The following is a 57318-nucleotide window of genomic DNA, read 5'->3' as shown; positions in this document are numbered from 1 at the left end:
AGCTCGCCCAGCGTCATCCGGAAGGGGTCCAGCAGCAGCTTGAACGCCATCTCGGCGCCCGACACCGCGACCGGCCGGTCCAGCAGCGCCCCCTTGGCCAGCGAAAGACCGGACAGCGAGAACTGCCCGGTCAGCCCCTCGGGCCAGCCCGTCTCGATCCCGTCCAGCCGGGCGGTGCCCACCGCCGTCAGCGTCGCCAGAGGCGAGACAAGGCGGATGCGGTCAAAGCGCAGCAGGCCCGCCTCGGGGGAATAGGAAAACTGCGTCTCGGCGGCGTCAAAGGGCAGCGCGCGCGTCGCCCGCGTGGGTTGCAGGACGCCCTTGCCGATCTGCAGCGTCGCCTCCAGCGGCTTCAGCGCGCCATCCGTGTCAACGCCAGAGCGCAAAGTGCCCGAGATCGGCGCATCCAGGTCATGCAGCCAGGCCAGCGCCGGGCTCTGCGTGGCGATATCGCGCGAGGCGAGCCCGTCGAGCAGGATGCCAAAGTCGATGCTGCGGGCGCCGATCGGGCTCTGCGCCTCGATCTCGACCGTGGCGACCCCGTCGCCCCCGGCCAGCAGCGCCACGTCGCCGGTCAGCGTCAGCACCCCGTCGGCGCGGGCGATGCGCAGGCGGCCGCCATCCGCCGTCCAGCCGCGCCGCGCGCGCTGGTCCTCGTAGCGCAGGGTCAGGGCGTCAGCCTCGAACACCTCGAGCCCGGAGAGGCGCGGGTCCAGCAGCAGCGCGTCGATGCGTTCCAGGATCTGGCCCAGGTCGGGCGTCTCGGTGGCCTCGGCAAAGGCATCGCCCAGCGCGAGCCCGATCTTGCCCTGCGGGTCGCGGCGCAGGGTCACGAAGGCGCCCGAAACCTGCGCCTCGCGCAGGACGATCTCGCCGCTGAGCAGGGCGGTGGGCGAAATCCCGGCCTCGATGTCCGACAGCTGCGCGATCGGATTTCCCAGCCGGTTGCGGATGTCGACGTCCCACAGGATGACCCGGGCCAGTCCGCTGGGCTGCACCAGCAGGCTGACACTGCCGAAATCGACACTGATGCCGGGCAGCGCCTGGGCGATGCGCGCCTCGATGCGTTCGCGCACCCAGGCCGGTGCCTCGACCGGGCGGCCCACCATCCAGACCGCCGCGCCCGCCGCCGCGGCGATCAGCACGAACAATAGCGCGCCGACGATCCGCCCGCGCCGACGCCGCCGGCGTGGGGGCCGGTCGCCTGGCTCTTGGTTTTTCCGCATGCGCTGTTGCCTGCTCACTGGAAGCCCGCGTCCGATGCCTTACTGTCTTGGCGTAGCTCATGCACAGCATACGCCATCCGAAACAAGGAGACACCCATGTCCGACACACCGCTTGCCACCGCCCCCGACTTCACCCTGCCCTCGACCGCGGGAGAGGTGAGCCTATCCGCACTCAAGGGCGCGCCCGTGGTGCTGTTCTTCTACCCGCGCGACGACACCTCCGGCTGCACCAAGGAGAACGAGGCCTTTACCGCGCTCCAGCCACAGTTCGAGGCGCTGGGGGTCAAGCTGTTCGGCGTGTCCAAGGACTCGATCGCCAGCCACGAGAAGTTCATGACCAAGAAGGCGCTGACCGTGCCGCTGCTGTCGGACGAGGGTTCGGACCTCTGCGAGAAATTTGGTGTCTGGAAGGAAAAGTCCATGTACGGCAAGACCTTCTTCGGCATCGAACGGTCGACCTTCCTGATCGACGCCGAGGGCCGGATTGCCCGCGAATGGCGCAAGGTCAAGGTGCCCGGCCATGCCGAAGAGGTGCTGGAGGCCGCCCGGGCGCTGTGATAGGGCGCGACACAAGGCAGGGGCGCAGCAAATTTCACACATGAAATTTGCAAATTCCGGGGGCGGAATTTGCCCGCGCCCGTGACCAGCGGAGGCGCCCGGATGATGACCCTGAGCGAGATGGCGGTGGACGTTCTGACCACCGCCGACGGCCGGCAGAAAACCGCCAAGTCGCGGGCGCATGCGGCCCGCTGGTCCGCCGCGCGCGACGCAGGCACGCCGATCCCTGTCGGCGGGGCCACTCCGCCCCTGCGCCCGTCCCGCCCCGCGCAGCCCGAACTGCTGGACCCGCGCGACGTGCCCAAGCGCAAGCCCGGCAGCCCGCAAGGCCGAATCGCACTGCTGCACGCCGTAGCCCACATCGAGCTGAACGCCGTGGACCTGCACTGGGACATCATCGCGCGCTTTGCCGACACGCCGATGCCGGCCGGCTTCTACGACGACTGGGTCCGCGCGGCCGCCGACGAGAGCCGGCATTTCGAGCTGATCTGCGCCTGCCTCGAGGAAATGGGCAGCTTTTACGGGGCCTTGCCCGCCCATGCCGGGATGTGGCGCGCCGCCGAAGACACCGCCGGGGACTTCATGGGACGGCTCGCCGTGGTGCCCATGGTGCTGGAGGCGCGCGGCCTCGACGTGACGCCGGGGATGATCGGGATCTTCCGCAAGGCGGGGGCCGACAGCGCCGTCGCCGCGCTGGAAACGATCTACGCCGAAGAGGTCGCCCACGTGGCTTATGGCTCCAAATGGTTCCACTTCTTGTGTGGCCGGCATGATACAGACCCAATTGTAGCGTTTCACGCTCTTGTCAGGCGCTATTTCAAGGGTCCGCTGAAACCGCCCTTCAACGAGGAAAAACGTGCAGAAGCAGGGCTTCCGCCCGATTTCTACTGGCCCCTTGCCGAGGAAACCCCTGCCCGAAGCCGTTGAATCGGCGGTTTTTTGCCGTTTCGGCCCCTTCCCGCCCACCGGCTCGAATCGTGGGGCCAAAAATCTTGCGGAGTTATGAATTGTCGGGGTAAGCCGCTTGAGGACGGCGCTGGATGTGGGGACAGCAGGCGCCGTTCGATGGGACGGGACGAGGGGACGGTCACGTGAGATCACGTCTGACGATCAGGCTTCATGCGCTCATCGAGCGTTTCTTTCCGGAACGCCGGCTGTTTCTGAGATCGGAATCCGACACGCGGTTCATCCGCCTGAAATCCGAGACTCAGGCCGTGGCGGTCGTGGGAATCACGCTGGTGCTGGGCTGGACGATCGTCGCGACAGCCATCCTGCTGATGGACTCGATTGGCGCCGGCAACTTCCGCGAACAGGCCAAGCGCGAACAGATCACCTACCAGCAGCGCCTGAACGCGCTGTCGGCCGAGCGCGACGCCCGCGCCGCCGAGGCGCTGGCCGCGCAGGACCGCTTTTCCACCGCGCTGCGGCAGATCTCGGTCATGCAGACCGAATTGCTGGAATCCGAGGGCCGCCGCCGCGAGCTGGAGACCGGCATCGACGTGATCCAGACGACGCTGCGCGAGGCCATGAAGGCGCGCGACACGGCGGCCAAACGGCTGGCCTCGCTGGAAAGCGAGATCAAGGGCGAGATCGACGTGGCCCGCGCCGGCGGCGACGACGCCACCCTGGCGCTGCTGAACGAGGCTCTCGCCAGCACCGCCAAGGAACGCGACAAGGTGCTGGCCGACGCCCAGCAGGCGCTGATCCGCGCCTCCGAGATGCGGGCCGAGATCGAGATCATGGAAGACAAGAACGATCGCATCTTCCGCCAGCTCGAAGAGGCGATGACCGTATCCATGACGCCGCTGGACAAGATGTTCGAAAAGGCCGGCATGGATCCCGATAAGATCCTGGGCGAGGTGCGCAAGGGATATTCCGGCCAGGGCGGCCCGATGGCCCCCCTCGCCTTCTCGACCAAGGGCGAGGAACTGTCGCTGGACGCGCTGCGCGCCAACCGCATCCTGAGCGACATGGACCGGCTGAACCTCTACCGGATCGCCGCGCAAAAGGCGCCCTTTGCCTCGCCGCTCAAGGACGCGTTCCGCTTTACTTCGGGCTATGGCTACCGCTGGGGCAGGCTGCACGCGGGCACCGATTTCGCCGCGCCGCACGGCACGCCGATCTACGCTACCGCAGACGGCGTCGTGGTGCACGCGGACTGGCAGTCCGGCTATGGCCGCCTGGTCAAGATCCAGCACGAATTCGGCATCGAGACGCGCTATGCGCACATGTCCAAAATCCGGGTGAATGTTGGGGATAGGGTCTCGCGCGGGCAGAGGATCGGTGATATGGGGAACACTGGTCGGTCGACCGGGACCCATCTTCACTACGAAGTCCGAGTCGGCGGCGAACCCGTCAATCCGATGATCTATATCAAGGCTGCGAACGATGTTTTCTAAGAGCAAGATCAATGAGCCCGGCCCCAAGGCCGACGACGTGTCCAAACCGGCCATGCCCGACCCGATGAAATCCGCAGGCAGCGACTACAAGCCAGCCACCCCGCCGAAGGCCAAGCCGCCGGCATCGGTGCTGTCGGCCGACCTGCACGTGACCGGCAACATCAAGACCACCGGCGACATCCAGGTCGAAGGCACGGTCGAGGGTGACATCCGCGCCCACCTGCTGACGATCGGCGAATCCGCCACCATCAAGGGCGAAGTGATCGCCGACGACGTGGTGGTGAACGGCCGCATCGTGGGCCGTGTGCGCGGCCTCAAGGTGCGCCTGACCGCCACCGCGCGGGTCGAGGGCGACATCATCCACAAGACCATCGCGATCGAATCCGGCGCCCACTTCGAAGGCTCCGTGCAGCGCCAGGACGACCCGCTGAACGGCGGCAAGCGCCCGCAGCCCGGTGGCGCCGCAGCAGCCCCGGCCCATGCGGCCGCCGGCAATTCCTGATCTTTCGCAGCGATCCGAAATGACAAAGGCCCCGCTTTTGCGGGGCCTTTTCTTTTCCCGGCTGCCTGACGTCCGAGCGGTCAGTTGCCCGTGCGGGTGCGCTGCGTGGTCGTCGTCTGGGTCGTGGCCTGCACCTGCGACTGCGTCTGCTCGCGGTTGCGGTTGCGGTTCTGGTTGCCGTCAATGACGTCCGGGCTGACCGGGCCAACCACGGTGCCGTCGTCCAGCACGTAATAGCCATCGACGATCGTGCCGCCGGCGACGCCGCCGTACTTGTCGTAGGGCACCTGCACGTAGACTGGCTCGGGCTCGGGCTGTGAGCAGGCGGTGCCGAGCGTCACCAGCGCGGCGGCAGCCATCAGTTGAATGCGCATGCTTGTCCCTCGAATTCGGTTTTCATGCCTCCAACCGTGACCGAGGTGCCGGAGAATCGCAAGGATTCACGTCTGAATTCTTGAATGTGAATCCCAAGGGCACCTTCTGGACGGGCGGGATAGCGCGCTGCGCGGGCCTCCTGTAGCCTTTTCGGACAAGCCCGCCGGGTGCCTTCCCCCGGCCCGACCGGAGGAGACCCCCCATGCGCCACCTGTGTCTTGCCCTGTTTGCCTGGCTCGGCGCGGTCCCCGCCGAGGCCGCCAGCATCACGCTGACGGACGATCCGGCCTATGGCTGCATCGCCCAGTTGCGGGGCCCGATCGAGGCCGGCGACACCACCCGCCTGCGCGCCGTGCTGCAAGAGGCCGCGCGCCTGCCGCAGTTCGAGAACATCCTCTATGTCGACGAGGATTTTCCCGACGGCAGGCCCAACATCGGCATCTACCGCCCCCTGAACCTCTGCCTCGACAGCCCCGGCGGGTCGCTGACCGAGGCGATGGCCCTGACGGAGCTGGTCTTTGGCCGGTTGGGCACGGTGATCCGTGCCGGGGCGCGCTGCGAATCCGCCTGCGCGCTGATCTTCATGGCCGGCAGCCATGGGACCGAAACCGACTTTGGCACCTCGGTGAACCGGTTCCTGCACGTCGACGGGCGGCTTGGCTTTCACGCGCCCAGCCTATTGGTGCCCGAGGGCGCCTATGACGCGGCCTCCGTCGCGCGGGCCTATGCCGTCTCGGTCGCGGTGTCCGAGCTGATCTTTCGCAACATGGTGAAGTACCGCTTTGCCCCGTCGCTGGCCGCGCGGATGCATGCCACCCCGGCCGAGCAGATGTTCCATGTCACCCGCGTCGAAGAGGCCGCGCGTTGGGGCATCGCCGTGCTGGGCATCGACCCGCCGACCACGCTCAACGACACGGTGATCGCCAATGCCTGTCTCAACCTCTACCTGTCGGTGTACGATCTGGACTCCAGCGACCCGGACCAGTGGCCACGCGGAATCGGCCGCATGGACGAGGTACGGCGCAGTCCCGAGGGCAACCTGAGCTACACCGGCTTTGGACTGGAGGGCGCGGGCACCTGCGCCGTCACCCCGGACGCGCCCGCGCGGCGGGGCGAATCGGCGGTGGATTTTTGGGGCGAGGCCGCGCTGATCCGGGGTTCGGTCTGGGGCTATGCCGACGCGCGCGATGCGTCGCCGCCGGTGTTCTTCGGGTTCATGCAGAATCACATGGCCTGGCCGGGCGAGATGCCGCTGGCCGCCCTGCCCCGCAACGGCCAGGTGCAGGAGCAGACGACCGCCGGGCGCTGCCATGTCTTTCGCGACGACGGCACCCGGCTGGACGAAGACACCTGCATCCGCACCCGGCGCGCCACGCTGGACGGCGGGATGGTGGACAGCCACCTCTGGCCCTCGGGCACCAGCACGGTGCTGGAGAACGACGCCGGCGTGCTGCGGGTGAACGGCAACCCGGCGACGCTGTGGTACTGGATGGGCGACGACCGGCCCGAAAGCGCCCTGCCCCAGTGCGTTCTGAACGACGGCAGCGACAATGTCTTCTGCTTCGAACCGACCGAGTGAGCGGCGCTCAGGCCCCCGGTTCCGCCTCCGCTCAGGCCTCCAGTTCCGCGTCCCAGTAGAGGAAGTCCATCCAGCTTTCGTGCAGGTGATTCGGCGGAAAGCGGCGGCCCATGTTCAACAGTTCCGGGGCCGAAGGCTGGCGCGGCGGCTTGCGCAGGCACATGTTGGCCTGGCGCAGGCTCTTGGACCCCTTGCGCAAGTTGCAGGGCGCGCAGGCCGCAACGACGTTTTCCCAGCTGGTGATGCCGCCGCTGGCACGCGGCACCACGTGGTCAAAGGTCAGTTCGCCCTTGGACCCGCAATACTGGCAGCGGAATTCGTCCCGCAGAAAAAGATTGAAGCGCGTGAAGGCCACGCGCTTCTGCGGTTTGACATAATCCTTCAGGACCACCACGCTGGGGATCCTGAGCGACATGCTCGGACTGCGCACCACCTCGTCATATTCGGCCACGATGTCGACCCGGTCGAGAAAGGCCGCCTTGATCGCGTCCTGCCAGGGCCAGAGCGACAAGGGGTAATACGATAAGGGTCGGTAATCGGCGTTCAGCACCAGTGCGGGATGGTGTTTGAGTGCGCCGGGTTCGCGCACGAAGGTGGTTCTGAACTCGGTGTCCATCGACGACTCGTCCCTTGCCCTGCCTGCTCGACCAAAAGCACCAGAGCGGGGAACCCGCCCCTGCTTGGCACGACTATATCTCGCGTTCGGGGCGAGGCAAGTCCCGCAACATGCGGTATCCGCAACAAGGGGTGGCCTGCGCAGGCAAACGGCATGTGACAGCAGGCGCCGCCCCGGTCACGACGGCCCCCTGTCATTCGATCACAGTGACGCGGGTCATCCGGTCGGGGGTGCCGATGTCCTTCCAGGTGTGCGGCTCGCCGCGTTTCACCCGGTCGATCACCTCCATGCCTTTGATGACACGGCCCACCACGGTGTATTGCCCGTTCAGGAACGGCCCGTCCTTGAACATGATGAAGAACTGCGCGTTGGCGCTGTCGATGTCCGCGGACCGGGCCATGCCCACCGCCCCGCGCTCAAAGGCAATGTCCGAGAACTCGGCCTGGATGTCCGGCAGGTCCGACCGACCGGAGCCGGTGACCGTCAGGGTAAAGGTCTTGTCGTCGAAATCGCCGTATTGCACGTCGCCGGTCTGGGCCATGAAACCGTCGATCACCCGATGGAACACCACGCCGTTGTAGGCGCCGAACCGCGCCAGCGCGGCGATGCGATCAGCGTGTTCGGGGGCCACGTCCTCGAACAGGTCGATGACCACGGTGCCCTTGGCCTGCCCGTCGACCTCGATCCGCAGGCCCAGGTCGCCGGGGGCCAGGCCAAAGCGCTCCATCGGCTCGGCCGGCGCGGGTTTGGGCGGCTTTGCCCGGTCCGCCTGGAGCGCGGCCAGCTCCTCGGCGAGGCGCCTGGCCTCGGCCTCGGCCGCCGCGCGGGCCTCGGTTTCGGCGCTCAGCCGGTCCCGTTCGGCCCGCAGCGCGGCCAGTTCCGCCTCCAGCGCCGCGCGATCCGCATCGCCGCCCACGGCCGCCGTCAGCACCTGCGACTGGGCCAGGATCTCGGCCATAGGCACGGCCAGGTTCACCGACCCGGCCGAGGCATGGTGCAGCGCCACAACCTGCCGCAGCCCGGTGTCGATCACCGGCGAGCCCGAGCTGCCCGGCAGCGTGTCGCAGGTGTGCAGGACGCGATGGTTGTCGAGCGCGGGCGCGCTGGCCTGGCATTTCTCGCGGCTGATGCGCTGCGCCTCGCCCAGCGGATGGCCGATCAGCCAGAACGGCGCGCGGTCCTCGGGCAGCGCGGCCGACAGGTGCAGCGCGCCGAACTCGGCGTTGGCGTCGCCCAGCACCTGAAGAACGGTGTAATCCAGCGTCTTGCTGGTCTCCAGCGGCACCGGGCTGACGTGGAAACTGCGCGTCTCGCCCACCACCCCGTCACGGATGAACCCGGCGTGGAACTGCACCGCCGCGATGGCGTTGCCGCCGATCTGCGGGTGATCCAGGATGCCCGGCACGCAATGATGGTTGGTGATCAGGCGGTTGCCCTCGATCAGGAAGGCGGTGCAGGGCGCGTATTTGTTGGTGTCGGTCAGGATGTCCAGCTTGCCCACCGCGCGGCCCAGCTGGGCAAAGGGCGAGGAGGCGCTGTAGTTCGAGATGAACTCGATGTTCATCTGGCCAATCTGCGCCTCGTTGCGGATCACGCCCAGCGCGGACTGCTTGCTGGTGATCACCACCTTGCCGAACTGGTCGGCGTCGAACACCGGCAGGTCCTGTGCGGCGACGGGGGCGTTCAGGGCCAGGACAAGGCCCGCAGACAGAAATGACAGACGCATAATGCAACTCTCCGAAACGTGCCCGGAAGCGTACCACAGTCCGCCGGTCCGCAAAGACCGGACGGCATTCAAAATCCCGTATCATACGGCCCCTGGCCGGACCGCGCGCGTCGTCCTTGCGCACGGCGCCACGACGTGACCAATACGCAGCCGGCCAAGGAGAGGCGAAAATCGCTGCTAGAACCCGCACTTGTCCCGCAGAAAGGCCAGTGCCACGCCCAGCCCATCGGGCGCGATGCCGTGCGCGGTGCCCTTCATGACGTGGGCAAAGACCTCGGTGAACCCGGCCTCCTGCAACGCTTCGGCCGCCTGCGGCAGCGACTGCACCGGCACCACGTCGTCCTGGTCGCCGTGCACCAGCAGGATCGGCGGCTTGCTGCGGACCTCGTCGGCCAGCAGCTCCGGCGCCAGCAACCGGCCGGAAAAGCCGACGATCCCGGCCAGTTCCTCGTCGCGGCGCGGGCCGACGTGCAGGCTCATCATGGTGCCCTGCGAAAAGCCGAACAGCGCCACCTGTTCCGGCAGCAGGTCCTCGTCCACCATGACCGCGTCGAGAAAGGCGTTCAGGTCATCGACCGCCCGCGCCATGCCGGCCATGGATTCCTCTTCCGAGGACCCGTCGATCCAGGGGATCGGGAACCACTGAAACCCGAACGGCGCGCCGGCGCAGGCCTCGGGCGCATCGGGCGCCAGGAACAGCGTGTCCGGCAGGTATTCCGCCAGCGGATCGGCCAGCCCCAGCAGGTCCGCCCCGTTCGCCCCGTAGCCGTGCAGGAAGATGACGCAAGAGCGCGTCTCGCCCGAGGCCGGCCCCTTGCGGCCCGTGTTCAGTACCCGTGTCATGCCAGAAGTCTCTCCTGTTCCGCCGCGCCCTCAGGGGCGCTCTGCCGGTCGGCAGTCGAGCATCGCCTCGCCCGAAAACCCGTCCGACCATGTTTCCGTGTAGAAATAGCCCTCTGCGCCGCGCGCTTCGAGCCTGAAGTCGTAGTATCCCGCCTCGCCGCCTTCGGCCGGGGGAAAACCGTGCCGGCAGCCGGTGGTCAGGTAGTCGGCGCAGGTGCCCCTGTCCTCGGTGGTCTCGTCGGTGTCGGGGTTCCGCGCCCGGATCGTGTAGGCCGCGCCATCGAACGCCAAGTCCAATTGGTAAGCTCCGGCGCCGCCATCCTCGACAAGGAACGCCATCGTCCCGGTGCAGACCGTGGGTGTGGCGAACTGTGCCGCCGCCGGCCCCGCCGCCAGCCCCAGCACAAGGCCGATCCCCCATGCCTTCACGCGATGCCCTCCCGTTCCTTCGCGACGTGGTAGTAGGCCCAGAGCGCGCGCGCCGCAACCGATCGCCAGGGGCTCCAGGCCTCGGCCATGCCGCGCAGGGCCTTTTCCCGGGGCCGGTCGGGCAGGTCGAACAGCAATCGCGCGGCTTCCTGCAAGGCCAGGTCGCCGGGGGCGAATACATCCGCCCGGCCCAGGCTGAACATGGCGTAGATCTCGGCCGTCCAGATGCCGATGCCCTTGACCGCGACCAATGTCTCGACGACCTGCCCGGTCGGCAGGACGCGCAGCGCGTCAAAGTCGATCTCCGCCTCGGCCAGCGCACGGGCATAGGCCGCCTTTTGCCGGCTGAGACCCAGCGCGCGCAGATCGTCGTCGGTGCAGGCCCGCACCGCTTCGGGCGTGACCATGCCCGCGCCTTCCAGCCGCGCCCAGATCGCCCGGGCCGAGGCGACGCTGACCTGCTGGCTGACGATGGCGCTGAGCAGCTGCGCAAAGCCGTCCGGGCGGCGGCGCAGCGGCAGGGGGCCGGTCTGCTCCAGCGCATGGGCAAAGCGCGGCTCGGTCCGGGCCAGCCATTCCGCGCCCTCGGCCACGCAGTCGTCGGTGCGGATGATGCGCCCTATGATGTCAGTGTCTGGAGCCATCGCAGGGCCTCCTCCGGCGTGATGACGCGCGGCCCGTCGGGGCGGCGCGGGCGGTCGATCATGGCGACAGGCAGGTGCAGCGCGCGCGCCGCCGCCAGCTTGGGCAACCCGCCAAGGCCACCGGCGTTGGGCACCAGCAGCCACTCGATCCGTTCGCGGCGCATCAGGCGCAACTCGCCGGCCACGCTGATCGGCCCGTCGGCGCATTGCCAGCGGCCGCGCGGCAGCGGGCAGCCGGAGGGCGGCACCGGCTGTCCAATGCGGCGCATCAGGATCTCGGCCCGCAGGGCACGCAACTGCGGCAAGGCCTCGCGCCCCGTTGTCACCAGCACGCGCGCGCCGCGCGGGATGACCCGCGCCGCGTCGCGCACGTCGCGCACCGACACCCAGCGGTCGCCCGGCCCGGCCCGCCACGACGCCCGCACCAGTTGAAGGATCGGCACCCCCGCCGCGCGCGCCGCCGCCGCCGCGGCAAAGGCAGCCCGGGTGTTGGCCGGATGCGCCGCCTCGATCACCGCGCCCGCCCCGACCGCGCGCAGCCAGTCCGCCGTCACCGGCCCAAAGCTGACCGCCCCCGGCCAGCGCCGCGCCACGCGTTCCGGCGTGGGCAGTCGCACCAGCGCGCTGGGCAAGGCCCGCGCCAGCCGGTGCGCCTCGGTCGAGCCGCCTATGATCACGATCCCGTTCATCCGCCCTGCTTAGAACACCACCGCTGAAAGGGGAACAGCGGCAACACGCTGCGTCGCTTACACATGCCTCTTGCCGAAGATGAGCGCGCAGCCTATCCCGATGCCCATGACCAGCCTCACCGCAGACCCGACCGACTCTCGCGCCAAGCGCAACGTGATCGTGCTTGTGCTGGCACAGGCGATCCTGGGCGCGCAGATGCCGATGATCTTCACCATCGGCGGCCTTGCCGGGCAGTCGCTGGCCTCGAACGTGTGCTTTGCCACGCTGCCGATCTCGCTGATCGTGCTGGGCTCGATGCTGTCGGCGACGCCGGTCTCGGCCATCATGCAGAAATACGGCCGGCGCACCGGCTTCATGCTGGGCGCCACGGGCGGCGCGCTGGGCGGCGCGGTGGGGGCTTACGGCCTCTACATCGCCTCGTTCCCGGTGTTCCTGCTGGGGTCGCTGCTGACCGGCCTCTACATGTCGGCGCAGGGCTTTTACCGCTTTGCCGCCTCCGACACCGCGTCGGACGCCTACCGGCCCAAGGCGATTTCCTACGTCATGGCGGGCGGGCTGGCCTCGGCCATCATCGGTCCGCAGCTGGTCAAGGCGACCTCGGACGCCTTCGTGGTGCCCTTCCTCGGGACCTACGCGGCGGTGATCGGGCTGAACCTGCTGGGGTCCTTGCTGTTCCTCTTTCTCGACATCCCAAGGCCGCCGAAACCGGAGATCGACGCGCCGCGCGGGCGCAGCCGGCTGGAGCTGCTGCGCACGCCGCGCATCGCCGTCGCGGTGATCTGCGCGACCGTCTCCTACGCGCTGATGAACCTGGTGATGACCTCCACGCCGCTGGCCGTGGTGGGCTGCGGGTTCGAGACGGGGGACGCCGCCAACGTGGTGACGGCGCATGTGCTGGCGATGTTCGCTCCCAGCTTCTTCACCGGGCACCTGATCGCCCGCTTCGGCGCGGAAAAGATCATGGCCGCCGGGCTGGTGATCCTCGGGGCCGCCGGCGCGGTGGGGCTGTCGGGGGTCGACCTCGAACAGTTCTTTGTCGCGCTGGTGCTGCTGGGGCTGGGCTGGAATTTCGGTTTCATCGGCGCGACCACGATGCTGACCGGCGCGCATGAGCCGCACGAACGCGGCCGGATGCAGGGCCTGAACGACCTCATCGTGTTCGGCGGCGTGACCTTTGCCTCGCTCGCCTCGGGCGGGCTGATGAACTGCTCGGGCGGGTCGGCCGAACAGGGCTGGACGGCGGTCAACCTGGCCATGGCGCCGTTCCTGGTGCTGGCGGGCGGCGCGCTGATCTGGCTGGTGCTGCGCCCCAAGGACGAGGTCCGCGCCTGACGCGGATCAGGCCGTCAGCAAGGCCCAGCGCCGCCGGAATTCGCTGAGCGCCAGCCGCCCCTCGGACACCGATCCCGGATCGCGCGCAACAAGCTGCAACAGCGGCCGCGCTTGCGCGCACTCGCGCAGCGCCGCACCCGCCGGGCCAAAGGATCGCCGCAGCCGCCGCAGGCTGCCCGGCATCGCCCTCAGCTGATCGCGCGCCAGCGCGGCCAGCGTCTCGGCCCGGCCGTCGGGCAGGGGCAGCTTGCCGCGCGCTTCGAGATCGGGCACCGCGCGCAGGTAACGCACCAGCCCCGCGCCGCGCGCATAGGGCACGGCATCGGCCAGCCGGTCTGCCGGCGCTCCCAGGGCCGCCAGCGCGGTCAGCGCCAGCCCGCCCGAGGTCCTTTCGAGATAGTCCAGCAGGGCCGCGGCATCGGCAAAGGGCGCACGTTCAAGATCCCGTTCGCGGGCCTCGACCAGCGCGCGCAGACGTGCCACGTCCACGCCGGTCAGCGCCTGCGCCAGCGGCGTCACCACCTCGTGCCGCCGGACAAAGCCGCCCGCCGCGATCTCGTCCAACGCATCCAGCCACCATTGCAACCGCATCCGCGCGATCATCGGCTCCTGCGTCACCCAGGGCGCGCGCGCGACCTCGACGTTGAAGGCGTAGAGCGGGAACAGCACGGCGCGGGCGGCAACCGGCGCGGCCATGGCGGCGACAAAGCGTTCGGGGTCGCCCCGTTCGACGATCTGCGCGCAGGCGTAGAGGTCGCTGCCCGGCTCCCAGCTCATGGCTTGCGCGCCACCGTCAGCAGGTAGCCGGTCTGGTCCTTCACCGCGCGCCAGTGGTCCGCCTCTGCCGCGCAGAGGTCCAGCATGGCGGTCAGCCGCGCGTCCGCGCCGGGGCGCAGCGCGGCGATGCGCGCCTCCATCGGCTGGTAGTAAGCCTCCCAGCCCGCGTCGGGCACCTTGCGGCTGCCCAGCACCTGATACCCGGCCGCCGAAACCGCCGCGAGGATGCCGCCGGTGTCGCGCGTCGGATACCCCTCCCAGAAGGCGCGCGCCGCCGTATCCGGCTGTTCGGCAAAGAAACAGGGCTCCGAAAAGGCCAATACGCCACCCGGTTTCAACGCGTCCGCCATGACGCTCAGACCCTGGTCCAGCCCCAGGAAATACAGCGCCCCGGCGCACCAGATCATGTCAAAGGGCGCCTGCGGCAGATCTGCGATCGCCGCCAGGTCGGCCGTACAGACGGTTACGGCCTCGTTCCCGGCAAAGCGCGCCTGCATCTGCGCAACAAAGGCCTCTGACCTGTCAAAGGCCACCACCCGCGCGCCGCGTGCCGCCAGCAGCGCGGGCACGTCGCCGCCCGGCCCCGCCGCGGCATCGCAGATCACCGCGCCCTCGGGCAGGGCGGCCAGGTCCAGCGCCCAGGCGACATCCTCGGGCGCGCCCGGTCCTTCGCGCGGCAGGTCCTTGTGAACCTCGAAAAAGGCCTCCCAGTCCATCAGGCCGTTGCCCCGTCGCGCACCAGCTTCCAGCGCACCGCGTCCAGCAGCGCCTCGAACGAGGCGTCGACGATGTTGGCGCTGACGCCGACCGTGGCCCAGCGCCGCCCCTGCCCGTCCTCGCTGTCGATGATGACGCGGGTCACCGCCTCGGTGCCGCCCTGTGTGATGCGCACCTTGAAGTCGACCAGCCGCATGTCGTCGATCGCCGCCTGGTAGCGGCCCAGATCCTTGGCCAGCGCCTTGGACAACGCGTTGACCGGGCCGCGGTCGTTGCCGTCCTCGTCCATCGACTCGGACACCGACAGCTTCTTCTCGCCATCGACCTTCACCACCACCACCGCCTCGGACAGCGAGACCATGCGGTTGTACTTGTTCTTGCGCCGCTCCACCGTCACCCGGTAGCGCTTGACCTCGAAGAACTCGGGCAATAGGCCCAGTTCCTCGCGCGCGAGGATCTCGAAACTGGCCTGCGCGGTGTCGTAGGAATAACCCTCGGATTCGCGCGCCTTGACCTTGTCGAGGATGCGCGCCAGCGCCGGATCGGTCGGAGCCACCTCCAGCCCGGCCTCGGCCAGCCGCTTGCGCAGGTTGGACTGGCCGGCCTGGTTCGACATCGGCACCACGCGGCGGTTGCCCACCAGCGCGGGGTCGATGTGTTCGTAGGTCGTCGGGTCCTTGAGGATCGCGCTGGCGTGCAGCCCGGCCTTGTGGGCAAAGGCCGAGGCGCCGACATAGGCCACCTGTTTCTGCGGCACCCGGTTCAGCACGTCGTCCAGCATCCGGCTGATCCGGGTCAGCCCCTCCAGCGCCTCCCTGTCGACGCCCGTCTCGAAACGGCTGGCGTAGGGTTCCTTCAGCAGCAGCGTCGGGATCAGCGTGGTCAGGTTGGCGTTGCCGCAGCGTTCCCCCAGCCCGTTCAGCGTGCCCTGGATCTGCCGTGCGCCCGCCAGCACGGCAGCGAGAGAGCCTGCGACGGCGGTTTCGGTGTCGTTGTGGGTGTGGATGCCCAGGCGCGCGCCGGGCACGGCATTGGCCACCACGTCGGTGACGATCTCGCCGATCTCCTGCGGCAGCGTCCCACCGTTGGTGTCACACAGCACGACCCAGCGCGCCCCGGCCTCGAGTGCCGTGCGCAGGCAGTCCAGCGCATAGGTCCGGTTGGCCTTGTAGCCGTCAAAGAAATGCTCGGCGTCGAACAGCGCCTCGCGGCGCTGCGCGACGAGATGCGCGATGGAGGCGCCGATGTTATCGAGGTTCTCTTCCAGCGTGATGCCCAACGCCCTGGTGACGTGGAAATCATGCGTCTTGCCGACAAGGCAGACGGCCGGGGTGCCGGCGTTCAGGACACCGGACAGCACCTCGTCGTTGGCGGCCGAGCGCCCTGCCCGCTTGGTCATGCCAAAGGCGGTCATGGTGGCGCGGGTGTGCGGCACCTCCTCGAAAAAGGCGCTGTCGGTGGGGTTCGCCCCCGGCCAGCCGCCCTCGATGTAATCGACGCCAAGGCTGTCGAGCGCGGCGGCGATCTTGAGCTTTTCGGCGGTGGAAAACTGGACGCCCTGCGTCTGCTGCCCGTCGCGCAGCGTGGTGTCGTAGAGGGAGAGGCGTTCGCGGGTCATTTCGCCCCCTGGGCTTGAGCGAGGAGGGACGCGCGCGATCCTGGGTGGGCGCAGCGGTCCGTGCAAAGTACGAAGGGCAGTTCCCGGCCGCGGGTGGGGGTGAAGCCTCCGCCCGTCACGCCGAAGGCGTGCCCTGAAAAAACGGCGCACCTGCGGTGCGACGTGGCGGCCGGGGGTTGCCCGGCGTGCCGCCGGGCGAGAGGATTCGAACCTGACGACACTGCTACATGTTCTCCTCGAGTATTGAGGGATCGAAATCAGGCCCGATCTCCCAGGTCGTTCTTTCCTTTGTATCGTTAACAATCACTCCGGCGCGATTGAGCAGATCCCGATAAGCGTCGGCAGTTGCATAGTCCTTCGCAGCTTTAGCTTCAGCCCGAACATTCAAGGCATGTTCGATCAATTCTTCTGCCGAAGCTGAGGCTTTTCCGTCGTACCATCCACCCATTTCCGGAGTCAGCAGACCAAGAAGTTGGGCAGACTGCTTCAGATCATGAGGACCGCCAGTCTTGTAGATTTCGTGTAGCGCAGCAATTGCCCCAGCGGTGTTCAAGTCGTCGCAAAGTGCCAAGACGACAGTTCTATCCGCTGATGATGACTCATCCGCCGAAGCGGTGAATTTCCGCCATCGCCGCAGCGTCGCCTCCGCCTCGCGCGCCTTCTCCGCCGTCCAGTCCATCGGCTTGCGGTAATGCGTGCTCAGCATGACAAAGCGGATCACCTCGCCCGGTACGCCCTGCTCCAGCAGGTCGCGCACGGTAAAGAAGTTGCCCAAGGACTTGGACATCTTCTTGCCCTCGACCTGCAGCATTTCGTTGTGCAGCCAGACCTTGGCGAACTCCCCCTCGGGATGCGCGCAGGCGGACTGGGCGATCTCGTTCTCGTGGTGCGGGAACAAGAGGTCGTTGCCGCCGCCGTGGATGTCGAAGGTGTCGCCCAAGAGCGCATGGCTCATGGCCGAGCATTCGATGTGCCAGCCCGGCCGCCCCCGGCCCCAGGGGCTGTTCCAGCCCGGCAGGTCGTCGGTGGAGGGCTTCCACAGGACAAAGTCCATCGGGTTCTTCTTGTAGGGCGCCACCTCGACCCGGGCGCCGGCGATCATGTCTTCGACCGACCGGCCGGAGAGCGCGCCGTAACCGGCGTAGCTGTCGACGGCGAACAGCACGTGACCCTCGGCCGCATAGGCATGGCCGGACTCGATCAGCCCCGCGATCATGGCGATCATCTCGCCGATGTAGGCGGTCGCGCGCGGTTCATGCGTCGGCCGCAGCGCGCCCAGCGCATCCATGTCGGCGTGATACCAGCCGATGGTCTCGTCCGAGCGTTCGCGCACCAGTTCCTCGAGCGTGCCCGGGGCCCCCGCCTCCTTGCGCGCAAGGGCGGTGGCGTTGATCTTGTCGTCGACGTCGGTGAAGTTGCGGACGTAGGTGACGTGCCCTTCGCCGTAGACATGGCGCAGCAAGCGGAACAGCACGTCGAAGACCAGCACGGGCCGGGCATTGCCCAGGTGCGCGCGGTCATAGACCGTGGGGCCGCAGACATACAGGCGCACGTTGGTCGGGTCGATCGGCCGGAAGAGTTCCTTCTTCCGGGTCCGGGAATTGGTTAAGCGGATGTCCATGGCCTCGTCCTTCGCAAAGCTTGCGGCGGGCCTAGCAACTCTCCGTACAGATTGGAATAGAGGACCGTCCCGCCGATGGTGTCAGCGGATAATGCAGCAGCGGATGGGTGCGGTCGTCGTCATGGCGTGGGCATAGCACGGCGCGAGGTTCCGGCCAAGCGCAACGTAGTGGACGGGGCGCAAAAGGCGCTTCGAAGCGCCTTGCAACGCCTTTGCAAAGGCGTTGAAGCGGTTTCGAAACCGCTTTGTCCCGGCCCGTCCCAAGGCGCGACAGACCCGCCGACAGCGCACGCCTTTTGCCCGCCTCCGGCGCATGCCTTTTGCCCGCCTCCGGCGGGACACCGGGCGGGTAAGGCAGAGTCGATGTCCATGAAGGACTGAAAACGGCGGCCGCCGGACGGATCGTGATGCCGGGGTGCCAGACCCGGCCCTTTTCGGGGCGTCGCCCCCTCGTTCCGCGCAGATCGAAAGGCCCCCGAAAGGGGAAACCGATCCGGTTTTCAGTGGTACCGCGGGGCAGACTGAGGCCGCCCGGTTGACAAAGGGTGAGGGCAGCGCGCGCTGCCCTCCGGCCTACTGGTCGCGCTGCGCCTCGAGCGCGCGATAGGCGGCGACGTTGCGGTTGTGCTCGTCCAGCGTCACGGCAAAGTTGTGCCCGTCCGCCGGGTCCAGCGTCTTGGCCACGAAGTAGATGTACTCCGTATCCGCCGGGTTCAGCGCCGCCTCGATGCTGGCGCGGCCGGGGTTGGCGATCGGCGTCGGCGGCAGGCCGGGGATCACGTAGGTGTTCCACGGCGTCTCGGCGCGCAGTTCGGACTGCCGCAGCCCGCGCCCCAGCACCCCCTGCCCCTTGGTCACGCCATAGATCACCGTCGGGTCGGTCTGCAGCCGCATCCCTTTCTCCAAACGGTTGACAAAGACGCTGGCCACCTCGCGCCGTTCTTCGGGGCCGCCGGTCTCCTTCTCGATGATCGAGGCCAGGATCAGCGCCTCTTCGGGCGTGGACAGCGGCAGACCGGAGGCGCGGTTTGCCCAGGCCTGCGCCAGGATCAGCTGCTGCGCCTGCTGCATCCGTTCGATCACGCTGGCGCGGGTGTCGCCCGGCCCGATCTCGTAGCTGTCGGGGGCCAGGCTGCCCTCGGGCGGCACGTCGACCTCGCCTTCCAGCACGTCGATCTGCTTGAGCTCCTCGACCACCTGCCAGCTGGTCACGCCCTCGGCCAGCGCCACCCGGTAGCGGGTGTCGGCGGCCTGGCGCACGCGGGTGTAGTCCTCGGGGACCTCGCCCTCGGAGGGGTCAAAGCTGGCGCGCTCCTCGTAGCGGCCGGTCGTCGGGTCGATCTCGCGCACCTGCACGGTCGCGCGGGTGATGCCGATGCGGTAGACCACCTCGGTCCCGCAGGTCGACGCACCACCCCGGGTGACGATGTCGACAATCTCGGACATCGAGGCGCCCTCGGGCACCAGGTAGCTGCCCGCCTTCAGCGCCTGCGCCTTGTCGGAATAGTCCGCCCCCAGCCGCAGCAGCAGCGCGCTCGACACCGCACCTTCACCGGCCAGGTCGTCCGACACCGCCCGCATGTTGGTGCCACGCGGCACCTCGAGGCAGATCGGCGCCGTCAGCGGGCCTTCGGCGTTGTATTCGTTCTGCGCCCACAGCAGGAGACCCCCGAGGAGGAACAGCGCGACGACCAGAAAGGTCAGCGCGTTCGAGGCGATGCTGCGCCACATGCGCCTACTCCAGCTTCCCGAAGATCACGCTGGCATTGGTGCCGCCAAAGCCGAAGGAATTGGACAGCGCGTAGCTGACCTTGCGCTCACGCCTGGCGTTGGCCGCCAGGTCGATGGGTGTTTCGACCGCCGGATTGTCGAGGTTGATGGTGGGCGGCGCCACCTGGTCGCGGATCGCGAGGATCGAGAAAATCGCCTCGATCGCGCCCGCAGCCCCCAGCAGGTGGCCGGTGGCCGACTTGGTCGAGGACATGGTGACATTGGCGGCATGGTCGCCCAGCAGCCGCTCCACAGCGCCCAGCTCGATGGTGTCGGCCATGGTCGAGGTGCCATGCGCGTTGATGTAGTCCAGCGCCTCGGGCGTCAGCCCGGCGTCGCGCAGCGCGTTGCGCATCGACCGTTCGCCGCCCTCGCCGTCCTCGGAGGGGGCGGTGATGTGGTAGGCGTCGCCCGACAGGCCGTAGCCGCAGACCTCGGCATAGATCCGCGCGCCGCGCGCCATGGCGTGCTCGTATTCCTCCAGCACGACCACCCCGGCCCCCTCGCCCATGACAAAGCCGTCACGGTCGGCGTCATAGGGGCGGCTGGCGGCCTTGGGGTTGTCGCCGCGCTTGGTCGACAGCGCCTTGCAGGCGTTGAAGCCGGCGATGCCGATCTCGGAAATCGCGGCCTCCGCGCCACCGGCGATCATCACGTCGGCGTCGCCGTACTTGATCAGCCGCGCCGCGTCGCCGATCGCATGGGCGCCGGTCGAACAGGCCGTGACCACCGCGTGGTTCGGCCCCTTGAAGCCGTAGCGGATCGACACGTTGCCGGAAATCAGGTTGATCAGCGCGCCGGGGATAAAGAAGGGCGACACCCGCCGCGGACCCTTGTCGCGGATCAGCAGCGCGGTTTCGGCGATGGCGTTCAGCCCGCCGATGCCCGAGCCGATCATCACGCCGGTGCGCAGGCGGCTTTCCTCGTCCTGCGGTTTCCAACCGGCATCCGAGACCGCCTGTTCGGCGGCGGCGATGCCGAAGCGGATGAACTCGTCGACCTTGCGCTGCTCCTTCTTGTCCATCCAGTCGTCCGGATTGAAGGTGCCATCGCTGCCGTCGCCATACGGCACCTCGCAGGCGTAGGTCGTCGCGAGATGGCTCGCGTCGAACTTGCTGATGGTTCCGGCGCCGGACTGCCCGTCCAGCAGCCGCGACCAGGTCTCCTCGACCCCGCAGGCCAGGGGCGTGACCAGCCCCAGCCCGGTGACAACAACGCGACGTGCCATGCGCCTGTCCTTCTCTCCTGTGCACTCTTCCCGCTCTTACCGCGCCTTGGCCGCCGGGGGCAAGACCGCCGCCCGCAGTCCGTCACGGCGGCGGGTTTCCGCAAAAGGACGTCCCCGCAACCCTCTCGATGCAAGAACGCCGCCGGGCGCCTTGCGGCCGGGGACGGTGGGCGGGGCGCCTTTCGGCGCAGCCGAAACAGCGCCGTCCCCGTCCCTCAGGCCCAGGCCCCGCCCAGGTCCGCGCGCGCCCGGTCGATCCAGTGCGTGGCCAGCCAGTCGCAAGGCTTCGAATAGCGGATGACGGACCCGGTGTAGCCGCTCAGCGCATCCGTCATCTTGGGCCGGCCGTGAAAACAGACCACGCGCGCGTCGGCCGGCAGGCGGGGCGGACGGACATAGTTCATCGGAAACGGGTTGCAGTCATACTTGAACGACACCACCCAGGGCTCTGGAATATAAGTAAAGACGCCGCGGTCCATCGCCTTGTGCGAGGTATAGCGCTGCTCTGATCCGCGCGCCTTTTCCACCTCCTCGTAGGGATGCGCGGCCAGGTCCTCGTAGAGAAACCCGTGCAAGGCCGGATCGAAGCGAAAGACCGAGCCATGCCCGGTCGGCCGCCCCTTGCGCTTTTCCGTCCAGTCGTGCCGCATTGCCACCGTGCCGGGGGCAAGGTCGTGGATCTCGTCCAGCCCGCCGGTAATCACCACGTCGAGGTCAAAGCCCAGCACCGGCCCCTTCAGGTCCGGCACCAGCCCGGGCCGGAACAGCGAGGTCTTGCGCATCGCGCCCTGCCGGTTGGCCACCGCAAGCGCGGCATTCATCGGCTCGGCAAAGGGTTCGAGTGGCAGGTCCAATACTTTGATCTCCGGGTGCAATCCCTCGGCCTGCTCGGTCATGCAGAAGAACCGCACGGGGCGCGACAGGTTGCGCCGCACGCCGGAATAGAGGCGGTTGACGTATTCGGGGCCGAACAGCGTGCCCCACTTGATGCACATGATGTTGATCGCCGTCACCGCGCCTGTCCCCTTGTCCGACGCGCGCCAGATAGCAACGCCGCCCCCGGAAGACCAGCGCTTGTCGCGCCGCGGCCTGTCTGGCAGCCCCACATGGGGCGGCGACAAGGGTTTGTCGCGGGCCGTGTTCCGCGATAGGTCTGGGCGCAGGGCGTCCGCGCTCCTCCTCTCTGCATGGAACACATCATGACCTCTCTCGATACCCGCAAGACGCTGGCCGTGGACATCTGCCGCACCGCTGGCGACCTGGCCCTTTCGTATTTCTCGGACCGCGCCGGGCTGCGCGTCGACAGCAAGGGCGCGCAGGACTGGGTCAGCGACGCCGACCGCGAGGTCGAACTGCACGTCCGCAAGCGCCTGTCCGAAGCGCTGCCTCAGGACGGCATTTTCGGCGAGGAAGGCGCCCCCACCCCGGGGACCAGCGGATACGACTGGGTGATCGACCCGATCGACGGCACCACCAACTTTGTCCACGGCATCCCCGCCTGGACCGTGGTTCTGGCCTGCGTCCACGAAGGCCGCACGGTGATCGGGGTGATCCACGACCCGCTGCACAACGAAACCTACGTCGCCACCGCAGGCGGCGGCGCCACGCTGAACGGCGTGCCGCTGGCGCTCGACCCGGACAAGGGCTTTGCCAGCGGCACGGTCGGGGTCGGCTATTCCAACCGGGTCAAGGCGCAGAACCTGCTGCCGGTGATCGAGGGGCTGATGGCGACCGGCGCGATGATCCACCGCAACGCATCGGGCGCGCTGTCGCTGGCCTATGTCGCGGCCGGCCGGCTGCTGGGCTACGTCGAGGAGCACATGAACGCCTGGGATTGCCTGGCCGGTCAGCTGCTGGTGGCCGAGGCAGGCGGGCGGGTCGAGCCGCAGGACGTCAACGCGATGATCAAGGACGGCGGCCGGGTGGTGGTGTCCGGACCGGCGGTCTTCGACGATCTGGTGACGCTGGCCGACGCGGCCTGGGGCCGGCCCACCTAAGGCCCCCGCGCGGCCCCCGATCCGCCGGACATCGGACCGGGAACAGAAGGCACGCCCTCCTTCCGCGCTACTTCGGCAACAGGACGGGCCCTTTCCTGGCAAAGGACAGGCGCACGTCCTGGCCCACGGGCAACGGGTCGTCGACCTCGTCCTGCACGGCAAAGACCTGCCCAAAGCCCCCTTCCAGCGTGTATTCCATCCGCACGCCCACGTAGGTCGCCTTGGCCACCGTGGCAGGCACCCCGGTCTCTGCCCCGATCACCAGCCGCGACGGGCGCACCGCCAGCCGTGCGGGCCCCACCGGCAGCCCGCGCGCGGGCAGATCGTGGCGGTAGCCCTCGATCTCGATGGTGGCGGTGTCGCCGGAAACGGCGACGATCTGGCAGGTGATCAGGTTCGCCTCGCCGATGAAGTCGGCGACAAAGCTGTCGATGGGCTCGTCATACAGCTGGCGCGGTGTGCCCTTTTGCGCGATGGAGGCGTTGCGCATGACCACGATCTCGTCCGAGACGGCCAGCGCCTCTTCCTGGTCGTGGGTGACGTAGACCACGGTCAGGCCCAGGTCCTGCTGGATCGCGCGGATGTCTTCGCGGACCTGGCGGCGCAGCTTGGCGTCGAGGTTCGACAGCGGCTCGTCGAACAGCAGCACCTGCGGCTCCAGCACCAGCGCGCGCGCCACGGCAACACGCTGCTGCTGGCCGCCCGACAGCTCGGACGGCAGGCGGGCATCGAAACCTTTCAGCCCGACCAGCTCCAGCCCGTGCAGCGCGCGCACCTTGGCCTCGGGCTTGGCAAAGCCGGAAAAGGTCAGCCCGTACATCACGTTCTCCAGCACGGTCATGTGCGGAAACAGCGCGTAGGACTGGAACACCATGGACACGTCGCGGTCGGTGGCGGGCAGCTTGGTCACATCGCGGTCGCCGATCAGGATGCGCCCCGTGGTGGCCATCTCCAGCCCCGCGATCATGCGCAGCATCGTCGTCTTGCCGCAGCCCGACGGCCCCAGAAGCGTGACCAGCGTGCCCGCCTCGACAAAGAGATCGACGCTGTCGACGGCCACCACGTCCTTGCCGAACCGCTTGGAGACCTTCTCGAACCTGACCGGGGCGGCCTTGCTGCTGATGATGTCACCCTTCATTCCCGTTCTCCCGAGCCGTGATGCATGCGCCGCCCGATCTGCACGCGGCCGACCATGACTTGCAGTAGCCCGACCGCCGCCAGCATCACGAAGATCAGCGTGGTGCTGTAAGCGATGGCCAGGCCGTAGTCGTTGTTCTCGACCCGGCCGATGATGTAGCTGGTGGCCATGTCGTATTGCGCCGAGACGAGGAAGATCACCGCCGAGATGGCGGTCATCGCCCGGACAAAGCTGTAGACGAGCGCCGCCAGGATCGCCGGCCTGAGCAGCGGCAGGATCACCCGGCGGAAGGTCTGCCAGCTGTTCGCCCCCAGCGTCAGCGAGGATTCGTCCAGCGACTTGTCCAGCTGTGACATGCTGGCGATGCCGGCCCGCACCCCCACCGGCATGTTGCGGAAGATGAAGCTGATCACCAGGATGATGCCCGTCCCGGTGATCTCGATCGGCGGCACGTTGAAGGCCAGGATGTAGCTGACGCCGATCACCGTGCCGGGGATGGCGAAACTCAGCATCGTGCCGAATTCAAAGGCGTTCTTGCCGGCAAAGTCCTGCCGCGTCAGCAGGTAGGCCGTCACCAGCCCCACCGCCGCCGTCAGCGGCGCGGCGATGGCGGCGATCATGATCGTCGTCCAGAAGCTGTCCCAGGCCGCACCCGTCCAGTGAATCCCCTCCTCGCCAAAGCGGACGGAAAAGGCGGTGACGTAGTGCTTGAAGGTCAGCGAGTTGTTGACGCCCCACAGTTCGACCACGCTGCCGTAGAGGATCATGGCGTAGACGACACAGGTGAACAGGCCCCAGCCCAGCGCGATGGTCAGCACCGGCAGGGACAGGCCCAGCGGCATCTGCGGATGCACGCCGGAATCGCCCTTGCCCGACACGGTGGTGTAGCTTTTCTTGCCCAGCCAGGCGCGCTGCGCGTAAAAGGCCGACAGCGTGAAGGCCAGCAGCACGATGGCCAGCACCGCCGCCCTGCCCTGATCGTATTGCGCGCCGACGATGGCAAAGAAGATCTCGGTCGATAGCACGTCGAAATTGCCGCCCAGCACCAGCGGGTTGCCGAAATCGGCCATGCTTTCGATGAAGCCCAAGAGGAAGGCGTTGGCCAGCCCCGGGCGCATCAGCGGCAGCGACACGGTGCGGAACACCTGCCAGCGGTTGGCGCGCAGGGTCTGCGCGGCTTCTTCCATCGAGGGGCTCACGCCCTCGACCACGCCGATCAGCACCAGAAAGGCGATGGGGGTAAAGGCCAGCACCTGCGCGATCAGCACGCCGGGCATCCCGTACAGCCAGCGGGTCGGCCGCACACCCAGCATGTCCGCCGCCCAGACGGTGACAGAGCCCGAGAGGCCAAACAGCAGGATCAGCGCCAGCCCGATGACAAAGGGCGGCGTGATGATCGGCAGCACGGTCAGCGCCCTGAGCGCGCGCTTGTAGCGAAAGCCCGAGCGGGTGACGACCAGCGCGAAACACAGGCCCAGCACGGTGGTCAGGAAACCCACCGCGATGGCCAGGAACAGCGAGTTCCACGCCGCCCCGCAACGCGCGCCCCAGAGACAGCCCAGGCCCCAGAGCCGGTTGTCAAAGAATTTGGCAAAGAACACCGAGATGGAATAGGCCCCGTCCTCGGTCACGAAGGCGGCGAACAGCATCTTGGCGATGGGGAAAAAGACGAAGGCGGCGACGATGACGATCACGCCGCCGATGGCGCTGACGACAAAGACATCGCCATTGATCGCGCCGCGCGCGGCGATGCCCTGCGTCAGCAGGAACAGAAAGGCCGTGGCGCAGACCATCGCGCCGTAGCCCATGCCGAACTGCCGGTCGCCCAGGTCGCCGAACAGCGCCGTCAGCCAGGCAAAGTTGAAGCCGCGGATGCCGATGGCAAACCCCTGCGCAATTAGCCAGCCAAAGCCCAGTGAGCCGGCCAGGATCAGCACCTGCGCATAGAGCGGGTCGGATTTGCGGCGGTTCAGGATCAGCAAGGGCAGCGCCAATGGCAGCAGCAAGGGCGCCAGCCACAGCTTTTCACCCTGGCCGATCAGAAAGGCGGCCGGGGCATAGTCCTCGTCGAAGGGCCAGCCGTCGACCAGCCATTCGAAGGTGAAGAATCCGTCCTCCACCCCGTACCAAGGGAGGAGGAGGAAACCGACCCATCCGGCGAGGATCCAGAAGATCAGCACCGGATGGGCGGTCTTGTCGGTCGTGACGATCCGCACGGGTCTTATTGCGGCAGGGTCGAGACCTCTTCATCCCACTTCTGCAACAGGCGCTTGCGCTCGTCCGAGGAGCCGTACTTGACGAAATCGTAGTCGATCAGCTTGATCGTCGACATGTCGGGCGCCTTGTCCGAGGTCATCGCGCCCTTGTTGGACGGCACCTGGAAGGCATCGACCTGCAACGCGAGGTTCTGCGCCTCGGCGCTCAGCGCCCAGTCGTAGAACTTTTTCGCCTCGTCCATGTTGCGCGCGCCCTTGATGATCGACATCGAGCCGATCTCGTAGCCAGTGCCCTCGCAGGGGGCGACGACCTTGATCGGGAAGCCGGCCACCGCCTGCGCCACCGCGTCGTGCATGAAGACAATGCCCACCGTGGTTTCGCCCCGGCCGGCCGCCTTGATCGGGGCAGAGCCCGACTTGGTGTATTGATTGATGTTGGCGTGCAGGCCCTTCATGTAGTCGAAACCGCCCTCTTCACCGAAAATCTGCACCATCGAGGCCAGCGTGGTGTAGGCCGTGCCCGAGGAATTCGGGTTGGCCATCTGGACGTGGCCCTTGAAGGCCGGGTCCAGCAGGTCCTTCCAGCAGGACGGTTCGGGCAGGCCCTCGGCGGCCAGCAGGTCGGTGTTGTAGCCGTAGCCCAGCGCACCCGAGTAGATGCCGATGGTGCGGTTGCCGGCGCTTTCGGACTGGGCGATGGCCCAGTCGTGCAGCTGTTCGCGCATCGGCGACAGGTATTCCTCGGTCAGGCCTTCCTCGGCCGCCTGCAGGTGCGGGTCGCCGGTGCCGCCCCACCAGACATCGCCCTTGGGGTTCACCGCCTCGGCGCGGATCTGGGCAAAGGTCTCTCCGCTGGATTTGCGCGTCATGTCGACGTCGATGCCGGAGGCCTCTTCGAAGCTGCGCGCCATCAGCTGGCACCAGTCTTCCTGCGCGCTGCAATAGAACGTCAGCTTGTCGGCCTGCGCCGCGCCGACGGTCGCCGCCAGCGCAAGAGCCGAGACGGTCAGTGTCCTGGAAATGGTCTTCATGTGGTTTTCCTCCCTTGGTCGTTTTTCGCCGACCGGTTGACCCGGTTCGGATTTCCGATATCGGCACGATGCCCCAAATGCGCGGCTGGCGCGAGGGTGCAATTGCCCATCCGCGTCATGACCCGCCGCCCCCGGCGGCGCGCACCGCCAGCCGGCTGTCCAGCATCTCGCCCGCCTCCTCGATGATCGGGTAGGCGACATAGCTGAACGAGGCGTTGATCTGCTTGAGCAGGCGCAGCGTCTCCTGGTGGGCGTTGGTGCTGGCCACGCTGGCCGTGTCCTGCGCCTGGAGCCGCCGCAGGTGGCGTTCCTGAAGCAGTTGCTCGACCCGGCGCACCTCGTCCTTGTCGGCGACCAGCTGGCGCGCGTCGGCGGGATCGCCGGTGGTCAGTACGCCCAGCGCCAGCTGCGCATTGGCGGCCACCTGGTCGTGAAACCGTTCGATGTCCTCCAGCCCGTCGGGCGAAAAGGCGATGGCGTTCTGGTTCATCTTGCGCGCCAGGGCCAGCATGTTGACGGCGATCCGGTCGGCCGCCTCTTCCAGCCCGTTGGCCACGGTCACCAGTTCCAGCCCCTTGCGCGACTGCGCCTCGCTCATCCCGGCGGTGCGCAGCCGGGCGACGTAGAGCTTCAGCTCGTAGTGCATGCGGTCGACCTCGTCCTCGCGGCGCTGGATCAGCGCGACGGCATCGGGGTCCCAGTGGTGGAACAGGGTGCGGACCTGCAACAGCATGGCCTGCACCGTCTCGGCCATGCGGGTCAGTTCACGATGCGCGCAGGCCAGCGCCAGCCGGGTGTCCTGCAAGGCCACCGGGTCCAGCGCGCTCACGGCGGTGTCAAATATCTTGGGCGTCGGCGGCACCAGCGCCTCGGCGGCGCGGACCGGCAGGGCCCGCAAAGGCAGGGCGATCAGCAGGACGGCGAGACCGAACAGCGCGTGCAGGTGCACCACGTCCTGCTGCGGCGCCCCGCCCAGCGCGGGAACCTGCAACCCGCCCAGCGCGACGACCGCAAGGCAGAGCAGCGCAAAGGCGCTGCGCACCATGAGGTTGGCCGTCACGACGACCCGCACCGGGCGCGACGCGGTGCGCAGCAGGGTGTAGGGGATCAGCGCGCCGCCCAGGTTCGCCCCGAACACCAGCACCACCGCCAGCGGCCAGGCGATGATCCCGGCGGAAGCAAACGCAGCCACCGTCAGCACCGCCGCCAGGCTGGAATGCATCGCCCAGGACAGCAGCGCGCCCAGCACAAAGGCGCTGAGCCGGTCCCCTTCGAGATAGGCAAAGACCGCGAGGAAGAGATCGTTGCCGGCGATCGGCGCGGTCGCCTCGCGGATCATCCGCAGCGACACGAGGATCAGACCAAAGCCGACCAATATCCGCCCGACCTGCTGCCATTTCAGGCTCTTGGCATTGAAATACAGCAGGATGCCCGCCAGCAGCAGCACCGCGCTGGCCGGACCGATGGGCAGCACCAGCACCTGCGCCATCAGCGCCGAGCCCAGTTCCGCCCCCAGCATCAGCGCCAGCGCCGCGCCGGTGGCGATGACGCCCGAGGCGACGAACCCGCTGGCGATCAGCGCGACGGCGGTGCCGCTTTGCAGCACCATGGCGCCCAGCATGCCGCCGGCGGCGGCCCGCAGCGGACCGCTGGACATGCGTTTCAACCCTTGCCGCGCCTGGGGCAGGAACGCCCGCTCGACCCCGACGCGCACCATCCTGACGGACCACAGCAGCAGGGCCACGGACGCGGCAAGGTTGATCGCGAAAAGGATCATGCCGACAGCACCAACAGCACGGGAAGACGCCTCCAATCCTTGGAACTTTCCAAAATACCAACACCAGATTGAGGCTTATGCAACAAAAAACCATTGAAATGCGCCGCAATTCCCACAAACATGCCGATCACACCAAGGAGGGAGGGGCCGGGTGGCCGAAGCGCGCGTGACATCCCGGAAGACGGCAGGCGCCCCGCCGCGCCTGAAGAAATCCGAACGCCGCCGGCAGATCCTGCTGGAGTTGAAGCTGCGTCCGCACGTGCGGATCAGCGACCTGGCCGAACGCTTCAACGTCTCCACCGAAACCGTGCGCCGCGATTTCGACGCCCTGGCCGACGACGGCCTGGTCAGCCGCGCGCATGGCGGCGCCTCGGCCCCGACGCAGGGGCCCTACCCCGGGCTCGACGAACGCACCGGCGCCCGGATCTCGGAACGCGAACGGATCGGGCGGCTGGCGGCCAGCCTGGTCGAACCCGACGAAACCATCATGATCGACTCGGGCTCGACCACCATCCAGATGGCCCGCGCGCTGGCCTGGCAGGGCACGCGCTGCACCGTCATCACCAATTCGATCCCGGTGGCCATGACGCTGGGACACGGGGCGCAGGACGTGATCATGTGCCCGGGCGACTACCTCGCCGCGGAATCCGCGCTGGTCGGGACCGAGACGCTGGAGTTCCTCGGCCGCTACCACGTCGACCGCTGCATGATCGGCGCATCGGGCTTTTCCGACGAGGGGCCATCGGAAAGCGTGCGCGGCTTTGCGGCGGTCAAGCGGGCCATGCTGCGCCGCGCGGCGCGCCGGCACCTGCTGATCGATTCGGAAAAGTTCGGCCGCAAGGGGCTGACGCTGGTGGGCACGCTGGAGGACCTCGATTCCATCGTCGTGGACCGCCGGCCGGGAACGGAGTTGTCCAGGCACCTGGAAAAGGCCAAGGTGGACGTGCTGGTCGCAGGTCCGTAGGAACTCAGAAAAGACGGCAACGACAAGAGACTGCAATAAGGGAGGAAGACACATGAAAGACAGCATCCGCAACCTGCTGGGCGCGACGGCGCTGGCGCTCATCTCGGTGGGCGGCGTGGCACAGGCGCAGGATTGCCCGCGCGGCACCCTCGATGAACGGTTCTGCGACGTGGACGGCGACCTGGTCGCCGACATCCCCACCGATCCCGCCCAGTGGATCGACCCGGACACGCTCATCTTTGCCTATACCCCGGTCGAGGATCCCGCCGTCTACCGCGACGCCTGGGTCGAATTCATGGACCACCTCGAGGCCGTGACCGGCAAGGAGGCGGTCATCTTCCCGGTCCAGTCGAACGCCGCGCAGATCGAGGCCATGCGGTCCGGACGCCTGCACATCTCGGGCTTCAACACCGGGTCGAACCCGCTGGCGGTGAACTGCGCCGGCTTCCGGCCGTTCACGATCATGGCCTCGGACGATGGCCATTTCGGCTACGAGATGGAGATCATCACCTATCCCGGCTCTGGCATCGAGACGGTCGAGGACATCAAGGGCAAGCAGCTGGCCTTTTCCTCGCCGACCTCGAATTCGGGCTTCAAGGCGCCGTCGGCCATCCTCAAGGGCGACTACGGCATGGAAGCGGACCGGGATTTCGAACCGGTGTTCTCGGGCAAGCATGACAACACCGTGCTGGGCGTCGCGAACAAGGATTACGCGGCCGGGGCCGTCGCCAATTCCGTCATGCAGCGGATGATCGCGCGCGACGTGATCAAGCCCGACCAGGTGGTGTCGATCTACAAGTCGCAGACCTTCCCAACGACCGGTTTCGGCACGGTCTACAACCTGCCGCCCGAGTTGCAGGAAAAGATCAAGGAAGCCTTCTTTACCTTCAACTGGGAAGGCACCGCGCTCCAGGCGGAATTCTCCAAGTCCAACGAGGCGAAGTTCATCGAGATGAACTACAAGGACTTCTGGGACGTGATCCGCAAGATCGACGCGGCGAACGGCGTATCCTACGCCTGCGAATGAAACCCGGGCACTCCGGCAGGCCCCGCAAGGGCCTGCCACGCCCCCGCGACCGGGGATGGCCATGCTGCGCCTGAAAAAACTCACGAAAACCTACAAGACCGGCGACAAGGCGCTCAAGGACATCGTCCTCGAGGTGCCCAACGGCCAGGTGCTTGCGCTGATCGGGCCTTCGGGCGCGGGCAAGTCGACCATGATCCGCTGCATCAACCGCCTGGTCGAACCCAGCAGCGGCGAAGTCTGGCTGGACGATGTGGAACTGACCCGGCTGGGCTCCGGCGCGCTGCGCCGGGCGCGGCGCGAGATGGGCATGATCTTCCAGGAATATGCCCTCGTCGAGCGGCTGACCGTGATGGAGAACGTGCTGTCGGGGCGGCTGGGCTACGTCGGCTTCTGGCGCTCGTTCACGCGCCGCTTTCCGCAGTCCGACGTGGACGAGGCGTTCCGCCTGCTGGACCGGGTGGGCCTGCTGCACATGGCCGACAAGCGCGCGGACGAGCTGTCCGGCGGCCAGCGTCAGCGCGTCGGCATCTGCCGGGCGCTGATCCAGAACCCCAAGCTGCTGCTGGTGGACGAACCCACCGCCAGCCTCGACCCCAAGACCAGCCGTCAGATCATGCGGCTGATCACCGAGTTGTGCCTCGAACGCGGCCTGGCGGCGATCATCAACATCCACGATGTGGCGCTGGCGCAGATGTTCGTGCCGCGCATCGTCGGCCTGCGCTTTGGCGAGATCGTCTTTGACGGCCCGCCCACCGGCCTGACCTCGGACAAGTTGACCGAGATCTACGGCGAGGAAGACTGGGAAGCGACCATCCAGAAGGTCGAGGACGAAGACGACGTGGAGGCCGCCGAATGAGCCACCGCGAACTCGACGACATGCTGGGCAAGGGCTGGCGCAAGCCGCATTTTGTCCGCAACCCCCTGCTGCGCTACGGCCTCGTGGCGGGGTTCCTCGTCTATCTCGTCGCCGCCTACATGACCATCGACGTGAACTGGACGCGGGTCTACGAAGGTCTCGACCGGGGCTGGCAATTCGTGCTGGCCTTCACCCGCCCGGATTTCGTCAGCCGGGCAAACGACATCTGGCACGGCCTGGGCGAAAGCATCGTGATGACGGTCGCCGCCTCGGTGCTGGGCGTGCTGATCTCGATCCCCATCGGCCTGGGTGCGGCGCGCAACATCGCGCCCCTGCCCGTCTACATGATCTGCCGCGGCGTCATCGCGGTCAGCCGCGCCTTGCAGGAGATCATCGTCGCGATCCTGCTGGTGGCGATCTTCGGCTTTGGCCCCCTGGCCGGCTTTCTCACGCTCAGTTTTGCCACCATCGGTTTTCTGTCCAAGCTCCTGGCCGAGGATATCGAGAGCATGGACCGCGTGCAGGCCGAGGCGATCCGCGCATCGGGCGCGCGCTGGATGCAGTGGATCAACTACGGCGTGCAACCGCAGGTGATGCCGCGCCTTGTCGGCCTCAGCATGTACCGCATCGACATCAATTTCCGTGAAAGCGCGATCCTGGGTCTGGTCGGCGCGGGCGGCATCGGCGCCACGCTGAACACCGCCTTCGACCGCTACGAATACGACACCGCCGCCGCCATCCTGATCCTGATCATCGGCATCGTCATGGCGCTGGAGTACCTGTCGGGCGTCATCCGGGCGAGGGTTCAGTAATGCCGGTCAACACACAGAACGGCACCCAGGTCTGGCGCCGCCGCACCACCGGGGAAAGCCTGGTCCGCTGGGTCGGCTGGCTGATCGGCGTCGCGGTCTTTGTCTACTGCTGGCAGCAGATTTCGGAGGCGACGACCTGGTTCTTTGTCTGGGACGCGCCGCGCATCGCCGGCGACATCTGGGCCCGGGCCACCCCGCCGCGCTGGGAATACATCACCCAGCTGGGCCGCCCGATCTGGGACACGCTGAACATCGCCACGCTGGGCACGCTGATCTCGCTGTGCCTGGCCGTGCCGGTGGCCTTTCTCGCGGCGCGCAACACCACGCCCTCGGCGCTGTTCATCCGGCCGGTGGCGCTGCTGATCATCGTCGCGACCCGCTCGATCAACTCGCTGATTTGGGCGCTGTTGCTGATCGCCATCATCGGGCCGGGGGTGTTTGCCGGGGTGGTGGCCATCGCCATCCGCTCCATCGGCTTTTGCGCGAAGCTGCTGTATGAGGCGATCGAGGAGATCGACCATGCCCAGGTCGAGGCGATCACCGCCACCGGGGCGAGCCGCTGGCAGGTCATGGGCTTTGGGATCGTGCCGCAGATCATGCCCGCCTTTGCCGGCATCGCGGTGTTCCGCTGGGACATCAACATCCGCGAATCCACCGTGCTGGGGCTGGTCGGCGCAGGCGGCATCGGGTTGCAGCTGTCGTCCTCGCTGAACGTCCTGGCCTGGCCGCAGGTCAGCCTGATCCTGCTGGTCATCCTGGCCGCCGTGGTCATCAGCGAATGGGTCTCGGCCAAGGTGCGGGGGGCGATCATTTGACCGGGCACACGCTGGACACGGCCTTTGCCGCCTACGAGGCGGTGCGGCACCGCCTGCCGGCCCCGGTCCACAGCGCCACGCCGCCCGAGCATGTGACCGACCTCGACGCGCTGGCGGACCGCTTCGACGCCTTCCTGCTGGATGCCTTCGGCGTGCTCAACATAGGCGAGACCGCGATTCCCGGCGTGGCCGAGCGCATCGCCGGGCTGCGGGCGCGGGGCAAGCAGGTGATGGTCGTGTCCAATGCCGCCGGCTTTCCCCATGCTGCGCTGGTGGAAAAATACGCCCGGCTGGGGTTTTCCTTCACCGCCGAACAGGTGGTGACCAGCCGCGCCACGCTGCTGGCCGCGCTGGGGGATCGGCGCGGGCTGCGCTGGGGGTTGATGGCGACCCGCAGCACCGGCCTGCGCGATCTCGAAGGGCTGGACCTGACCTATCTCGAGGAAGACCCCGCCCCCTATGCCGAGGTGGACGGCTTCCTGATGATCGGCAGCGCCGCCTGGACGGACGCGCGCCAGCGCCTGCTGGAGGCCGCGTTGCAGGCAAACCCGCGCCCCGTTCTGGTCGGCAATCCTGACATCGTGGCGCCGCGCGAAACCGGCTTTTCCACCGAACCGGGCCATTTCGCGCATCGGCTGGCCGACGTGACCGGCATCGCGCCCGAGTTCTTTGGCAAACCCTTCGGCAACATATTCGACCTGGCCTTTGCCCGGCTCGACCCGATCCCGGACAAGAGCCGCATCCTGATGGTCGGCGACAGCCTGCACACCGACATCCTGGGCGCGCAGGCGGCGGGCATCGGGTCCGCCCTGGTGGCGGGCTACGGCTTCTTTGCTTCGGGCGACCCGCGCGACGCGATCGAACGCGCCGGCATCCGGCCGGACTATATCCTCGAGAGGCCCTGAACCGCCGGCGCGGCTCAGCCCGTTGGGGGGAGGTAGCCGAAGGCCGCCACTTCCCTGGCGAAGAGATCGCCGACAATCCGCGTGAGTTCCGGTGTGTAACTCACCTCCGGGCGCGGGGTGCCCGGCTTGTCGGCCGCCAGCACCTTGGCGCGCGGCAACCAGCCGTCCCACGTCAGGCCGACTTGGGGCAACACCTCGGCCAGCCCGGCGGTCAGGTTCTCGAAACGGATGACATGGTCGACGGCGACTTTGTCGTCGATCGCATAGAGCGGCCAATTGTCCGGCTCGCCCGGCACGATGCCGCCCAGCGTATCGCCGTCGCGGATCGCCTTTATGAAGGTCTCGAAGCTGGGCGGCGCCTGAACATCCCGGGTGCGCCAGAAGTAGTCCGACACCATCCTGTCCCACGGATTCCGCACCACGCAGAACTTGGCGTAGCCCGCCCATTCCCGCGGAAAGGCGGCGGCGATGGCCGCGGCGCGCGCATGGTAGGGGAAATCGCCCAGAATCGGCCGATAGCGCGCGTGGATGCGTTTGCGCGCGCGCTCGGCCCGGCGCCATGGCCCCAGCGCCCCGGCAAAATGCAGACGGTCCTCGATCCGCGTCAGGGCCGTCCGGCCGGGCAGACGGGCCGCCTCGGCATAGACGCGGCGGGTGTAGGGGATGCCGGCCTCGAAGGTCTCCTTGAGACCGCTCAGTTGCAGGTCGTCCGGCCCGAGACTGCGCGCCAGCGCGACGCTGATCGAGCTGCCGGCGGTCTTGCGGCAGTGCAGGAAGATGAAGCGATGCTGGTGGCTGAGGATCACGCGGTCACCCCTGGGGTCACGATCTGAACGACGGGCTGCATCAAAAGCCCGGTCAGGGCGCGCATCCCCGCACCCGGCGCCATGTGGTTGATGTTCAGGAACAGATCCGGCGACAGGTCAAAGGTGTCGGGCCGCAGGATGCACGTGCAGTCGGCGGTCTGGCAGTCGTCCAGCGCGCGGTCAAAGGCGCCGCCGCCGGTCGGCCCGCCGACCATCGGATGCACCCAGCCCAGCACCGGCGCGCCCATGCCGGCCAGAGCTTGGCTGGCCGCGCGCCAGTCTTCCAGCGCCTCAACGTCGAAGGCGATCTCGCCCCGGTAGACGGCGGCGATCTCGTGGTCGCGCTCGCGTTCCCACAGGGGTTTCTTCTTCTTTTCGGGGGCTTGCTGCCGCTCGGCCAGCATCCCGCCCGTCTGCGGTGCCCAGTCCAGTTCGTTCCCGGCCTGTTTCGGACGCGGCAGCGCCCCCGCCGAGGCATAGAACGCCTCGTCGAGGTCCACGTCGCCCTTGGGCGGCACGGTGGACAGCAGCACCGGGTCGAATTCATGCAGCACGGCGGCGACCTGTCCGCTTTCCGCGAGGCCCGCAATATGCTGCGCCATGCGCGCAAGACCACGAGAAGTCAGCGCCGGCAGGCCGATGTTCAGCACCCGCAGGTCGTGCCCGGCGTCCCGCAGCACCGTCTCGGCGTGGCGCGTGTCGATGGCCCGCATCGTCCCGGACGAACCATAGGCCAGCACCAGCCCGCGCGACACGCCCGCCAGCACTGACGGCGCGGCGTTCAGAAAGGCGATGGCGCGGTTGGCCCGCACGATCCGGTCGGCGGGGATGGCGGCCAGTGCGGCGGCGGCATCGTGCCCTCGTTCGAGGTTGTCGACCAGCTCGGCAAACCGCAGGTTGGCCAGCAGCGCGACGCGTGTCTCGTCCAGCTGCACGCCGAACTCCTCGGCAAAGACCAGGGTCAGGTTGACGAAATCGAGGCTGTCCATACCCGCCATCAGCAGGTTGTCGGCGCTGCGGACGGCATTGGCCGAGAGCGTCGGTTTGATCCGCAGGATGGCCTCCATCACCCTGCCCTCGAACGACCCCGCCTCGGCGGCACCGCGCGCGGCGAGCCGTTCCTCGATGGCGCGGGCGATGGCCGGGCGGTCGATCTTGCCGCTGGCGTTGGTCGGAAAGGTTGGCAGGCCGAACAGGCTGGAGGGCACCATGTAGTCGGGCAGTTGCGCGCGCAGCGCGGCGCGGTCCAGCGCGGGATCTGCGGCCTCGGTTTCGACCGCCGCGATGACATGGGTGGCGTTGGGGTTGCCCGGCGGCCAGGTCAGCGCGACGACGTTGGCCTCGGGGAACTGGCCGCGCAGCGCGGTCTCGATCTCGCCCAACTCGACGCGGTAGCCGCGGATCTTGGCCTGGAAATCGCTGCGCCCGTGAAAGTGCAGCACCCCGTCGCGACGCGAGACCAGATCGCCGGTGTCATAGAACCGCCGTGACCGGCCTGGCAGGCGGACAAAGGCGCGCGCCGTACGCTCGGGGTCGTTGAGATAGCCGGCGGCGACCTGCGGGCCGCCCAGGTGCAGCGTGCCGATCTCGCCCTCGGGCAGCGCCTGCCCGTCCGGCCCGATGACCAGCGCAGACATCCCGGCAAAGGGCGCGCCGATGGGCACAATCCCCTCGCCCGAGCCCCGCGTCAGGTCATGGCGCAGGCAGGCGATGGTTGCCTCGGTCGGGCCATACCAGTTCTCGATCCGCGCCTGCGGGGTGGCCTGCTGCCAGGCGCACGCCAGGTCGGCGGGCAGCGCCTCGCCGCAGAAGAGCACGCTGCGCAGGGTCGGAAAGGCCCCGGGTTTCAGCGCGCCGCTTCGCTGGAGCGTCCCGGCCAGAGTCGGCACGGAAAACCAGTGGGTCAGACCCTCGCGGGTCAGGTAGGCGGCCGGGTCGGCCAGGTCGCCCTGCGAGGCCACGCAGAGCGCCGCGCCGCTGGACCAGGCGACGAACAGGTCATGCACCGACAGGTCAAAGGTCAGGTCGAAGGTCTGGGAAAAGCGGTCCTCGGGGCCGGGCTGCAGGATTGACAGCGCCGTGTCGAGGTAGGCGCCCAGGTTGGCCTGGCTGATCGCGACACCCTTGGGCGTGCCGGTCGACCCGGAGGTAAACAGGATATAGGCGGCATCCTCCGCGCGGGCGCGGGTCGGAGTCCAGCCCGGCACGGGTTCGGTCGGCGGGTCGCGGTCGATTCTCCGCACCTCGGCCCCGGTGCCCTCGGCGATGCGCGCGGCCGTCTCGGCAAAGAGGTCGCCGCAGAGGAGGACCGAGGCGCCGGAGCGGCGCAGGATCTCGCGGTTGCGCGCCTCGGGAAAGCGGCAGTTGAGCGGGACATAGGTGCCGCCCGCCAGCACACTCGCGAGGATCGCGACATAGGCCGAGGCGTGGCGCGCCGCGTAGACGGCTACCACCGGCTGCCCGGATGGAAGGCGCGAGGCCAGCGCCGCGGCGGCGGCGAACAGGCGCTCGTAGCTCCAGCTCTCGCCATCGACGATCAGCGCGGGCCGCGCCGCATGGGCGCCCGCCGCCGTGGCGAGGCGGCTGGCAAGATCCGGCAGGCGCTGCCCCGGCGTGACCTCGGTCGCGGCGCGCGCGGCGTAGGGCAGCACCACGGGGGCGGCACGGCGGTCCATCTCGGCGTGATGTTTGGTGTTGGCGACGGTGTAGAAGGGCGACCATTCCTTGTTGGTCAGGCGCTCCAGCGGTTCGACCAGAGAGGGCCAGACCATCGGCCAGCGCCCGCCCTTGCCCGCGCGGAAATCGCGCTTGTAGCCCAGCCGGTCCATCAGCGGGCCGACCATGCGCTCGACCGCCACGATCTGCCGCCTCGACAGTTCCTTGCGGTATTTGTTGAAGTTGTCGCTCATCACCGGGCGGGCGAGGTTCTTCCACGCGTCCTTGCGGGTGGAGAATTCCTTGACCGTCTCGGCCTGGTGGAACTCCAGCATCTGCTGGTCAAAGTCGATCCCGGCAAAGCGGCACAGGTCGCGCAGCACACCTTCGGAATCGGCGACAAGATCCTCGTAGCGCTGAAAGAACACGCGTCCGGGCCCGAAGTGGCCCAGCATCCGCAGGCCAAAGCGCTGGTCCGCGTCCCAGACCTGCATCGCGTTGCGCAGCGAGCCGAACTTGTTGCCAAAGGGCCCGGTCTTGAGCGCCACGGCCGACGCCAGGTAGTCGCGCGGGTCGCGGGTCTGAAAGACAAAGCGCGCGTCGGGAAAGGCGTCGATGATCTGCGCGGCGGCCTCGTGCAGCTCGTTTTCCTTGACCATCACCAGCCTGGCCCCCGTCTCGGCCAGGATGCCGCCGTAGAGCGCGCGCAGGATCTCGCGCGGGACAAAGGGGTCCGCCGCCTCGATCCGCGCGGCGATGGCGGCGGCGACGGGTTCGGGGAACTGCTTGTGCAGGCGCTCGCGCGCGAGGGTCAGCATCGCCTGCGCCACCGGCCCCTCGCGTTCGCCATGTACCAGCGCGTCGGCGCGCACGATGACATCGCGGATCAGGTGCAGCGGCTGTGGCGCGCTGACCTGCGGGTGGGCGTCCAGCATCGCGCGGATCAGGTTCGACCCGGAACGTTCGGAACAGATCAGGAAAAGGAACGGACCTATGGTCATGGCGTCGGCTTGCGGTCGGACCGCCCGATCCGCAGCACGTAGGCCGGACCTTGCGGAAAGCTTCGGATCAGCGCCCGCAGGTGCAGGGGCCAGTGGCGCGGCGCGCGCCAATCGGTCGGGGCGCGCACCGCGACCCGGGTGCGTTTCTCGGCCAGCACGGTCTCGTTCGACGGCGGGAACAGGTGCTGGTTCGCCCAGGACACCTGCGCGGTGCGGGTGTCGTCGAAGAGGCCCGGCGGAAGATCCTCCCCGACCCAGTGCAGCACGTCGCGCAGCGCCTGTTGCGGGGTCTCGGTAAAGTCCTCGTAGCGCAGGGACCTGTGGTGCAGCCCCTCAGTCTCGCGCCAGCGCGCCAGCCGGCGTTGCCGCTGGCCCCAGGCGTCCAGCCGCTGGGTGATCTTGCCCGGTTTCTTCCTGGCCCAGCTGACCGCTACGGCGCGGGGATCGCGGGCGAGGTTCAGCACATGCAGGTCCACCGCGCCGGTCAGGTGGCAGGCAAGCGCAAATTCCGGCGATTTCGAGCTGTCGACCAGCACCCGCGCGCCGGAGACCGCGTAGAGCGCCCGCAGCAGCGCGGCGAGGGTGTCCAGTGCGCCGCGATGCGCCGGCGCCAGATGCGCGAGGCCCTCGGGGGCGTTCCAGTCCGAGAGTGCTGCTGCCTCGGCCATGAACCGGCGCAGCGCGGCATCCGCCTGCGTCATGTCGGCGGCCGCGTGGTCCGGCAGGGCGCGGCGGCGCACCTCGCCCCAGACGGCGCATCCCGTGAGGCTTTCACCGCAGGTGCAGGGGGCGTCCTCGGCCCAGCCTGCCAGCACGTCGCGCAGCTGCCCGATGTTGAAGACGCCCGGCGCCTGCGTCAGCAGGACCGACAGGATCGTGGTCCCCGACCGTCCGGAACCGGAGATCGTCAGGCAGGCGGGGCGGTCGCGGGTCATCTGGTCAGGTCCGGTCATGGCCCCGGCTTTATGCCCAGCGGCCCGGGGTTTTTGAAGCGGATTCGCGTGAATTCTCAGGATCGGGGGCGGCGGTGAAACAGGTCCAACAATCCGCGGCGGGGCGCGGCCAGGCGCAGCATCTCGGCCTGCACGGCGGCCAGGCGGTCGGGGTCGACATCACAGATGTCGGCAACGCGGTCCAGCGCACGCACCTGCCGGTCCGCCTCGTCCGGCGGCATGGTCGGCGGGCCAATCTCGGGGAAGGTGACGCCAAAGGTTTTTTCCAGCCAGTCCAAGTCCCCTGCCCGCGCCTCGAGCGCCGGTTTGAGGTCCGTGCGCAGCTGTGGGCGGGCGTAGCCGGGGCACTGGCGGTCGGCCTCTTCGACCAGCGCCTTCATCCGCTGCGGACGCTGGCGGTGGTAGCGCGTGGGTGCCCCGATCTGGCCGCGCATGAAACGCTGCATGATCTCCATACCCTCGGCGCTGAAGGTGGTGTTGGCCTCCATCCCCGCCTGCGAATATCCCGACGGATCGACCCCGGCAAAGCGCAGGCAGAAATCCGTCACCGCGTCCTGCCCCTGCAAAACGTCGCGCGCAAAGCGGACGCAGCGCACCGGGCCAGGGCCATGCGTCATCCAGGGCTCCAGCGTGTCGCGGTAGTAGCTGCGCGAGGGGATCATGAAGTCGGGCCGCTTCTTGAGGTCCTGCTGGGCGTAGGACAGGAAAAACGACGCCGGATCGCGCAGGTAGGCGCAGACCTCGATGTCGTCGAAATGCGGGGCGACCAGCCCGGTCAGCCGCGCCAGGCCCTCCGGCGCGAAGGGCCGGAACTGGTTCTCGCACGACAGGATGACGAGGTGGGGGCGCGCCGCCTGCATGTCGGCCAACGCCGCCCGCCAGAACCCCTCGCCCAGCGCCGTCTTGCGCGCGTCGTCACGCGGGCCGCCCAGGCGCGGGTCATGGTGTTTCACGTCCCCTGTCAGGTAGGTGAAGATGTCCTGGTGGTTGGTGTGGTTGCCCGTCTCGGGCACCAGCACGCCCGCGTCGCGCAGCGCGGCGGCGTTGGACAGCAGGAAGGTCTGGATCGAGGTGGACCCCGCCTTGCCCATGCCGATGTGCAGCAAAAGTCGGGTCATTGCCGGTGTCCCGGAGCCGCAGCCTTGCGGCCTGTCTTGTCCCACGCCATCATCGCACACCCCTTCGGCAGGCCGCGTCGGCCCGGCCCCGTTCCCCTAAGAGAGATGCCCGAAGGACGCAAGTGCGGGGCGGGACGGGCACTGGGCCCTGCCCCTTGGCCGCCCGGTCCCGGAGACAGCGCCACGGTCGGCGCGCGCCCTGCGACGACATCCTCAGGGATCAGCTTGCCGGGGCGCAGACACCCGACAGGACGCCAGGGAACAGATCATGCGGCGATGACGCCGTGTTGCTTGACGCGCCTGTCTGCGTCGCTTTTCCCGCAAGCACATCGTCCCGCCGCGGCTGTGGTGACGAACCAGGGGAATCGCCGGACATGGCCGGGGTGCCGGCCCCCCCTCGCCTCCGCCCTCTTGGTGGCGGCGCATTTTGCCGCTAGAGATTGCCCCGATCGCCAGCCCGGGGTGGAGAAAGATGGCCGGAAAGCCGCTCAACAAGAAAAACCTCGTCGTCCTGGGAGCAGATGCCCTGGCGGACCTGTTGCTCGACGCGGTCAAGGGAGACGCGGCTCGGCAACGTCGCGTGCGCATGGCGCTCGCGGCCGAACAGGGCCCGCGCGAGGCCGCGGCGGATGTGCGCAAGCGCTTTGCGCAGATCCGCAAGGCGCGCAGCTTCCTGTCGTGGAAGACACAGCGCAGGCTGGCCCGCGAATTGACCGACCTTGTCGACGCGATCGACCGGCGGATTGCCCCCGAGGACGCGGCGACCGCGTTCGACCTGCTCTGGGCGCTGCTGCACCTGGCGCCCGGCATCCACGCGCGCACCGACGACAGTAACGGCACCATCGGCGCCGTGATGGACGACGCGATGGACGCGATTGCGCGCCTTGCGCCCCGGCTGGACATGGATGCGCAGGGGCTGGCCGATACGGTGTTCGATGCGATCATGGACGACGGATACGGCGCCTTCGACCACGCGGTGACGGCCCTGGGCGGGGCCTTGGGCGAGACCGGGCTTGCGCATCTCAAGGCGCGCGCCGAAGCCGCCATCGCCGCGCCGCTGACCGAGGTGGACCTGGCGCGTTTCGACTTTGTCGGTGACGAGCGACGCAGGTCCGACCTGGCGCGCGACAACCGGGACCGCACCGCGCGGATCATCCTGCAGGACGTGGCCGACCTGCAAGGTGACGTGGACGCGTGGCTGGCCCGCTACACCGCCGAACAACTGACCTTTCACACCATCGCACCACAGGCCGCGCAGCGGCTGCTTGCGGCCGGACGTCCCGGGGATGCCCTGCGCCTCGTGCAGAACAGCCTTGCCCGGCAGGAAACCGGGGATCGCTGGTTCGACACGCCCGACCTGGACGCGGTGCAGTTCGACTGCCTCGAGGCGCTGGGAGAGGAGGACGCCCTGCGCGCCGCCCTCTGGAGCCGGTTCGAGGCACGGCTCTGCGCCCCGACCTTGCGCCGTTATCTCGCGCGCCTGCCGGATTTCGAGGACGACGAGGCGCTGCTGACAGCGCAGGCCAAGGTGCTCGCCTTCCCCGATGTGATCACCGCGCTGGCTTTCTGCCTGTCATGGCCGGATGCGGCATTGGCGGCGAGGCTCGTCCTGTCGCGCGCCGAAGAACTGGACGGCGATGCCTACGAGATCCTGACCCCGGCCGCCGAGACGCTTGCGCCCGAGCATCCCCTCGCGGCCGTCCTGGTCTGGCGCGCGATGATCCGTTTTGCGCTGGAAAAGGCGCGATCGGGCCGCTACGGCCACGCCGCGCGGCACCTCGCGTCGTGCGTGCAGGCCGACCAGGCCATCGTCGATTACGGCGAGCACCCGGACCACCAGGCTTTCGTCGCCGCCCTGCGCACCGCGCACGGCCGCAAGTCGGCATTCTGGAGCCGGGTTGGGTAGTCCCGGGTGGCCGCCGGAGGACCGCGGTGTCCGCCTGGGGGACCTCAGGCCCCGAGCATTGGCCCACCTGCCCCGATCGGCCATGGACGATGGCGCCGGCGAGGACCGCACCCGCGATGGAAGAGGTCGCAAATCGCGCCTGGATGCAGGACCCAAGGTCCTAGAACAGAGGGCGATCCTCAAGACATCCGGCCGCGCGCCGCGAATATTGGAAGGCTGGAGAGATGAAACGGCTGGGGCTCGATGCCACCGACATTCGCATTCTCGGCGCGTTGCAGCAGCACGGGCCGTTGAGCAAGAGCAAGCTCGCCGAGATCGCCAACATCTCGGCAACGCCCTGCTGGGCACGGCTGGACCGGCTGAAGGCGGCGGGTTTCATCCGCGGCTACCATGCCGACATCGCGCTGGAGCGGATCGCCGACGTGACGCAGGTCATGGTCACCGTCTCGCTGACGCATCACCGCAAGGCCGACTTTGACCGGTTCGAAGACTGGGTCAGACGGCAGGACGAAATCACCGAATGCGTCTCGACCGGCGGCGGCATGGACTACGTGATGAAGACGATCTGCCCGACCCTTTCCGCCTTTCAGGACCTGATGCAGGGCATGCTGAACGCCGAACTCGGGGTCGACCGATACATGACCTACATCGCCACCCGGGTGGTCAAGGCGGGGCAGCCGAACATCGCGAAACTGGCCGGCTCCGTGCCGCGCGACCGAACGGTCCGAGACCCGTCCGAAAAATAGCCCGAACGGTCCGGAGCGGCGCGTTTTTCGGACCACACAGGCAGCCTGCGCCGCCCTACACATGCGCCATCTTCCACCGTTTTCCGGGCCAGCCCGCCCGGCGACAGACAAGGTCACGCACGATGCACGCAGACGACTTCGGCTTTGGCACCCAGATCCGCAAATCCCCCTATTTCGACGCCACCGTGCGCTGGGGCGCCAAGGGCTTTTCGGTCTACAACCACATGTATATCCCGCGCGATTTCGGCGATCCGGAACAGAACTTCTGGACCCTGGTCAACGACGCGATCCTGTGCGACGTGGCCGTCGAGCGGCAGGTCGAGATCACCGGCCCGGACGCCGCGAAATTCGTACAGATGCTGACGCCGCGCGACCTGTCCAAGATGGCCGTCGGCCAGTGCAAGTACGTCCTGATCACCAACGCCCAGGGCGGCATCCTGAACGACCCGATCCTGCTGCGGCTGGCCGAAAACCACTTCTGGATCTCGCTGGCCGACAGCGACATCCTGCTCTGGGCGCAGGGCGTGGCGGTGCATTCCGGCATGGACGTGCAGATCGGCGAACCGGACGTGTCACCGTTGCAGCTGCAGGGGCCGAAGTCGGGCGAGATCATGCGCGCGCTGTTCGGCGAAGAGATCCTGAACCTGAAGTACTACTGGCTGCGTGAGCTTGACCTCGACGGCATCCCGCTGATCGTGTCGCGCACCGGCTGGTCGAGCGAGCTGGGTTATGAGCTCTACCTGCGCGACAGCTCCAAGGGCGACGCGCTGTGGGAGCGGATCATGGCGGCGGGGCTGGAGTTCGGCCTCAAGCCCGGGCACACCTCGTCGATCCGGCGGATCGAAGGCGGGATGCTGTCCTACCACGCCGATGCCGACATCCACACCAATCCCTATGAGCTGGGGCTGGACCGCTTGGTGAACCTCGACATCGAGGCCGAGTTCATCGGCAAGGCCGCGCTGCGCCGCATCCGCGACGCAGGCGTGCGCCGCATGCAGGTCGGCCTGATCATCGACGCCGACCCGCTGCAAGGCCCCAACACCCGGTTCTGGCCGATCACCCGGAACGGCATCGAGATCGGCAAGGTCACCTCGGCGGTCTATTCGCCCCGGCTGGAGCGCAACATCGCTCTGGCCATGGTTCCCGTCGAGCATGCCCAACTCGGGACGCGGGTCGAGGTCGTCCTGCCCTCGGGTCCGGCGATGGCGACGGTGGTCGAGCGTCCCTTCTTCGACCCGAAGAAATCCCTGGCCGCGGCCTGAGTGTTCGCATGTCCGATCGCGTCATCGACCTGCACTGGCAGCGCAACGGCGCGGCCCTGCACCCGGGTCGCTACTCCGCCGCCCACCGGGTGGCCTTTACACCCGCTGCGAAGTCGACGTGGACGCCGCCCCCGATTGGGGCGGCGATCCGGACCACACAAACCCCGAACAGGCGCAGACCCCGGCCCTGTCAAGCTGCCGCATGATGACCTTCCTGGCCCTGGCGGCCAAGGCGGGCTGGCCGGTGGCGGGCCACAAGATCGACCCATACCTGCTGCGGAACCTCTCCGTCACGCACCCGAACCACGTCTGGGCGATGGACATTACATACATACCAATGGCGCGGGGCTTCATCTATCTCGTGGCGGTGGTCGACCGGGCCACGCGCCGCATCCTGGCATGGCGCGTATCCATCACGCTGGACGCGGGCTTCTGCATCGGGGCGCTGGAGGAAGCCTAGGCTCGGCACGGTCAGCCCGAGATCTTCAACAGCGACCAGGGCAGTCAGTTCACATCCATCAACTCGACCAGGGTTCTGGCGGCTTGGCAGATCAAGATCAGCATGGACGGTAAGGGCGCGTGGCGCGACAACGTCTTCGTGGAACGCCTATGGCGGAGCATCAAATACGAGGAGGTCTAATTTCGTGCCAATGCCAGCATCTCGGAGGCACGAACCGGGATCGGCCGGTACATCGGCTTCTACAACGGGCGCCGCCCCCATTCATCGCTTGACGGCAGACCGCCCGATCAAGCCGACGTCAAGCCGCGGCCGACCAACCTCGCCGCAGCGTAATCGAGACGGAAAACCACTTGGAAAACGCCCGGAAGCTGTTCAGACAAAACGGGCCACCTCTGAGACGCTGGTGGGCGAACAACTGCCGCGCTTCTGCTGAGCCAGGGGGCAAGGCGTCTGCCGGGGGCTCGCTCACTCCGAGGTATACAGCCCGGTGATCGACAGCTTGCAGGGGCTGAAGGACAGGGCTTCGATCAGCGCTGGGCTTACCGGCTGACCGTGGGCGGCGTCCAGCAGCGCATGCAGATCGCGCGGCGGGGTCGGACACGCCAGCGCCACAAGCACATCCGTGCCGACGGGCCGGACGACGTTGAAATCAAGGTCGAAGACATTGGAGAGCATTCGCCCGTCGTCACCCGCCGGATGCAGGAATTGCACCTCTCCGCTCGAGGCGAGATTGAACAGCGTCAGATAGGGCAGCGCCTGGGAATCGTTCTCGAACCGAAGCCAGACCCGGTCACCCAGATGCATCAAGGCGCCGCCGCTCCTGAGCCGCAGCCGCGGTGCGTCCGTTGCCGTTGCGGCCATATCGGTGAGACTCTGGAGAGCTTCGGTCCGCGCCACCAGCGGTGCAGCACTCTCCGGCAGCCCGTAGAACAGTGCGTTCGGATCGCCGGAAACGTCGATGTCGGTGATCCGGTCTCCGGTTCCGTTGCGCACCTCCCAGCGTCCTTCTGCCGTCGCCTCGAACACAAGCGACGCCCCAAGCTCGACCAACCGAACGCGACCGGAGTCCAGACCCGGCGGCGGGGGGCCGATCACCGTGACCGGCACCCGCGTGTCGGTGGCGGGTGGCGCGGCCGGAGCCGGCCCGGGCGCCGTGTCTGCGGATGCGGATCCCAAAAAGACGCGGTCGTCCCCGCGCGGCAGGATGCGGGGCTGCTGGGTCTGGTTCATCCGGGCAAAGATACGGACGTCCAGAAATGCCGACAGTTCTGCTCGTGTGGTCACGCCGTCCCCGTCCGCGTCCGCCCCGCCCGACAAGGCTTCGGCGAAGTACCACGACAGCGCACCATGCATTTCGCCCTCGATCTGGACCTCCTCGACAAGAAAGCTTTCACTGGCGGTCGCCAGGATCTGGGTGACATGGTCCAGCGTCGTGGCGTCCGCAGCCGCGTCGCCCTCGTCGCCGGCATCCAGCGGTACGGCGGCCAGAGCGGGGTCGGGCAAGCCGTCGAACAACCCGCCAAAACGTGACAGCGTGCGCCCGGCAGAACGCTCCAGCCCGCCCGAATGGCAACTGTCCGCCACCCAGACGATGTCATAGGCCTCCGCGGCCCGGAACAGCGCGTTGAGTTCGTCGTCGTTAAGACGGCCGACGCCGGGCGTGTCGGGGTCGAAGTCATGGAACATGATCATTTCGTCGCGCCGGTCTGCCTCGTCCCAGGGCTCGGCGGCCTCGCGTTCCTGCCCGCCGTGCCCGGCAAAAGTCACGATCAGCGTGTCGCCGGGGGACGCGTCCCGGAGCATTGACTCCCAGGCTGCGAGGAAGGCGTCTTTGGTGGCCGCACTGTCGAGCAGAAGCCGGTCCTCGGGCAGAGCGATACCGGCCGCACGCATGGCCTGCGCGATGCGTGCGGCGTCATTGGCCGCACCGAGCAGGTCGTAGGACAGGCCCACGGACGTCGCGGCGGAATAGGGTTCATAGATCGCGTAATCGCTGACCCCGACGACAAGCCCATGGGTCGCCGCCTCTGCCCAGGACGCGAACAGGAGCGCCGCGGCACAGAGCGCCGCCAGACCGTCATTGATCCGCAAAGGAGACCTCGACCCGGCGCGCAATGGCACGGCGTTCATCTATGGAATAGGCGGAGGCATCGACGAGTTTCGGCGGATCGAACTCGCCGCGCCACTCGATCCGGATCTCCGCATTGACGCCAAGACTGTAGAGGTAGTCCCTGACCGCCTCGGTCCGGCGCTGCGACAGGTAAAGGTTGTATTCCTCGCCGCCGACCTCGTCGGTGTGGCCGATCAGGGTCAGGCTCTTGAGGCCGGATTGCTTGTTCAGAAACGCCGCCAAAGCCTGCGCCTCGCGCCGCCCCGCCTCGCTCAGCGTGTCGGAGCCGAAATCGAAGCGAACAGGCAGGTAGACACGGTCGATTTTCGAGGCCGCGGAGGCAACGATATTGTAGCTCAGCGTTTCATTTCGCACGTCGCGCGATTGTTCGGTGCCCGCGCCGGTGGATGCGGTGTCGCGCGCGGACAGCCCGACGCTGACGGCGCGCATCACACCCGAGCTCGAGCCGTCCGAGCGCATGGCCGACTGAGCGCTGTCGGCCAGCATCATGCTTTCCTGGGCCAGCGCCATCAGGCGCGGCACCACAGGTTCCAGCGCCGGATCCTGCGGCGTGATCTCGGGGGCGCCCAGCGTGTCCAGCGCCTGGTTGTAAAACCGAGCCGCCGCAGCGTGGTCGCTTTGCCCGGTGGCAAGAGCGCCGCGCATTGCCAGGATCTCCCAGTGCAGCACGGGCGCATGATCGAGCAGCGCCTCCGCGCCCGCGGGGTCGCCTGCGTTCAGACGCGCATCGGCCCGGCGGGCCGCCAGCGATGACACCTGTCTCAAGGCGACGGACGCCTCTGCTTCGCTGCATCCTTCGGCAGTCAGATTGCGCGCCGCGTCCGCCAGTTCGGCGATGGGCGCCTCGCTAAAGCGCTTGGACAGCTCCGCGCGGGAGGTCGCGCAGTCGGCCGCGGCAAGACCGGGCAGAAGCGTGAGGAAGATTAGCGAGAAACGTTGGATCGGGGCAAAGGTCATCATGGGAAAGGGTCCAGTTCATATCGTCATGCGCAACAAGTGCGGAGTGCGACGAACCTCAATCGGTGGGTTCGACCTGGAAAAGCGGTAGACTACGATCTTGTGCCCAAGGCCGTGCAGCCGCAAGGATGGAATTCCCGACCCCGCAATCCTATGCCCTGAAAGGCCGGAGGCGTCGATTTGCCGGTCAGAGCGTGTAGCCGAAGACCTCCCAGATCTTCAGATCCGGCGCAAAGTACAGATCGTCCGGCCAGTGCCGGAGGTCGTGGGCGTTGCTTGGGCGTATCTCCGTCGCGGGTCCCGGTACCGCGCGCGGTGTCAGACCGCAGAAGGCGCCGATACGGTCCAGTTCGCGGTCCGGATCCTCGCAAAGATCCTCGTAGCGCAGCACGTGGCAGTCCTCGGCCATTTGTGACAGCGCCGAAAGATGCGCAGCCTGCCAATGTGCGAGCAGCAGGTCAAGCGAGATCGGGCGCTCGTCGCGCGTGGCCAGCGACACGGCACGTGGATCACGGACCAGCACGACAAATCGCGCTGTGGGAAAGACGCTTCGCAACCAACCGATCCGGGTCAGATTGGTCGGCGATTTCTCAAGCAGATGCGGGTGATCGGGTTTGTCCGTGTGCGGCGCCCAGGTCCCGCAGATCTGCTGTCTCAGGTCGGCCGCCCGGCGCCTGTCGCGCACCGGCTGTGGGGTCATCTGAGGCGCAAAGGCGAAATGGCCCGGCCCGCCGAACGGCGCCTCCTGAGGCAAGGCGTATTGCAGGAACTGACCTTCGCTGCGCGGCGCGCTGTCGTGATGCAGCGTCGCGACATCAAAGCGCGCGGCGATGCTGTCATGCAACAGTGTCGTGCCGGACCGGTGCAGCCCGCAGACAAATGTGAACCGCTCGAATCCATGAGCAGCGCTTGGCAGGTCTTCGGGCCGAGAGTCGCCCGGCGCAACGTCCCGCCCGATCCTGTAGAGCGCAGCGCGCAGACGCCCGAAATCACCTTGCCGGATCAGCGACGCCCCGGCGGCCGGGTTCGCGACGAGATCGGGCGGCGGCGTATCCTCTGGCGCGGACCCGACGCGGGGCGCCCGCAACGCCTCGTCCAGATAGCCGATTCGGGCAAGCTCCGCCCGCAACGCATCTTTGTTGGAGATCTTATCGAAGGGATCCTCGCTGCGATCCTGCCGCGTGTACCAGGATTCACTGGCCATCTCATCCGGGCTGTTGGCGATGCCCAATGGCGCCAACCGGGCATGGAGCCGCTCTGCGATGTCCCTTGCCGTGCCGTCCCTCAGATCGCGCTCGTAGTTGAGGTGTACGTCAACGATCCCGGCGGTGTTCGCGATGGACACCATATCGCGCAGCCAGTCTTCCAGCGCTGCGGTCCAGGACAGGAAACCGCCGCAGTGCACCTCGGGGCGAAGGGAGGTTGTGTCGGCGTGGAACCAGTCTCCAGCCATGAGCGCCTTGCGCAGCGAAACGAACTGATCCAGCCGTTTGCGGGTCAGAAAGATCGCCCCCATCGCGTGTTGTTCGATGATCTGCTTCATCGCGCGGGCGTGCACCTGGTTCGGCAGGACCTTGACGATCACTTTCATCTCTGGCGGGACGCCGTCCAGCAGACGTGTCATGGACGTCTCGGGGGACATGCGCATCTCGCGCCATAGCGCGTCCTGAGAGCCGAAGTCCTTCAGCATTCGGGCCTCAAGCATCGGGTGCAGGTTCAGCCCGTAAACCGCGCGGGGATTGAAAATCTCCGACACGGCAATCGTTCCGGGGATCTTGTTGAGGATATCGACGAGGTAGTTGGACCCGGACCGTGGCCCGGAAAAGAGCAGAATCAGACGCCTGGGTCTGGTCGCGACGCCTGTCATCGCCGGTATCCTCGTTCGGGGTGGATATCCGTGCGCACCATGGCGCTGTGATCGGTGATGATTTCGGCCAGTTCCTGCGCACCGCGGGCGGGCGGCAACGCGGCCATGGCGTTTCGCAGGCGCGCGCGCTCGTCGTCGTCGAGAATGCTTCGGACGGTCTGCGCCAGCGCTCCGATGTCGTGCCGGGCGCGCAGGCACAATCCAAGCCCCATCACCTCGGCCCATTGCGCGCGCGTCAGCTGACTGTCCATTTCCTCGGCCTCGTTCGGGACAAAGACGGTGGGTATGCCACCCAGGATCTGTTCGTGAAACGAGTTATAGCCCGCCACGCCGATCGCCGCATCAAGCGCGCGGCTGTTGCGAAAGCTGGGAAATTCGCGGATCTGTATCAGCCGTTCGCCCGTACCGGCTGGCCTGGTGGGCATCGCCGCCAGCGGGGACACGATCTCGAGCACGCGCACGCGCGGGTCGCGCATGAGCAGTTCAATCACCGCCTCTCGCAGGTCCCGCACGTCGAAATTTGCCCCCGACCCCATCTGAAGCGCCACGGCAAGATCGCCGTCCTTCAGCCCGTAGGCCGCGCGCGCAGTGGCGCGGTCGTGCCTGTCCTCCGGGTCGATGTGCAGGACCGGCTGGACCAGATGCACGTCATCCCGCACCTCGCGCGTGGGACCATGATCCAGATCTCCGGCCAGTTCCCCAGGCTCCAGAACCCCGGTAAAGAGATCGGAATGCTCAAGGAAGTGGCGGTGGTATTCGCGCCACATGGCCCGCCGCACCCAGAGCGAGATCATGTCGGGGAATTCGCGCAGGACATTGGCCAGTCCGCCGAACACCGCTGTACCGTCATAGGCCAGCAGCGCCGGTTTGACGTGGCGGATCAGATCAAAGACCTCTTCGGCAAAAATCCTGTTCCAAGGTTCCGGCCCTGCGTCGAGATGCCGGTGATGCGGCAGGTAAAACACCGGGTATCCGGCATCCCGCGCCACCCGGAGCGAAAAACTCATCGACGCAAAGACGGGCTGGATCTCGTCCTTGGGCAGACGGTCGGCAATGGCGAGTTGCTGCGTCAGATGACCCACTCCGATGCCATTGGTCGACAGGAACAGCACCGGCGCCTTCCGGCCGAGGTCGATGGCCGGGGATTCGACCGGGACGATCTCGCGCAGACCATAAAGCTTGAGCCTGTCCTCGACCCTGTGCCGCACGTTGTGGTGCCGCAGAACCCAGCGCCGCGCGCGTATGCGCTGCGCCCGCCAGGCATCGATGTCGTCGAGAAAGCCGTCGATAATATCCGACACATCTTCGGGCGCAGCATAGACGGCGGCCTCGCCGAATAATTCTTCGAAATGCGGCGGCAGGACGGTTACCAGCCCGCAGGCCAGTGCCTCCAGCACGGTGCGTCCAAAGGCTTCGAGCCACGTGCTGGAATGGTAATAGACATAAAAATCGAGGTTGGACAGGAACTCGGGCACGCCCTCGGCATCGAAAGGCCGCTCGACCCAGTTGGGCGGCATGGGCCGGCCATAGTGTTCCGCGAGGAAATCTCCGGCACCCAGAATGCGGAATTCCACCTCTGGCCGGTGCGCAAGATGCGCGGCCGCCGCCTCTTCCCAGGTGTCGGGCCATTTCTGCGGATGCGGGCGCGCGTGGCGCCCGAGCACGACGTGGCCTGGATTGGGAGGTGGCCGGTCGGGATCGAACGGCCAGCGGTCCGGGTCGATCAGATTGATCCACTCCTCGTCCACAACCGCACCGTGTTCCGACGTGTGACCGCCCAGCGCCCGGCGCACCACCGGGCTGACGGGCGCGATCAGAACTTCGGGTGCAAGCGTCGCGGCCGTATTTGCCTGAACCTCGGCGATGTCATACTGCCGGGTCCCGTCATTGTCGAACATCGGATGATGAAGGATCAGGATGGCACGATCCGCAGAGACGGGCAGCGCGGTGCGCGGAAGATGGCGAAAGACCACCGGATGATGCACCAGAGCAAGCTGAGCGTGCCAGTGTTCGCCCGGACGCAGCACCCGGAGTCGGCCGCTTGACACATGCGCGCGGATCCCGCCGTGCACGGGCCACGGCAGGCGCAGCAGGTGGGCGCGAACCAGCAACAGCCCGACGCGGATAGAAGAATTATGGCGAAAAAGCTCATCCAGTTCGCTGGCGACGGCCGTTGACACGCCGCCTTCGAAACGGCCGTCGATCACATAAACGACATCGAGCTCATTCATGGTCGCCCACGATCTGCCGCACCTGGTCCATGTAGCCGGCGAAGTCCGTCCCGTATGCGATCGCCCGCCTTGGCGCCCACTTGGCGATCAAAAGCGCGTGCCGGTCCGCCAGGTAGCGCGGCCAGTCGGTCAGATGCGGGAACTCCGCGATCTGCTCCAATGCCGGAAGTTGTTCGAACGCGGCCTTGGCATCCATGAACGGGCGAAAGTCCAGTGACGTGTGCAGGATCACCAGTTTGTGACGGAAAAACCGCCTTTCAAGTTTGGGCAGAATTGGCGCAAACGTGGATGGCGCAAGATCAAGCGCATACAACATGAGAACGCGGCGCCCATCCGGGTACAGGGCAAGCCCGCCCTCCGGCGCCGCGTCTGCGGAAATGTCTGCCACCTGGAAACCTTACCGGGGACGGATCAGTATTCGCCTTGTACGCCTACCCTTTGGCGAACAGGTGCCACGCGTGGTGCCGGGGCTGGCGCCGGCGCCGCAGCAGTAGCGGCAGGAGGAGCAGCCATCGTCGTCGCTGCCGACCCGTACTTGCCAGACGTCGGAACGTTATAGTTTTTCACGTAGGGACAACGCTCGGTGGACCCGGGTTCACAAGCCTTGGGCTTTGCACCTTCCACTTGGTTGCAGCCCACGAGTGTCAACATGGCGATTGTCGATGAGGCGATGCTGAAAAATTTGCTCTTCATGAATTTGCGCTCTCGTCGTTTCACTGTCAAAACTTGACCTTAAGTCACCTGTCGACCCTTGGCAACCGGTCATTGCGTTGGCCATCAAAACGACATCCCGACCTTGCAAAATTTCAGCACACGTTGGATGCTGGTTGCTGTGGAAGACGGTGCTGCGTTCTTGCCGGCGTGGTGTCGTTGTCCTGGTTATGAATATTGTTTCGTTACTTATTCCATTTTGGATACGTCCGTCATGACCATAGGCTCAGTTGCCAGAAACATCCTTTTGTTGCTTGCTGCGGTCGCCCTTTGGGCCACCGCCGGCTTTGGGCAGACTGGCATCGAGTCGGGAAAACGCGTGGCGCTTGTCATCGGCAACGGGGCCTACGACGGCATCCCCTACCTGGAAAACCCTCCCGCCGACGCAACCCTGATCGGCGCCAGGTTTGAGGAATTGGGCTTTGAGGTCATCCTGCGCACGGATCTCGACCGTCACGGCTTCATCCGGACGCTCAGCGAGTTCCGCGCCGCCCTCGAGGGCAGTGAAACGGGCGCGTTTTTCTACGCTGGCCATGGTGTGCAGGTAGATGGCAAGAACTACCTCCTTCCGATCGATTCCTCCCTCGAATCCGCGGAATTCCTCAGCCTTGAAGCAATCGACCTCAACCTTGTGACCGAGGTGCTGAACACGGCCAGCAGAACCTCGCTGGTCTTTCTGGATGCCTGCCGCAACAACCCCTTCGACGCGACCCGTGGCAGCGATGCCTCGACGCGCGGGCTTGCGCGGGTCTCGGCCGAACGCAACACGATGATTTCGTTCGCCGCAGCCCCCGGCAATGTCGCGCTCGACCGTGTTCCGGGTGTGACCAACAATCACAGCCCGTTTGCGATATCGCTGGCCCGACACCTGGGGACGCCGGGGGATTCGATCAACCGGACCATGATCAAGGTGCGCCGGGACGTGCTTGAGGTCACCAACAACCGTCAGGTGCCCTGGGAGAATTCGTCGCTGGTCGACGAGGTTGTCCTTGCCGCGGCCCCCGCCGAAACGTCCGGTGCCACCGACGAAGACATGTGGGAGTGGATCAAGTCCACCGACGACCCCCTCGTTCTGGAACGGTTTGTCGACCGCTTTCCCGGCAGCCGTCACGTGTCGGACGCGCAGGCGCGCATGGCCGCCTTGCGCGCCGCCGAGGAAGCCGCCCGGCTCGAAGCCGAACGCCTGGCACGCCAAGCAGAGGCAGAGGCGCTTGCGGCAGAGCGCGAGGCGCGAGAGGCTGAAAGACGTGACCAGTTGTTAAAGGCGTTCTACTCCGAACCGGACCCGCCCGAGCTTTTTGGGACGATACGCGACTGCCCCGACTGCCCGGAGATGGTCGAACTGCGGGGCACCGAGCTGTTGTTCGGCACGCCCGACACGATCGAAAAGGCCCAGCCGGATGAGCGCCCCGCAAAACGCATCGCTCTTGGCGCGCCGATTGCCGTGGCCCTCACAGAGACCTCGCAAGGTCAGTTCAACCGTTTCGTGCGCGAAACCGGCCATACCTGGCCCGACGCCTGCCAGATCACGCCGCTCGACGATACGCTGCCTGTCATGGGATCGCGTCGCCGCGACACCCAACAGGATGACGACCTTCCGGTCGCCTGCGTCAGCTGGCACGATGCAAAGTCCTATGCCCGATGGCTCAGCGACAAGACCGGGCGCCGCTACCGCCTGATGACAGAGATCGAATTCGAATATCTGGCCGAGGCCTTTCATTTCAATATGGACATGAACCAGATCTTCGCCGGCCGCAGCGTCTGCGACATGGTGAACATCGCGGATCTCGGCGCACCGTTCAGCTGGCGCAATTACGAGTGCAGCGACGCGCTGGGCCACGGCGTCTTTCCGGTCCGATCGCTGCAACCCGATGAATTCGGCCTGTATCATCTGCTCGGCAATGTCTGGGAGTGGATGGAAAACTGCTATGAACCCACGCCTGAGGCCGCCGTGGAAAGGGCTCTGACGCCCGATGCCGCGAACTGCAGCCAACGCGCCATTCGCGGGGGCGGCTGGAGCGATCCCTTGACCTCGCTGAGTACATCCAACCGCAATTGGGAGCATCCCGACTTTCGTTCCGATGCGATCGGTTTCCGGGTCGTGCGCCTTCCCTGAGGCGCCCCCGTCCATTTGGGAGAGACAGAATGTCCGTTCTGCGCCTCATCGTATTCGTTCTGACCGCCGGTTTCGCGCCGCCCGCGCTGGCAGTCGAAATCTCTCTGTCCTGCGGCACCATCGGCTCACAGCACAACATCTGCCAGCAGAGCATCGACCGCTGGGAGAAACAGACGGGACACACCGTCCGGCTTGTCCAGGTGCCGCAAAAAACCAACGATCAGCTTGAATTCTTCCGGCTCAGGCTGGCACAGCCCGACCCGTCAAACCCGCTCGACGTGGTCAAGATCGATTCCATATGGATCAATTTCGTTGAACAGTACCTGCTTGACCTGTCGCCCTATACACAAGGCGCCGAAAACGAGCATTTCACGCGGCTTGTCACCAATGCCACCTTTCAGGACCAGCTAAAGGCCATGCCGCTGTGGAGCGGAGTGGGCTTGTTCTATTACCGCAAGGATCTTCTGGACGCCTATGGCGAACCGGTGCCGCGCACCTATGCCGAGATGGAAGCGATCGCCGCCCGCATTCAGGCCGCCGAGCGTCAGCGCAATCCCGATTTCTGGGGGTTCATCTTCGAAGCGACGCCGGGCGAAGGGCTGACCTGCAATTCGCTAGAATGGATCGAGGCGATGGGCGGCGCGCCAATTCTGGACGCCGATGGCCGCGTCAGGGTGAACGACGCCGAAGCACTGGCCACGCTGCAACGTGTCAAAGGCTGGATCGGTACGATTTCCCCGCCGCAGGTGCTGGATTTCAACAACGAATCCGCTCGGCGCTTTTTTCAGAACGGCAACGCTCTTTTCATGCGCAACTGGCCCTACGCGTGGGCCTTGTCGCAGAAATCCGACAGCCCCTTGGTCGGCAAGGTCGGCGTGACGACGCTGCCGGCGGGCCCTCAGGGCTCGGGCGGAACACATGGCGGATGGTATCTTGGCGTGTCGAAGCACACGGCACATCCTGAAATCGCGGCAGACCTCGTCGCCTTCATGACCAACAAGGAAGAGCAGCTTCAGCGCGCCCTTTTCAACAGTCAGAACCCGACCCGCCCCGCGCTTTACGCGGATCCCGATATCCGCAACGTGTCGGAGTTCTTTCAGGTCGTGTTCGGGGGCCTTCAGATGGCGCTGAACCGGCCCAACGCCCGGCTGCGCGGAAGCTATGTCTACGTGTCGAACACCTGGTCGCAGGCCGTCCACGATTTCCTGGCCAGCCCGGAAGCGGACCCGAAACCGGTGTTCGATCACCTGCAGGAGCAACTTGAACGGCTCGAACGGCGAGGATGGTAGAGGCTCTGAACATGTAACCGCCCTCCGACGGCCTCGACATGCCAAGGTGGGATCGCAACAGTCCATTTTTTGGAGGCGGTCATATCAGAGATTGTCACGGTCGGACTGGACCCGGCGAAGACTGCATTCCAAGTCCACGCCGCTGACGCCACGTGGCCCAGTCTTGCTCCGCCGTTGACACCGCCGCCGTCGCGCAATCGTTCATGAAATTCCGGGGCTCAGAAGTTGCGTCGCGACGGGGATGTCGGTGTCGAGCATGAGCTCTACCACCGCCCCGCTGACCTCTCCGACGACCCGGACCCCGATCTCGCGGCTGTTCGGGGCGACGAGGAGCATGAGGGTCAGGACGTTCGTCGTTCTCGCCATCGGAAAACTCGCGCCCAGATCGGTGAGCGTGGGTGCGTCCGAGGCATCGTTCTGGACGAGTTGCCAGTTGGTGTGGGTGCCGCGCTGGAAACCGATGCCGATGCCGTTCCAGGGCGGACAGCGTCAGGGTCTGGCAACAGAGACCGAAGAAGCTCAAACCGGTCGCCCGCAGGGTGACGAGCGAGAGCCGATTCAATTGGGTCAAACCGCCGAGGCCATCCGCTTTGCCGCGCCAGCAGACCCAGCCCGCCGAACGCCCCTCTGCCGCCGCATCGGCGGTGGCGGCACTGGTCACGCGCCAGCGGCGCATCGAGGTCGAAAGGTTGGTGGTGGCGAATGTCGGGCGGGTTCGAGCCGCAGTCGATAGTGGGACAGCGAGTTCAGTGAACCGGTCGGGAACAACCCCTCGGCAACGTGGCCGTTATCCAATAACGCGCCGCGCCGGGCGGCGCGTCCATCGGATAACCGGGGGCCGATATCGCTTTGATCCGCGGTTCGGCCCGATGGTGCGAACACCGGCCAGGCACGACATGCCGAGCGCCGGACTCACGCACC

At 67.2% G+C, this 57318-nt stretch carries 47 protein-coding genes and 2 pseudogenes (1 of these 49 only partly in view); 19 read left to right on the top strand and 30 right to left on the bottom strand.

The genetic code is table 11. The features are described 5' to 3' along the window. Positions 1 to 1145, bottom strand: the 5' portion of a protein-coding gene (locus MAA8898_RS22720; RefSeq protein ID WP_245853584.1) for a YhdP family protein. The gene continues 2062 nt to the left of window position 1, outside the view; 1145 of the gene's 3207 nt are visible here — the first part of the coding sequence; the start codon lies at positions 1143 to 1145; its stop codon lies off the left edge, out of view. Positions 1146 to 1322: 177 nt separating this feature from the next. On the opposite strand from MAA8898_RS22720, the gene MAA8898_RS22715 reads away from it, so the two are divergent. The 4 genes from MAA8898_RS22715 (at position 1323) to MAA8898_RS22700 (ending at position 4685) form a co-directional block, all read left to right on the top strand. Further along, the gene (locus MAA8898_RS22715; RefSeq protein WP_094023312.1) at positions 1323 to 1784 is read left to right on the top strand and encodes a peroxiredoxin; all 462 of its coding nucleotides are present in this window, start codon (positions 1323 to 1325) and stop codon (positions 1782 to 1784) included. 102 nt (positions 1785 to 1886) lie between these two features. Beyond that, positions 1887 to 2711, top strand: coding sequence for a ferritin-like domain-containing protein (locus tag MAA8898_RS22710; RefSeq protein WP_094023311.1), 825 nt, complete (start codon positions 1887 to 1889; stop codon positions 2709 to 2711). Between the two features lie 164 nt (positions 2712 to 2875). Beyond that, positions 2876 to 4183 carry a M23 family metallopeptidase gene (locus MAA8898_RS22705; protein WP_094023310.1) on the top strand — a complete coding sequence of 436 codons (1308 nt, stop codon included), beginning with the start codon at positions 2876 to 2878 and terminating at the stop codon, positions 4181 to 4183. Continuing rightward, positions 4173 to 4685, top strand: coding sequence for a bactofilin family protein (locus tag MAA8898_RS22700; protein ID WP_094023309.1), 513 nt, complete (start codon positions 4173 to 4175; stop codon positions 4683 to 4685). Before MAA8898_RS22705 ends, MAA8898_RS22700 begins: the two co-directional genes overlap by 11 nt. 80 nt (positions 4686 to 4765) lie before the next feature. On the opposite strand, the gene MAA8898_RS22695 is transcribed toward MAA8898_RS22700, so the two are convergent. Beyond that, positions 4766 to 5059, bottom strand: a complete 294-nt coding sequence (locus tag MAA8898_RS22695; RefSeq protein ID WP_094023308.1) for a hypothetical protein — start codon at positions 5057 to 5059, stop codon at positions 4766 to 4768. Between the two features lie 203 nt (positions 5060 to 5262). Between MAA8898_RS22695 and MAA8898_RS22690 the strand changes: the two genes are divergently transcribed. Next, on the top strand, positions 5263 to 6639 hold the full coding sequence (locus MAA8898_RS22690; protein ID WP_094023307.1) for a COG3904 family protein: 1377 nt from the start codon (positions 5263 to 5265) through the stop codon (positions 6637 to 6639). A 31-nt stretch (positions 6640 to 6670) separates the two neighbouring features. Here MAA8898_RS22690 and MAA8898_RS22685 read toward each other — a convergent pair whose 3' ends face one another. The 7 genes and pseudogenes from MAA8898_RS22685 to MAA8898_RS22660 all read right to left on the bottom strand — a co-directional run bounded on the left by MAA8898_RS22685 (position 6671) and on the right by MAA8898_RS22660 (position 11586). Then, entirely contained in the window at positions 6671 to 7255 is a 585-nt protein-coding gene (locus MAA8898_RS22685) for an HNH endonuclease (RefSeq protein ID WP_094023306.1), read from the bottom strand. 193 nt (positions 7256 to 7448) lie between these two features. Next, positions 7449 to 7982: a peptidylprolyl isomerase gene (locus tag MAA8898_RS26925; protein WP_245853586.1), complete on the bottom strand. Its 534-nt coding sequence runs from the start codon at positions 7980 to 7982 to the stop codon at positions 7449 to 7451. A gap of 282 nt (positions 7983 to 8264) precedes the next feature. Continuing rightward, positions 8265 to 8819 (bottom strand): annotated as a pseudogene (locus tag MAA8898_RS26920) (trypsin-like serine peptidase); the annotation flags it as partial. A gap of 339 nt (positions 8820 to 9158) precedes the next feature. Continuing rightward, positions 9159 to 9824 carry an alpha/beta hydrolase gene (locus MAA8898_RS22675; protein WP_094023304.1) on the bottom strand — a complete coding sequence of 222 codons (666 nt, stop codon included), beginning with the start codon at positions 9822 to 9824 and terminating at the stop codon, positions 9159 to 9161. 30 nt (positions 9825 to 9854) lie between these two features. Next, positions 9855 to 10253, bottom strand: a complete 399-nt coding sequence (locus MAA8898_RS22670; RefSeq protein WP_094023303.1) for a hypothetical protein — start codon at positions 10251 to 10253, stop codon at positions 9855 to 9857. Beyond that, positions 10250 to 10897 carry a DNA-3-methyladenine glycosylase family protein gene (locus MAA8898_RS22665; RefSeq protein WP_176445287.1) on the bottom strand — a complete coding sequence of 216 codons (648 nt, stop codon included), beginning with the start codon at positions 10895 to 10897 and terminating at the stop codon, positions 10250 to 10252. The genes MAA8898_RS22670 and MAA8898_RS22665 overlap by 4 nt, the downstream gene beginning before the upstream one ends. Then, complete coding sequence (locus MAA8898_RS22660) at positions 10873 to 11586, bottom strand: precorrin-6A/cobalt-precorrin-6A reductase (RefSeq protein WP_094023302.1); 714 nt, start codon at positions 11584 to 11586, stop codon at positions 10873 to 10875. The genes MAA8898_RS22665 and MAA8898_RS22660 overlap by 25 nt, the downstream gene beginning before the upstream one ends. 106 nt (positions 11587 to 11692) lie before the next feature. Here MAA8898_RS22660 and MAA8898_RS22655 point away from each other — a divergent pair, with 106 nt between their 5' ends. After that, positions 11693 to 12919 (top strand): MFS transporter, encoded by a 1227-nt coding sequence (locus MAA8898_RS22655; protein ID WP_094023335.1) that lies wholly within the window; start codon positions 11693 to 11695, stop codon positions 12917 to 12919. A gap of 6 nt (positions 12920 to 12925) precedes the next feature. On the opposite strand, the gene MAA8898_RS22650 is transcribed toward MAA8898_RS22655, so the two are convergent. The 7 genes from MAA8898_RS22650 to MAA8898_RS22620 form a co-directional block, all read right to left on the bottom strand. Beyond that, a complete protein-coding gene (locus tag MAA8898_RS22650) occupies positions 12926 to 13696 on the bottom strand; it encodes a squalene/phytoene synthase family protein (RefSeq protein ID WP_094023301.1) in 771 nt (256 codons plus the stop codon). Further along, positions 13693 to 14412 carry a class I SAM-dependent methyltransferase gene (locus MAA8898_RS22645; protein WP_094023300.1) on the bottom strand — a complete coding sequence of 240 codons (720 nt, stop codon included), beginning with the start codon at positions 14410 to 14412 and terminating at the stop codon, positions 13693 to 13695. Before MAA8898_RS22645 ends, MAA8898_RS22650 begins: the two co-directional genes overlap by 4 nt. Further along, entirely contained in the window at positions 14412 to 16031 is a 1620-nt protein-coding gene (cimA, locus tag MAA8898_RS22640) for a citramalate synthase (protein WP_094023299.1), read from the bottom strand. The genes MAA8898_RS22645 and cimA overlap by 1 nt, the downstream gene beginning before the upstream one ends. Positions 16032 to 16254: 223 nt before the next feature. Beyond that, the gene (cysS, locus tag MAA8898_RS22635) at positions 16255 to 17652 is read right to left on the bottom strand and encodes a cysteine--tRNA ligase (protein WP_094023298.1); all 1398 of its coding nucleotides are present in this window, start codon (positions 17650 to 17652) and stop codon (positions 16255 to 16257) included. Between the two features lie 573 nt (positions 17653 to 18225). Continuing rightward, positions 18226 to 19383, bottom strand: a complete 1158-nt coding sequence (mltG, locus tag MAA8898_RS22630) for an endolytic transglycosylase MltG (protein WP_094023297.1) — start codon at positions 19381 to 19383, stop codon at positions 18226 to 18228. Positions 19384 to 19387: 4 nt separating this feature from the next. Continuing rightward, positions 19388 to 20650: a beta-ketoacyl-ACP synthase II gene (gene fabF / locus MAA8898_RS22625; RefSeq protein WP_094023296.1), complete on the bottom strand. Its 1263-nt coding sequence runs from the start codon at positions 20648 to 20650 to the stop codon at positions 19388 to 19390. A gap of 215 nt (positions 20651 to 20865) precedes the next feature. Continuing rightward, positions 20866 to 21645, bottom strand: coding sequence for a glycosyl transferase (locus tag MAA8898_RS22620; RefSeq protein ID WP_094023334.1), 780 nt, complete (start codon positions 21643 to 21645; stop codon positions 20866 to 20868). Between the two features lie 204 nt (positions 21646 to 21849). Between MAA8898_RS22620 and MAA8898_RS22615 the strand changes: the two genes are divergently transcribed. After that, a complete protein-coding gene (locus MAA8898_RS22615) occupies positions 21850 to 22647 on the top strand; it encodes an inositol monophosphatase family protein (RefSeq protein ID WP_094023333.1) in 798 nt (265 codons plus the stop codon). Between the two features lie 67 nt (positions 22648 to 22714). Here the strand turns inward: MAA8898_RS22615 and MAA8898_RS22610 are convergent, their stop codons facing one another. From MAA8898_RS22610 to MAA8898_RS22595, 4 genes are all read right to left on the bottom strand, one after another. Next, positions 22715 to 23785: an ABC transporter ATP-binding protein gene (locus MAA8898_RS22610; protein ID WP_094023295.1), complete on the bottom strand. Its 1071-nt coding sequence runs from the start codon at positions 23783 to 23785 to the stop codon at positions 22715 to 22717. Then, a complete protein-coding gene (locus MAA8898_RS22605; protein ID WP_094023294.1) occupies positions 23782 to 26001 on the bottom strand; it encodes an ABC transporter permease in 2220 nt (739 codons plus the stop codon). The genes MAA8898_RS22610 and MAA8898_RS22605 overlap by 4 nt, the downstream gene beginning before the upstream one ends. 5 nt (positions 26002 to 26006) lie before the next feature. Beyond that, complete coding sequence (locus MAA8898_RS22600; RefSeq protein WP_094023293.1) at positions 26007 to 27032, bottom strand: ABC transporter substrate-binding protein; 1026 nt, start codon at positions 27030 to 27032, stop codon at positions 26007 to 26009. A 115-nt stretch (positions 27033 to 27147) separates the two neighbouring features. Then, complete coding sequence (locus tag MAA8898_RS22595) at positions 27148 to 28809, bottom strand: Na/Pi cotransporter family protein (protein WP_094023292.1); 1662 nt, start codon at positions 28807 to 28809, stop codon at positions 27148 to 27150. A 151-nt stretch (positions 28810 to 28960) separates the two neighbouring features. Here MAA8898_RS22595 and MAA8898_RS22590 point away from each other — a divergent pair, with 151 nt between their 5' ends. The 6 genes from MAA8898_RS22590 to MAA8898_RS22565 all read left to right on the top strand — a co-directional run bounded on the left by MAA8898_RS22590 (position 28961) and on the right by MAA8898_RS22565 (position 34188). After that, entirely contained in the window at positions 28961 to 29773 is an 813-nt protein-coding gene (locus MAA8898_RS22590) for a DeoR/GlpR family DNA-binding transcription regulator (RefSeq protein WP_094023291.1), read from the top strand. Positions 29774 to 29825: 52 nt separating this feature from the next. Beyond that, positions 29826 to 30800, top strand: a complete 975-nt coding sequence (phnD, locus tag MAA8898_RS22585) for a phosphate/phosphite/phosphonate ABC transporter substrate-binding protein (protein ID WP_094023290.1) — start codon at positions 29826 to 29828, stop codon at positions 30798 to 30800. A gap of 61 nt (positions 30801 to 30861) precedes the next feature. Next, positions 30862 to 31656 (top strand): phosphonate ABC transporter ATP-binding protein, encoded by a 795-nt coding sequence (gene phnC / locus MAA8898_RS22580; RefSeq protein ID WP_094023332.1) that lies wholly within the window; start codon positions 30862 to 30864, stop codon positions 31654 to 31656. Next, positions 31653 to 32468 (top strand): phosphonate ABC transporter, permease protein PhnE, encoded by an 816-nt coding sequence (phnE, locus tag MAA8898_RS22575; RefSeq protein WP_094023289.1) that lies wholly within the window; start codon positions 31653 to 31655, stop codon positions 32466 to 32468. The genes phnC and phnE (MAA8898_RS22575) overlap by 4 nt, the downstream gene beginning before the upstream one ends. Further along, positions 32468 to 33283 carry a phosphonate ABC transporter, permease protein PhnE gene (phnE, locus tag MAA8898_RS22570; RefSeq protein ID WP_094023288.1) on the top strand — a complete coding sequence of 272 codons (816 nt, stop codon included), beginning with the start codon at positions 32468 to 32470 and terminating at the stop codon, positions 33281 to 33283. The genes phnE (MAA8898_RS22575) and phnE (MAA8898_RS22570) overlap by 1 nt, the downstream gene beginning before the upstream one ends. Beyond that, the gene (locus MAA8898_RS22565; RefSeq protein ID WP_094023287.1) at positions 33247 to 34188 is read left to right on the top strand and encodes an HAD-IIA family hydrolase; all 942 of its coding nucleotides are present in this window, start codon (positions 33247 to 33249) and stop codon (positions 34186 to 34188) included. The genes phnE (MAA8898_RS22570) and MAA8898_RS22565 overlap by 37 nt, the downstream gene beginning before the upstream one ends. A 14-nt stretch (positions 34189 to 34202) precedes the next feature. Here MAA8898_RS22565 and MAA8898_RS22560 read toward each other — a convergent pair whose 3' ends face one another. The 4 genes from MAA8898_RS22560 to MAA8898_RS22545 are packed head-to-tail and all read right to left on the bottom strand — an operon-like array spanning position 34203 to position 40721. After that, the gene (locus MAA8898_RS22560; RefSeq protein WP_094023286.1) at positions 34203 to 34994 is read right to left on the bottom strand and encodes a sulfotransferase family 2 domain-containing protein; all 792 of its coding nucleotides are present in this window, start codon (positions 34992 to 34994) and stop codon (positions 34203 to 34205) included. Next, complete coding sequence (locus tag MAA8898_RS22555; protein ID WP_094023285.1) at positions 34991 to 38650, bottom strand: amino acid adenylation domain-containing protein; 3660 nt, start codon at positions 38648 to 38650, stop codon at positions 34991 to 34993. Before MAA8898_RS22555 ends, MAA8898_RS22560 begins: the two co-directional genes overlap by 4 nt. After that, positions 38647 to 39603 (bottom strand): sulfotransferase, encoded by a 957-nt coding sequence (locus tag MAA8898_RS22550; protein ID WP_094023284.1) that lies wholly within the window; start codon positions 39601 to 39603, stop codon positions 38647 to 38649. The genes MAA8898_RS22555 and MAA8898_RS22550 overlap by 4 nt, the downstream gene beginning before the upstream one ends. A gap of 56 nt (positions 39604 to 39659) precedes the next feature. Continuing rightward, entirely contained in the window at positions 39660 to 40721 is a 1062-nt protein-coding gene (locus MAA8898_RS22545; RefSeq protein ID WP_141194926.1) for a hypothetical protein, read from the bottom strand. Positions 40722 to 41193: 472 nt separating this feature from the next. On the opposite strand from MAA8898_RS22545, the gene MAA8898_RS22540 reads away from it, so the two are divergent. The 4 genes and pseudogenes from MAA8898_RS22540 to MAA8898_RS22525 all read left to right on the top strand — a co-directional run. Then, on the top strand, positions 41194 to 42627 hold the full coding sequence (locus MAA8898_RS22540) for a DUF6880 family protein (RefSeq protein WP_094023282.1): 1434 nt from the start codon (positions 41194 to 41196) through the stop codon (positions 42625 to 42627). 224 nt (positions 42628 to 42851) lie between these two features. After that, a complete protein-coding gene (locus MAA8898_RS22535) occupies positions 42852 to 43373 on the top strand; it encodes an Lrp/AsnC family transcriptional regulator (RefSeq protein WP_094023281.1) in 522 nt (173 codons plus the stop codon). Positions 43374 to 43495: 122 nt separating this feature from the next. Next, on the top strand, positions 43496 to 44635 hold the full coding sequence (locus MAA8898_RS22530) for a glycine cleavage T C-terminal barrel domain-containing protein (protein ID WP_094023280.1): 1140 nt from the start codon (positions 43496 to 43498) through the stop codon (positions 44633 to 44635). A gap of 241 nt (positions 44636 to 44876) precedes the next feature. Further along, a pseudogene (locus MAA8898_RS22525) lies at positions 44877 to 45428 on the top strand (IS3 family transposase); the annotation flags it as partial. Between the two features lie 132 nt (positions 45429 to 45560). Here the strand turns inward: MAA8898_RS22525 and MAA8898_RS22520 are convergent. From MAA8898_RS22520 to MAA8898_RS22500, 5 genes are all read right to left on the bottom strand, one after another. After that, entirely contained in the window at positions 45561 to 47186 is a 1626-nt protein-coding gene (locus MAA8898_RS22520; RefSeq protein WP_176445286.1) for a caspase family protein, read from the bottom strand. Next, complete coding sequence (locus MAA8898_RS22515; protein ID WP_176445285.1) at positions 47173 to 48183, bottom strand: OmpA family protein; 1011 nt, start codon at positions 48181 to 48183, stop codon at positions 47173 to 47175. Before MAA8898_RS22515 ends, MAA8898_RS22520 begins: the two co-directional genes overlap by 14 nt. Before the next feature lie 187 nt (positions 48184 to 48370). After that, positions 48371 to 50050, bottom strand: a complete 1680-nt coding sequence (locus MAA8898_RS22510) for a sulfotransferase (RefSeq protein WP_176445284.1) — start codon at positions 50048 to 50050, stop codon at positions 48371 to 48373. Continuing rightward, entirely contained in the window at positions 50047 to 52281 is a 2235-nt protein-coding gene (locus tag MAA8898_RS22505) for a glycosyltransferase family protein (RefSeq protein ID WP_094023276.1), read from the bottom strand. Before MAA8898_RS22505 ends, MAA8898_RS22510 begins: the two co-directional genes overlap by 4 nt. After that, the gene (locus MAA8898_RS22500) at positions 52274 to 52669 is read right to left on the bottom strand and encodes a hypothetical protein (RefSeq protein ID WP_141194925.1); all 396 of its coding nucleotides are present in this window, start codon (positions 52667 to 52669) and stop codon (positions 52274 to 52276) included. The genes MAA8898_RS22505 and MAA8898_RS22500 overlap by 8 nt, the downstream gene beginning before the upstream one ends. A gap of 432 nt (positions 52670 to 53101) precedes the next feature. On the opposite strand from MAA8898_RS22500, the gene MAA8898_RS22495 reads away from it, so the two are divergent. Together MAA8898_RS22495 and MAA8898_RS22490 are read left to right on the top strand one after the other, a co-directional pair. Continuing rightward, on the top strand, positions 53102 to 55108 hold the full coding sequence (locus tag MAA8898_RS22495; RefSeq protein ID WP_094023274.1) for an SUMF1/EgtB/PvdO family nonheme iron enzyme: 2007 nt from the start codon (positions 53102 to 53104) through the stop codon (positions 55106 to 55108). A gap of 29 nt (positions 55109 to 55137) precedes the next feature. Continuing rightward, positions 55138 to 56397 carry an ABC transporter substrate-binding protein gene (locus MAA8898_RS22490; RefSeq protein WP_094023273.1) on the top strand — a complete coding sequence of 420 codons (1260 nt, stop codon included), beginning with the start codon at positions 55138 to 55140 and terminating at the stop codon, positions 56395 to 56397. 201 nt (positions 56398 to 56598) lie between these two features. On the opposite strand, the gene MAA8898_RS27120 is transcribed toward MAA8898_RS22490, so the two are convergent. Beyond that, complete coding sequence (locus MAA8898_RS27120) at positions 56599 to 56733, bottom strand: hypothetical protein (protein WP_281252911.1); 135 nt, start codon at positions 56731 to 56733, stop codon at positions 56599 to 56601. Between the last annotated feature and the right edge of the window lie 585 nt (positions 56734 to 57318).

It is taken from the genome of Antarctobacter aquimaris, from assembly GCF_900184945.1.
Lineage (GTDB): Bacteria > Pseudomonadota > Alphaproteobacteria > Rhodobacterales > Rhodobacteraceae > Maliponia > Maliponia aquimaris.
Note: the sequence above shows the minus strand (reverse complement) of the source record. Positions and strands in the feature narration are given on the sequence as shown.

Coding starts and splice junctions, on each gene's coding strand:
- MAA8898_RS22710 (WP_094023311.1), top strand. CDS start 1,887: ATGATGACCCTGAGCGAGATGGCGGTGGACGTTCTGACCACCGCCGAC.
- MAA8898_RS22595 (WP_094023292.1), bottom strand. CDS start 28,809: ATGATCCTTTTCGCGATCAACCTTGCCGCGTCCGTGGCCCTGCTGCTG.
- phnD (WP_094023290.1), top strand. CDS start 29,826: ATGAAAGACAGCATCCGCAACCTGCTGGGCGCGACGGCGCTGGCGCTC.
- MAA8898_RS22610 (WP_094023295.1), bottom strand. CDS start 23,785: ATGAAGGGTGACATCATCAGCAGCAAGGCCGCCCCGGTCAGGTTCGAG.
- MAA8898_RS22650 (WP_094023301.1), bottom strand. CDS start 13,696: ATGAGCTGGGAGCCGGGCAGCGACCTCTACGCCTGCGCGCAGATCGTC.
- MAA8898_RS22565 (WP_094023287.1), top strand. CDS start 33,247: ATGGGTCTCGGCCAAGGTGCGGGGGGCGATCATTTGACCGGGCACACG.
- MAA8898_RS22505 (WP_094023276.1), bottom strand. CDS start 52,281: ATGAATGAGCTCGATGTCGTTTATGTGATCGACGGCCGTTTCGAAGGC.
- cimA (WP_094023299.1), bottom strand. CDS start 16,031: ATGACCCGCGAACGCCTCTCCCTCTACGACACCACGCTGCGCGACGGG.
- mltG (WP_094023297.1), bottom strand. CDS start 19,383: ATGTGGCGCAGCATCGCCTCGAACGCGCTGACCTTTCTGGTCGTCGCG.
- MAA8898_RS22715 (WP_094023312.1), top strand. CDS start 1,323: ATGTCCGACACACCGCTTGCCACCGCCCCCGACTTCACCCTGCCCTCG.
- phnE (WP_094023288.1), top strand. CDS start 32,468: ATGCCGGTCAACACACAGAACGGCACCCAGGTCTGGCGCCGCCGCACC.
- MAA8898_RS22660 (WP_094023302.1), bottom strand. CDS start 11,586: ATGAACGGGATCGTGATCATAGGCGGCTCGACCGAGGCGCACCGGCTG.
- MAA8898_RS22685 (WP_094023306.1), bottom strand. CDS start 7,255: ATGGACACCGAGTTCAGAACCACCTTCGTGCGCGAACCCGGCGCACTC.
- fabF (WP_094023296.1), bottom strand. CDS start 20,650: ATGGCACGTCGCGTTGTTGTCACCGGGCTGGGGCTGGTCACGCCCCTG.
- MAA8898_RS22510 (WP_176445284.1), bottom strand. CDS start 50,050: ATGACAGGCGTCGCGACCAGACCCAGGCGTCTGATTCTGCTCTTTTCC.
- MAA8898_RS22545 (WP_141194926.1), bottom strand. CDS start 40,721: ATGACCCGACTTTTGCTGCACATCGGCATGGGCAAGGCGGGGTCCACC.
- MAA8898_RS22540 (WP_094023282.1), top strand. CDS start 41,194: ATGGCCGGAAAGCCGCTCAACAAGAAAAACCTCGTCGTCCTGGGAGCA.
- MAA8898_RS22615 (WP_094023333.1), top strand. CDS start 21,850: ATGACCTCTCTCGATACCCGCAAGACGCTGGCCGTGGACATCTGCCGC.
- phnC (WP_094023332.1), top strand. CDS start 30,862: ATGCTGCGCCTGAAAAAACTCACGAAAACCTACAAGACCGGCGACAAG.
- MAA8898_RS22490 (WP_094023273.1), top strand. CDS start 55,138: ATGTCCGTTCTGCGCCTCATCGTATTCGTTCTGACCGCCGGTTTCGCG.
- MAA8898_RS22645 (WP_094023300.1), bottom strand. CDS start 14,412: ATGGACTGGGAGGCCTTTTTCGAGGTTCACAAGGACCTGCCGCGCGAA.
- MAA8898_RS22700 (WP_094023309.1), top strand. CDS start 4,173: ATGTTTTCTAAGAGCAAGATCAATGAGCCCGGCCCCAAGGCCGACGAC.
- MAA8898_RS22535 (WP_094023281.1), top strand. CDS start 42,852: ATGAAACGGCTGGGGCTCGATGCCACCGACATTCGCATTCTCGGCGCG.
- MAA8898_RS22600 (WP_094023293.1), bottom strand. CDS start 27,032: ATGAAGACCATTTCCAGGACACTGACCGTCTCGGCTCTTGCGCTGGCG.
- MAA8898_RS22515 (WP_176445285.1), bottom strand. CDS start 48,183: ATGACCTTTGCCCCGATCCAACGTTTCTCGCTAATCTTCCTCACGCTT.
- MAA8898_RS22555 (WP_094023285.1), bottom strand. CDS start 38,650: ATGACCATAGGTCCGTTCCTTTTCCTGATCTGTTCCGAACGTTCCGGG.
- MAA8898_RS22655 (WP_094023335.1), top strand. CDS start 11,693: ATGACCAGCCTCACCGCAGACCCGACCGACTCTCGCGCCAAGCGCAAC.
- phnE (WP_094023289.1), top strand. CDS start 31,653: ATGAGCCACCGCGAACTCGACGACATGCTGGGCAAGGGCTGGCGCAAG.
- MAA8898_RS22550 (WP_094023284.1), bottom strand. CDS start 39,603: ATGACCGGACCTGACCAGATGACCCGCGACCGCCCCGCCTGCCTGACG.
- MAA8898_RS22495 (WP_094023274.1), top strand. CDS start 53,102: ATGCTGGTTGCTGTGGAAGACGGTGCTGCGTTCTTGCCGGCGTGGTGT.
- MAA8898_RS22530 (WP_094023280.1), top strand. CDS start 43,496: ATGCACGCAGACGACTTCGGCTTTGGCACCCAGATCCGCAAATCCCCC.
- MAA8898_RS26925 (WP_245853586.1), bottom strand. CDS start 7,982: ATGGAGCGCTTTGGCCTGGCCCCCGGCGACCTGGGCCTGCGGATCGAG.
- MAA8898_RS22620 (WP_094023334.1), bottom strand. CDS start 21,645: ATGTGCATCAAGTGGGGCACGCTGTTCGGCCCCGAATACGTCAACCGC.
- cysS (WP_094023298.1), bottom strand. CDS start 17,652: ATGGACATCCGCTTAACCAATTCCCGGACCCGGAAGAAGGAACTCTTC.
- MAA8898_RS27120 (WP_281252911.1), bottom strand. CDS start 56,733: ATGCTCCTCGTCGCCCCGAACAGCCGCGAGATCGGGGTCCGGGTCGTC.
- MAA8898_RS22675 (WP_094023304.1), bottom strand. CDS start 9,824: ATGACACGGGTACTGAACACGGGCCGCAAGGGGCCGGCCTCGGGCGAG.
- MAA8898_RS22695 (WP_094023308.1), bottom strand. CDS start 5,059: ATGCGCATTCAACTGATGGCTGCCGCCGCGCTGGTGACGCTCGGCACC.
- MAA8898_RS22690 (WP_094023307.1), top strand. CDS start 5,263: ATGCGCCACCTGTGTCTTGCCCTGTTTGCCTGGCTCGGCGCGGTCCCC.
- MAA8898_RS22665 (WP_176445287.1), bottom strand. CDS start 10,897: ATGGCTCCAGACACTGACATCATAGGGCGCATCATCCGCACCGACGAC.